Below are 55,309 nucleotides of genomic sequence, written 5' to 3' on the forward strand. Positions count from 1 at the left end.
GCCGCCGATGCCAGCGCCGCAGCCCAGATGAGAGTGGACGGCAAGCCCTGCGACACCACCACCGCGATGGCATAGGCAAACAGCAGGAACAGGGACATGCCGCCGACCTTGCGGGGCATGAAGAAGCTCTGCTCGATGGCGGGCTCGTCGATCCCGGTGTTCAGTGCGCCGGGAAGCAGTTCCTGCGCACGTTCGATCCCCCGCCGTTCGGCGCGCGCTCGCTGTTCGCGCGGGCCCGCGTTCGCCTCGGCCTTGGCCCTGGCGAGAGACCGCAGCTCGCGCCCGCTCCCGATGGGGGGCGGTTCGGGCAACGCAAATTTCCGGATCGGTTCGCCAGACATTGTGGCTGCCATGCCTGAGGATCGCTGAGAAAAGCGTTAATTGCGGTGCTTAATTCTTTCAGGTTCGCTCCCCGATCGGCAGGCTGGCAGCGCGCGGCGGGCTTGCAACTTGGCGGCAGGCGCTGCATTCTGGCCAGCACCAGCCACGTTAACCGATTGCCGTTCAAGGCAACCAGCAAGATGGCCGCGCAAAGGGGATTCCATGGCACGCAGCGAAGTGAAGCTTGAAAACGAAGCCGCCCAGTCGACCAACGCATTGGGCCCGCTGATCGGGGTGGCGCGCGAGGACTTCGTCAGCGCGGTCGCCCTGCTGCTGCGCGAGACCGCGTCAGACCCGTCGCGCTTTATCCGCCACTCCACCGCGATGGCGCAGGACATGGTCAAGATCATGACCGGCAAGAGCGAACTCGCCCCCGATCCCAAGGACAAGCGGTTCATGGATCCGGCGTGGCAATACAACCCCTTCTTCCGCGCCGGGGCGCAATATTACCTCGCCGTGCAGAAGGGCATGAAAAACTGGCTGGAGGAGCTTGAGCTTGACGAGCTGGAGCGCAACCGCGCGAATTTCATCGCGAATATCATTCTCGATGGGCTCGCCCCCACTAACTCGCTGGTCGGCAACCCGACCGCGCAGAAGCAGATCATCAATTCGGGCGGCCTCAGCCTCATCAAGGGTCTCCAGAACGCCTATAACGACCTCGTCCACAACAAGGGCATGGTCAGCCAGGTCGACAAGCGGCCCTTCAAGCTGGGCGAGAATATCGCGACCTCGAAGGGCGCGGTGGTCTACCGCGACGAGATCATGGAGCTGTTGCAATATGCGCCCACCACCGACGAGGTCTACGAGATCCCGCAGCTGACCATCCCGCCGCAGATCAACAAGATGTACATCAACGATCTGTCGCCGGACAAATCGGTGATCAAGTGGCAGGTCGACAACGGGGTGCAGACCTTTGTCATCTCTTGGCGCAATCCTTCGAAGGATCAGGGCCACTGGGGCATGGCCGATTACATTGCCGCCTGCGAAAAGGCGCTGGAGGTGGTCTCCTCGATCACGGGATCGAAAAAGGTTAACGTTTCGGCCGGGTGTTCGGGCGGGCAGACCGCGTCGGTGCTGGCATCGAAACTGGCGGCGACGAACAACCCGATCCTCGGCACGCTGACGCTGATGGTCTGCGTGCTCCACCCCAAGCCGACTGATATCGAAGCCGGATCGCTGGTGAGCGAGAACGGGATGCAGCTCGCCCGCCAGCGCGCGATGAAGCAGGGCGTGATCAAGGCCGACGATCTGGCCCGCGGCTTTGCCTGGCTGCGGCCGAATGACCTGATCTGGAACTACGTCATCAACAACTACCTGCTCGGGCAGGACCCGCCGGCCTTCGACGTGCTGTTCTGGAACGCCGACGCGACCAACCTGTCCTCCAGCCTGATGGGCGACTTCCTGACGCTGTTCGAAACCCTCGCCTTCACCAAGAAGGGCGAGGTCGAAATGGCCGGGCACAAGGTCGATCTCAGCAAGGTGACCGCCGATCTCTTCATCCTCGGCGGGGTGACCGATCACATCACCCCATGGAAGGCGACCTATCGTTCGACCCAGCTGTTCGGATCGAAGGACGTGACTTACGTCCTCTCGCAGAGCGGCCACATGCAGGCGATCCTCAACCCGCCGGGCAACCCCAAGGCCAAGTATTTCGTGCAGGCCAAGCCCGGCAAGCTCCCCGCCACCGCCGACGAGTGGTTGCAGGGAACCGAAGAGGTCAAGGGCAGCTGGTGGCCGCTGTGGATGGAGTGGGTGCAGAAGCGCTCGGGCAAGAAGAAGCCCGCCCCCGCGACGCTGGGCAACGAGACCTATGCGGCCGGCGATGCTGCACCGGGACTCTACGTCGTCGAAGAAGTCTGATACAGCACACCTCGCGCCAAGGGCGTTCCGGCAGCGGAACGAAGGCGCAAAGTTTGTGGGCGCGCGCGCTAAGGGATCGGCGTGCGCGCCCAACCCGCCCTCCTTGCGGGGGCGAAGAAAGGACGTGAATAGGTGACCAATCCCATGGACGACGCGGTCGTCTCGATGGAGCAAGTGGGCGGCCGGACGCTACGGACTGCTGCCTGGCGGCTCGATATGCCTTCCGACCATCTGCCGGTTCTTTTCTTCAACGGCATCGGCGCCAATATCGAGGCTGTGGCCCCGCTGGCGGCAGCCATGCCCGAACGCGGCTTTATCATGTTCGACATGCCGGGAACGGGCGAATCACCCGATCCGCTGATCCCCTACAACCCCTTCACCATGAGCTGGACCGCCGCACAGCTGCTCGACCGTTTCGGGCTCGATGAGGTCGACGTGATGGGCGTGTCGTGGGGCGGCGCGATGGCGCAGCACTTCGCGCTCCAGCATCCGGGCCGCACCCGGCGGCTGACGCTGATCGCGACCACACCTGGAATGCTGATGGTGCCGGGCAACCCCGCCGCCTTCACCAAGATGGCCAACCCGCGCCGCTATATCGACCCCGAATTCATGAACGAACACTTCGCCACCCTATACGGCGGGGTCGACAAGGATGGGGCCGCGCACCAGAAGGATAGCCATATCGGACGGCTGAAGCCCCCCTCTCCGCGCGGCTACATGTATCAGCTGATGTGCATGCTGGGCTGGACGAGCCTGCCCGCCCTGCCCTTCATGACCAAGGAAACCCTGATCATGATGGGCGAGGACGATCAGATCGTGCCCGTCATCAACGGCAAGATCCTGAAGGCGATGATCCCCAATTCGCGGCTTCAGACTTTCGCGGGCGGGGGGCACCTGTTCCTGCTGACCCATGCTGACGAAAGCGTGGCCGCGATCCGCGGCTTCCTCAACGCGCCCGATACGGAAAAGGAAGCGCGGCGGATGGCGAGCGCGGCGGCCTAACTCAGGCCGCGCTCAGGGCGCGGGCGGCGCGATCAGGCCAAGCGCCTGCATCAGCACCGCCTGCCCCAGCATCACCGCCAGCCAGTGCAGCGCCGCCGAGGCCGTCTGGCGCGCGGGCAAGCCATAGGCCATGAAGGTCACCCACAGAACCGGCACGACGAAGCCGATCCAGATCACCACCGCACTGCCCGCCGCCATCACCCACGGGCTCGCCTGCGCCGGGGCGAGAATCAGCGCTCCGGCAAGGATCGCGGCCAGCCAGAACTCGGCCAGCGCCGCTCCAGCCAGCACCGCCCAGCCCGGCCGGTGAATGCCCGAACCGCGCAGCCAGACCATGCCGATGGCAAGCCCCAGCAAAGTCGCCGCCGCGATCGGCACGATGTTGATGACAATGTAGATCATGCGCGCTCCCTCAGTGTGGCAACGCGCAGGCCGGCTCGAAGTGCCGAAGGATGCCGCACAGGCCCCTTGCGAGGCCCGTGCCGCCCTCAGCGCGGGAGTTCGGAGACCCCCATCAGCGCTTCGTCCACCGCGCGCGCGGCCTGCCGGCCTTCGCGGATCGCCCAGACCACCAGGCTCTGCCCGCGCCGCATGTCGCCGCAGGCGAAGACGTTTGGCTCGCTGGTGGCATAGCGTTCGGTATCCGCCGCGACATTGCCGCGCGGGTCCAGCGTCACGCCCGCCTGTTCGAGCAGCCCGGCCTTTCTCGGCCCGACAAAGCCCATTGCCAGCAGAATCAGATCGGCGGGGATGGTAAACTCGCTGCCCGCGATTTCCTGCATCTGGCGGTCGACCCACTCGACGCGCACGCATTCGAGCCCGGTGACCTTCTCGCCATCGCCGATCACCCGCTTGGCCAGCACCGCCCAGTCGCGCTCGACGCCTTCCTGGTGGCTTGACGAAGTGCGCAGCTTCATCGGCCAGTCGGGCCAGGTCAGCGCCTTGTCTTCCTTTTCGGGCGGCTTGGGCATGATTTCGAGCTGGGTAACGCTTTTCGCGCCCTGCCGGTTCGAGGTGCCGACACAGTCGCTGCCCGTGTCCCCGCCGCCGAGCACCACCACATGCTTGCCGGTCGCGGTGAGGCTGCCGCGCGGGGCGGCGCGCAGTTCGTCGTCACCCGCGACACGCTTGTTCTGCTGGGTCAGGAACTCCATCGCGAGCCGCACGCCAGGCATCTCCGCGCCCGGGATCGACAGCTGGCGCGCGTCTTCCGCGCCGCCCGCCAGAACCACCGCGTCGAAGTTTTCCTGCAAGGACTTGAAGGAGATATCGACGCCCACCTCCTTCGAGGTTTTGAAGGTTACGCCTTCCGCTTCCATCTGTTGCGCGCGGCGGTTGATGAGGTGCTTTTCCATCTTGAAGTCGGGGATGCCGTAACGCAGCAACCCGCCGACGCGGTCGCTCTTCTCGAACACCGTCACCGAATGCCCCGCGCGCGCCAGCTGCTGCGCGCAGGCCATGCCCGCCGGGCCTGAGCCGACCACTGCAACCGACTTGCCGGTCTTCTTCGCGGGCACCTGCGGATGGATCCAGCCTTCCTTCCACCCGCGATCGACGATGGCGCATTCGATCGACTTGATCGTCACCGGCTGGTCGATGATGTTGAGGGTGCACGCCGCCTCGCAGGGCGCGGGGCAGATACGGCCGGTGAATTCGGGGAAGTTGTTGGTGCTGTGAAGCATCGCCAGCGCGCGCTTCCAGTCCGCTTCGTACACGAGATGGTTCCAGTCCGGGATCAGGTTGTTCACCGGACAGCCGTTGTGGCAGTAGGGAATCCCGCAATTCATGCAGCGCGAAGCCTGTCCGGCCAGCGTCGCATCATCCGGCTGGATGATGAATTCGCGGTAATTCTTCAGCCGCTCCTTGGGATCGAGATAATCCCGCTCGCGGCGGTCCAGCTCGAGAAATCCGGTTTCCTTGCCCACGAGGTCAAATCTCCGATTTGGCCGAAGCCCCCGCGCATGCGGGGGTCCAGCTGACTTTGTTGTTGCACGCTGCCGGGCCGGCAGCAGGATCCCCGCATTCGCGGGGATGACGAAATTGGCAAATCATTCCGCCGCGACGCTTTCGGCCTCGTGGCGTTCCGCTTCGAGCTTCTTCAAGGCCGCCGCATAGTCGCGCGGCATTACCTTGACGAAGCGCCCAAGCGCCGCGTCCCAGTCTGCCAGCAGCTCACCCGCCAGTTTGCTGCCGGTGTGAAGCTGATGGCGCTCGACCAGGATGCGCAGCCGCTCGGCATCGTGGCGCAGCATGTCACCCATGCCGAAGTCGTTGACGCTGCGCGGGCGCTGGGCCGGACGACCTGTACCCTCATCCGCGTCCGGCGTGGCCGAAATCGGCAGCAGATCGACCTGCGCGTGGTTGACGAGGACTGTGAATTGCCCTTCGGCATCATAGACATAGGCGACCCCGCCGCTCATGCCTGCTGCGAAGTTGCGCCCGGTCTTGCCGAGCACCACCACCACGCCGCCGGTCATGTATTCGCAGCCGTGATCCCCGGTGCCTTCGACCACCGCGATCGCGCCGGAATTGCGGACCGCGAAACGCTCGCCCGCCACGCCGTTGAAATAGGCCTCACCCGCAATCGCGCCATACATCACCGTGTTGCCGACGATGATGTTGTCCTGCGCCGCGCGCGGGGCTTCGGCAGGCTGACGCACGATGATGCGACCGCCCGAAAGGCCCTTGCCGACATAGTCGTTGGCATCGCCGACCAGATCAAGCGTCACCCCGTGGGCGAGCCACGCGCCAAAGCTCTGCCCGGCCACACCCGTCAGGTTGATGCGGATCGTATCGGTTGGCAGGCCTTCGTGCCCATGGGCCTTGGCGATCTCGCCCGAGAGCATCGCGCCGACCGTGCGATTGACGTTGCGCACCTCGTATTCGAGCTGCACCGGCTGCGTCGTGTCGATGGCGGTGCGGCAATCGGCGATCAGCCGGTTGTCGAGCGCGCCTTCGAGCCCGTGATCCTGCACCCCGCGCTGGCGCAGCGAGGCGCCTTCCTTGATCGGCACCTGATGGAGGATGCGGCCAAGATCGATCCCGCGCGCCTTCCAGTGGCGTTCCATCCGGCGCGTGTCGAGCCGGTCGACCCTGCCGACCATCTCGGCAACCGTGCGGAAGCCCAGCTCGGCCATGATCTGGCGCAGTTCCTCGGCGACGAAGAACATGTAGTTGACCACGTGCTCGGGCTGGCCGGTGAAGCGCGCGCGCAGCACCGGGTCCTGCGTGGCGACGCCGACAGGGCAGGTGTTGAGGTGGCACTTGCGCATCATGATGCACCCGGCCGCGATCAGCGGGGCGGTGGCAAAGCCGAACTCGTCCGCGCCGAGCAGCGCTCCGATGGCAACGTCTCGGCCCGTCCGCAGCCCGCCGTCGACCTGCACCGCGATGCGTTCGCGCAGATCGTTGAGCAGCAGCGTCTGCTGGGTTTCGGCCAGACCGATCTCCCACGGGCTGCCCGCGTGCGTCAGCGAGGTCAGCGGCGAAGCGCCCGTCCCGCCGTCATAGCCCGCGATGGTCACATGGTCCGCGCGCGCTTTCGAGACGCCCGCTGCGACCGTGCCGACGCCCACTTCGGACACAAGCTTGACCGAAATCCGCGCGACCGGATTCACGTTCTTGAGATCGTGGATCAACTGCGCGAGGTCTTCGATCGAATAGATGTCGTGATGCGGTGGGGGCGAAATCAGGCCCACGCCGGGCGTCGAGTGACGCACCGCGCCGATGCGCTTGTCGACCTTGTGGCCGGGCAGCTGCCCGCCCTCGCCCGGCTTTGCGCCCTGCGCCATCTTGATCTGGATGTCGTCCGAATTGACGAGATATTCGGTCGTCACCCCGAACCGCCCGGAGGCGACCTGCTTGATCCGGCTGCGCATCGAATCGCCATTGGCGAGCGGCTTGAAACGGAACGGCTCCTCCCCGCCCTCGCCCGTGTTCGAGCGCCCGCCGATGCGGTTCATCGCGATCGCCATGGTCGAGTGCGCTTCGTGGCTGATCGAGCCGAGGCTCATCGCGCCGGTCGAGAAACGCTTCACGATTTCGGCAGCGGGCTCGACTTCCTCGAGCGGGATCGGCGTGTCGGCCTTCTTGAATTCAAGCAATCCCCGGATCGTCAGCAACCGTTCCGACTGCTCGTTGATCGACTTGGCGAATTCCTCGTAATTCTTCGGGTCGTTCCCGCGCACCGCGTGCTGCAATTGCGCGACGTTTTGCGGCGTCCAGGCGTGCTCCTCACCGCGCAGGCGGTATTGGTAGATCCCGCCGACATCGAGCATCCCGTCATAGAGCGGGTTGTCGCCATAGGCCTGCCCGTGGCGGCGCAAAGCCTCCTCGGCGACTTCCGCGAGGCCGATGCCTTCGATGGTGGTGGCGGTGCCGGTGAAATACTTCTCGACGAAGGCGGAGGACAGCCCGACCGCGTCGAAGATCTGCGCGCCGCAATAGGACTGGTAAGTCGAAATGCCCATTTTGGACATGACCTTGCGGATGCCCTTGCCGATCGCCTTGATAAAGTTCTGCTGCACCTTGGTGGCGGGCAGATCGGGGTGACGCTTGGCGCGCAGGGCCTCCAGCGTCTCCAAAGCGAGATAGGGGTTGATCGCCTCCGCGCCGTAGCCCGCCAGCACGCAGAAGTGGTGCACTTCGCGCGCTTCGCCGGTTTCGACCACGAGCCCGGTCTGCATCCTGAGGCCCTGCCGCACCAGGTGATGATGCACCGCCGCAGTCGCGAGCAACGCGGGCATCGGCACGCGCGCGTCGTTGTGCCCACGGTCGCTGAGGACAAGGATGTTGTGATCCTGCAGCACTGCCTCGGTCGCGGCCCAGCACATTTCTTTCAGGGCCATTTCAAGGCCTTCAACGCCAGTGCTCGCATCCCATGTCATGTCGATGGTGGCGCAGCGGAAAGCGCCGTCGAGCGCTTCTTGGACCGAACGGATCTTGGCGAGATCCTCGTTCGTCAGGATCGGCTGATCGACTTCGAGCCGCTTGTGCGTCCCCGCATCGCGGCCCAGCAGGTTGGGGCGCGGGCCGATCATGCTGGTGAGGCTCATCACAAGTTCCTCGCGGATCGGATCGATCGGCGGGTTGGTGACCTGCGCGAAGTTCTGCTTGAAGTAATCGTAAAGCAGCCGCGCGCGGTTGCTCAGCACCGCGATCGGCGTGTCGGTGCCCATCGACCCGATCGGATCGTCGCCGTCCACCGCCATCGGCTCGAGGAAGCGGCCGATATCCTCCTGCGTGTAGCCGAAGGCCTGCTGGCGCTGGAGCAGCGTTCCCTCTTCCGCCGGAATCGCCGCCAATTCGGGCACGATATCGGTGATGTCTTCGAGCTTGTACTGCGCCTGATGCAGCCACTCGGCATAGGGCTCGGCATTGGCGAGATCGGCCTTGAGCTCGTCATCCTCGATGATGCGCCCCTGTTCGAGGTCGATCAGCAGCATCTTGCCGGGCTGGAGCCGCCACTTGCGCACGATGTCTTCCTCGCGGAAGGGCAACACGCCGCTTTCCGAAGCGAGGCAGACGATATCGTCCTTGGTGACGCAGAAGCGCGCAGGGCGCAGCCCGTTGCGGTCGAGCGTCGCGCCAATCTGGCGGCCATCGGTGAAGCACACCGAGGCCGGGCCGTCCCAAGGCTCCATAAGCGCGGCGTGATATTCGTAGAAGGCGCGCCGTTCGGGGCTCATCAGCGCATTGCCGGCCCAGGCTTCGGGGATCAGCATCATCATGGCGTGGGCGAGCGAGTATCCGCCCGCGATCAGCAGTTCCAATGCGTTATCGAGGCAGGCCGTGTCCGATTGCCCGTGCGGGATGATCGGCCACATCTTGTCGAGATCGGGGCCGAGCAGCTCGCTTTCCATCGTGCGGCGGCGCGCGTTCATCCAGTTGACGTTGCCGCGCACGGTGTTGATCTCGCCATTGTGGGCGATGAAACGGAACGGGTGCGCGAGCCGCCAGCTGGGGAAGGTGTTGGTCGAGAAGCGCTGGTGGACGAGGCCCAATGCCGACACGCAATCGGGATCGCGCAGGTCGTCGTAGAAGCTGCCCACCTGCGTCGCCAGCAGCAGCCCCTTGTAGACGATGGTGCGGGTCGAGAAGCTGGGCAGATAGGTCTCGGTCACGCCGGGAAGCCCGTGCTTTTCAGCAAGGCTCGCGAGCGGGTTCTGCACCTGCTTGCGGATCGTTAAAAGCTTGCGCTCGAAGGCGTCCTGCGAGGCGCAATTGGCCCCGCGCGCGATCACCGCCATCTCGATCACCGGCATCGAGGCGATTACTGCTGCACCGAGGCCCTCCATCGTGGTCGGCACGGCCCGCCACCCGATGAAGCGCTGGCCTTCCTTGGCGGTGAAGGCCTCCATGCGACTCTTCACGAAGTCGCGCGCCGCCGCGTCCTGCGGCAGGAAGCACATGGCAATGCCGTACTCGCCCGGCTGCGGGAGATCATGGCCTTCGGCCACGGCCCAGCGGCGGATCAGCGGATCGGGAATCTGGATCAGAATCCCCGCGCCGTCGCCCAGCAGCGGGTCCGCACCCACCGCGCCGCGATGGTCGAGCTTTTCGAGAATCTCCAGCGCCTGCGCAATGATCGCGTGGCTTTTCTCTCCCTTGATATGCGCAACCATGCCGACGCCACAGGCGTCATGTTCGTTGGCGGGGTCATACAGACCCTGGGAGGAGGGATATCCCATGGCAAAAGTCCGATCTGTCAGATGCCGACAGGCGCGAACCCGTAGTCGCATGATCGCTCATGCGCAGGAACACGCCTCTTGGCAGGTCACGCGGAGCGGCTGTGCCATGTGAAGGTCAGCGCCGGCCCCGTTTTCGGGCCCCTCATGCCGGCAGGAAGCGGATTTGGCAAGGGTCTCGCGCGAAGTAATATTTCTCGCAGACCTATTCAAACTATTCTTAGATTGCGCGCGATGCACCCTCTGGCGGGATCGGTTGCAGCTTTTGCGTGTCCCGCGCGGATCAGGCTGCCCCGCGCCGGGGCTGAAGCTGGGCGAGCGCGGCGTGGAGCGGATCGCCCTCACCCTCATGTGCCGTAGCGTCGCGCACCGGCCCGCTGATCGCGGCGAGCGCCTTCAAGGCCTCGGCCAGCGCAGCCTCGCGTGCGGCCAGATCGGCGGCCGACAGCGAACGGGCGGGCGGCGTGGTGCGGTGCTCGTGCAGCGCCCCGGCGAAGCGCTCGACCATCTGTGGCAGGCTCAGCTCGCTGGCCGGGACCGAACGCAGGCGGGAGAGCGCGGCGGTGCCGGGATCGGGCGGCGAGGCGACCGCGCGCAGCGCAGCGACTTGCGGCACAGGGCGCGGCGCGGGCGCGGCAGGCTCGGCCACGGACGGTTGCGGCTCGGGCTGGGAGACGGCGACCGGCGCTTCCGGTGCCTGCACCTGTTCCTCGACCCACACCGCGTTGCGGCCCGGCAATTCGGCAAATTCGGACAAATCGAGTTCGCGCAACACAGCGGCGGCGAGCGATTGCGGCGCGGGTTCTTCGACATCCGCATCGCGCCACGCGGGCGTGGCAAAGGGCATGGTCTCGATCGGCTCGTCGAGGCTGCGGCTGCCGAGATCGCGCACCGGATCGATCGGCCGCATCTCGCGCGCGGCGCGGCGGACGATCGAAGGCTCCCCCGCGCGGCGCCGGGCGGCAGCGCCCAGGCCTGCGGCGATCATGAACAGCGCGCCGCCGATCAGCAAACCGACAAAACCGGCCAGCACCGGCTGCACCGGAAGACCCAGATTGCCGATCATCAGCCTGCGCGTCGCCGCCTCCACCATGGATGCAGGCAGCACGACCACTACCAGCACGCCCAGCGCCAGGCCCCACAGGCCCAGCAGCGGCGCAAAGGCCCGGTTAGCGACCAGCGCGCTCTTGTTGCCCTTGCGCGACTTGCGCGACGTGCGCTGCTGCGATCGACCCTGCTGCTGACGCGGTTTCATGCGTTTCTCATCCTGCCGTCGCGGCCCTGCGCCCCGCAGCGCCGCTCTCTCCCCCGGCTAGCAAGAGATGGTAAACAGAGAGATAACCGCGCGCATTCATCGCCCAGTCGTGACGGGTGCGAACATGGGTCTGCGCCCGGTCTTTCATCGCCTCCCACCCCGCGCGCGCATCCAGCAGACCGGCGAGCGCGGCGGCGCAGGCGGCGGGATCATCGGGGGCGAAGAGAGTGCCTGTCACGCAGTCCTCGATCAGTTCGCGGTGTCCGCCGACGCCGGAGGCCGCCACCAGCTTGCGCTGGGCCATGGCTTCCAATGGCTTCAATGGCGTGACCAGATCGGTGAGGCGCTGGCTCTTGCGCGGATAGGCCAGCACATCGACCAGCGAATAATAGCGTTCGACTTCGGTGTGCGGCACCCGCCCGGTGAAGATCACGGCCTCGGGCTCGGGCAGCGCGGCGGCCGCGGCGCGCCAGGCCTCCGCCATCGGCCCGGCCCCCACCAGCAGCAGCCGGGCCTCGGGATGAGACTGGCGCAGGATCGGCATCGCCGCGATCAAATCGTCGACGCCCTCATAGGCATAGAAGCTGCCGATATAGCCGATCACCGGATCGCCCTGGGCAATGCCAAGCTGCGCTGCCAGGCCCTCGTCGCGCGCCACCGGCTCGCCGAACAGATCGAGATCGACCCCGTTGCGCATGACATGGATGCGGGTCTCGGGAATGCCGCGCTGTGCAAGATCCTGTTTCAGCCCGTCACAGATGGTGAACAAGGCGTCGGCTGATCGCGCCACCCGCGTTTCCAGTGCGCGGGTCAGACGGTATTTCAGGTTGCCCTCGGTTCCGGTCAGATTGCCGACCGCCGCATCTTCCCAGAAGGCGCGGATTTCATAGACGAAGGGAACGCCGAGCGCCCGCGCGGCGCGCTGCGCGGCGGCTCCGCACAAGGCGGGTGAATGGGCATGAATGATGTCGGGCCGCCATTCCTCGGCCAGAGCGAGGATCGTCGCGGTCAGCGCTTCGACCTCGTCCATCTCGCGAAAGCCGGGCAGGCCTGCGGGGGTGCCGGGCGTGCGGTGAAAGGTCAGCCCATCGGCCTCCTCGCACACCGGCCCGCCGGGCGCCTCGTGATTGTGTCGCTGGCCGGTGATCCCGCGCACTTCCAGCCCGTGCCCCTCCTGCGCCTTGAGGATCGCGCGGGTGCGGAAGGTGTAGCCCGAATGGAGCGGCAGCGAATGGTCGAGAACGTGCAGGACGCGGGTCATGACGCGTCTACTATCGCAGGCGTGCTTAACGCGCCGTCAACTGCATCGGCGTAAGGCTCGCGCATGAATACGGCCCGGAGCCCCTTGCGATGATCGATCATGTCGCCCTGGCGATCGGCCATGCCCTGCTGGCGGTGGCGATGCTGCGCCTGGTGCTGCGCGCCGGGCTGGACGATGATCCACTGATCGGCGAAATCGAATCCGAGGCCGCCGACCGCCGCAAGCGCACCAGCAGCGCCGGACGCAGCGCCGCGCGCCGCGCACAGGGTGCGGGCGATCAGGAAGGCGAGCAGCGTCCCGATGCTTGATCTCGTCTTCCTCGCCTTCATCGGATATGTGTTGGTGCTGGGCCTCAAGCGCCCGTTCCTGTGGGTGCTGCTCTATGTCTATATCGACATTCTTGCCCCGCAGCGGATCGGCTACACCATCATCACCACCCTGCCGCTGTCGCTGATCGCCTTTGCGGCGGCCTTTGGAGGCTGGCTGGCGCTCGACCGTAAGACCGGGGCGCGCTTCACGCTCAGACAGGGCCTGATGCTGGCGCTGCTGATCTATTGCTGGTGGAGCACCGGCCATGCCGATTTCCCCGAAGACGCGCTGACCAAATGGGACTGGGTGTGGAAGGCGCTGCTGTTCGCGATCTTCCTCCCCCTCACCCTCACCACCCGTGCGCGGATCGAGGGGCTAGCGCTGGTGCTGCTGCTTTCGGTCGCGACCATCGTGATCGGCACGGGGATGAAGACCGTGCTGGGCGGTGGAGGCTACCAGAACCTCAAGTTCTTCGTGAACGACAATAGCGGGATCTATGAAAGCTCCACCCTTGCCACGGTGGCGATCGGGCTGGTGCCGTTGCTGTGGTGGTTCGTGAAGCATGGCACGATCTACCGCCCGCACTGGATGGTGACGGGCTTTGCGGTGGCGCTGACCTTCGCCTGCTTCCTCGTCCCCATCGGCACCGAAGCGCGCACCGGCCTGCTGTGCATCGCGGCCTTGGGCGTGCTGATGCTGCGCTACACCCAGCGGCGGATCCTGTTCATCGCGGGCGCGGGCGTGCTCGGGCTTGTCGCCCTGCCCTTCCTGCCGCAGTCGTATTACGACCGGATGGCGACCATCGCTCAGCCCGACGGCGACGAAAGCGCCTCCACCCGTGTGGCGGTGTGGGAATGGACGCTCGATTACGTCGCCGAAAAGCCCATGGGCGGCGGGTTCGATGCCTATCGCGGCAATCGCTTCGAATATTCCATGCCGGTGCGCACCGTGGACGGCAACACCACCAGCATCGAATACAAGGAAGTGGTCGATCAGGGCCGCGCCTATCACTCCTCGATCTTCGAGATGCTGGGCGAACAGGGCTGGCCGGGTTTGATGATGTGGCTGGCGCTGCATCTGCTCGGCCTGTGGCAGATGGAGCGACTCCAGCGGCGCTGGCGAAGGGCGGAAGAGGAGGCCGAGCGCTGGATCGCGCCGCTCGCCGCCGCGCTACAAATGGGCGCGGTGATCTATCTGGTCGGGGCGACGTTCCAGGGGATCGCCTATCAGCCGGTGATGCTGATGCTGGTGGGCCTGCAGATCGGGCTTCACACCTATTGCCGCCGGATCGATTCGGCGCGCGCGGCGCTGGCCCGCTCCGCCCCGCGCCGTTCGCCCTCCCCCACGCCGCTCCCCGGTGCCGTAGCGGCACATTAGAGAGCGTTGCGCTCCCCCCTGTGTTGCGCCATGAAGCCCCCGCAAACGCAGCGCGGCGGGCACGCGATCCCGTCGGCGAACGGCAAGGAGGAAGCCTCATGAATCCGCAGGAATTGGCCGCCAAGGTCGGCGAAGTGATCGGCACCAGCGAATGGGCCGAAATGAGCCAGGAACGCATCAACCAGTTCGCCGAGGCGACGGGTGACCACCAGTTCATCCACGTCAACGAAGAGATGGCCAAGATGACCCCCTTCGGCGGGACGATTGCCCACGGCTTCCTGACGCTGTCGATGATCCCCTATCTGGGTGCCCAAGGCGGCGCGCCGCGCATCGACGGGGTGAAGATGGGCGTCAACTACGGCGGCAACAAGACCCGCTTCATCGCCCCCGTGCGCGCCGGCAAGCGCATCCGCGGCCACTGGAAGCTCACCGAGATGATCGAGAAGCGCCCCGGCCAGTGGCAGCAGACCTGCGAGATCACCATCGAGATCGAAGGCGAGGAAAAGCCCGCGCTGATCTGCGAGTGGATCACGCAATACTTCGTGTGAGGTTCACTTCACTCTAGATCGTCATCCCGGCGCAGGCCGGGACCCAGAGCGACAAAGCTCCGCCCTGACCGTCTCTGGGTCCCGGCCTTCGCCGGGATGACGGCAGAGAGCAAAACACAAAGGATACTTTCATCATGGCACGTGACGCCGTAATCGTTTCCACCGCCCGCACCCCCATCGGCCGCGCCTATAAGGGCGCCTTCAACGCCACCCCCGGCGCCACCCTCGGCGCGCTGAGCCTTGCCCCCGCGATCGAACGCGCCGGTATCGAAGCCGGCACGATCGACGATGTGGTGTGGGGCGCCGTCCTCACTCAGGGCACGCAGGCCGGCAATATCGCCCGCCAGGTCGCGCTGCGCGCCGGTTGCCCGGTGACCGTCAGCGGCCAGACCATCGACCGCCAGTGCTCCTCGGGCCTGATGGCGATTTCGACCGCAGCCAAGCAGATCATCGTCGACAACATGGACATCGTCGTCGGCGGTGGTCAGGATTCGATCTCGATGGTGCAGACCCCCGAGATGCGCGTCTCGCCCGACCGTTCGCTGATCGCGATGCACAAGGACGTGTACATGCCGATGCTCGGCACCGCCGAGACGGTCGCCAAGCGCTATAACATCAGCCGCGAAGCGCAGGACGAATATGCCTACCAGTCGCAGATGCGCACTGCTGCCGCGCAGCAGGCCGGCAAGTTCGATGACGAGATCGTCGAAGTCACCACTACCATGAACGTGGTCGACAAGGAGACCAAGGAAGTCTCGCAGCGCGAAATCACGCTGTCGAAGGACGAAGGCAACCGCCCCGAAACCACGCTCGAAGGTCTCCAGAGCCTCAACCCCGTGATGGGCCCGGGCATGAACATCACTGCGGGCAATGCCTCGCAGCTGTCGGACGGTTCCTCGGCCAGCGTGCTGATGGAAGCCAAGCTTGCCGAACAGAAGGGCCTCCAGCCCCTCGGCCGCTATGTCGGCATGGCGGTCGCAGGCACCGAGCCTGACGAAATGGGCATTGGGCCTGTGTTTGCGATCCCCAAGCTGCTGAAGCAGACCGGTCTCAAGATGGACGACATCGGCCTTTGGGAGCTGAACGAAGCCTTCGCGGTGCAGGTGCTCTATTGCCGCGATCAGCTCGGCATCCCCAACGATATCCTCAACGTCAATGGCGGCTCGATCTCGATCGGCCACCCCTACGGCATGACCGGCGCCCGCTGCACCGGCCACGCGCTGATCGAAGGCAAGCGCCGCGGCGCCAAGTACGTCGTCGTCACCATGTGCGTTGGTGGCGGAATGGGGGCGGCTGGTCTCTTCGAAGTCTTCTAAAACGGAACATTCTTTCCGCGTCGGGGCTTGTTTCTCCTGTTCACAAATACAGGAGACGAACATGGCTACCGACGCGGAAATCCGCAGCAAGTTCTGGAAATCGCTCAAGAGCGACATGACGATGTTCCTCGGCATGGCCGGGGGCGAGGATGGCCACGCCCGTCCGATGACCGCCCAGCTTGAGGACGATCTTTACGAAGACGGTGAGTACAAGGGCCCGGTGTGGTTCTTCACCTCGACCGACAACGGGCTTTACCAGCTGGTGCAGCAGGCCGAACTGGCGGGGAAGACCCCGCGCGCGATGGCGCATTTTGCCTCCAAGGGTCACGACATCTGGGCGAGCGTCCACGGCAACCTTTCGACCACCCGCGACCGCGCGACCATCGACCGGCTCTGGAACCGCTTCGTCGCGGCCTGGTATGACGGCAAGGACGACCCCAAGATCGCGCTGATCCGCCTTGACCCGCAGAATGCCGAAGTCTGGATCGACGCATCCTCGGTGGTCGCGGGCATCAAGATGCTGCTCGGGATCGATCCCAAGGAAGATTACAAGGACAAGGTTGCCCAAGTGCAGCTTTGATCCTGACGGCATGACGTCATGACGGCGGCGCGGGAGGCGACTCCCGCGCCGCTTTGCATTGTGTTCCCGAAGGGCAGCAGCCTTGCCCGCCAGCGCGTAACGGCGTGAGGGGTTTCGTAATCCCCCTGTGCGAAACTCCGGTGCCGTGACCAAGGACAACACCTCCACACCTGCCGTGCCCCCGCGTTTCTTCGCGCAATTGCTGCTGCCCTTTGCCATTCCCGCCCTTCTGACCCTCGCGCTCGTCCTTACCGTCGGCGAGGGCTCGCCGCGCAATACCGCCCCCGGCTCCGGGCTCAAGGCGGCAGGGTTCGGCGCGGCGATGCTGACATGCCTTGCGGTCTGGCTGCTCGCCACGGGAGGGATCGCCGACCCGCGCGCGCGCAAACTGGCGGCGATCATGTGCGGTATGGTCGGCCTGATGGGCTGGCCCGTCTGGAGCATGGGCGTGCTGCCCAGCGTGAACGGGATGCGCCTCGGTCCGGCAGAGACGATCCGCATGACGCTCGAGCGAACGGAATTCACCGTCGCGCAGCGCAGCAGCACCCGCAATCACTGGGCGTGGCTCCGCCCCGATACGCCGGATTCCCGCGCAGCGGCAGGACGCTACTTCATTCCCGAGGCAACCTATCGGCAGTGGAATGGCGAGCAGCCCCGCAGCGTTACCGTGACGACAGCTCCGGGCCTTCTCGGTGCGCAGGTGGTAACGGGGTATGGACTGCCCGCGGATCAGACGCGCTAGCGTCTGCCTCTCACCCCACAACGACCCCGCGCCAGAAAGCGATGCGGTCCTTGATCTCGGACGCAGCGCTTTTCGGATCGGAGTAATACCAAGCGGCGTCGGTATTGGTTTTGCCGTCCACCGTGATGCTGTGATAATGCGCGGTGCCCTTCCACGGGCACACCGTGGTGGTGGCGCTGTCACTCAGCACCGCCGGATCGACCGCCTCGCGCGGGAAGTAGTGGTTGCCTTCGACCACCACGGTCGCGTCGCTCTCGGCGATAACGGCGCCGTTCCATGTTGCCTTGACCATGCTTCCTGCTCCTCCAGCGATGCGCACACCAGTCGCGCAATTGTTAGCGAGCCGCCGCCGCCCTTGCCCGCCAACCCACTTTGCGACATTCTCACCCTCATAAGGGAGAGAGAATATGGCGCAATACGACCTCATCATCCGGGGCGGCACGATCGTCGACGGCACCGGGGCCGCCGCCTACACCGGCGATGTCGCGGTGAAGGACGGCGTGATTGTCGCCGTCGGCCGGATCGCGGGCAGCGCCGCCGAGGAGATCGACGCGCGTGGCAAGACCGTCACCCCTGGCTTCGTCGACATCCACACCCATTATGACGGGCAGGCGACCTGGGATCAGGAAATGGCGCCCTCGAGCTGGCACGGGGTGACGACCGTGGTGATGGGCAATTGCGGCGTCGGCTTCGCGCCCGCCAAGCCCGACCGTCACGAGTGGCTCATCAGTCTGATGGAGGGGGTCGAGGACATTCCCGGCACCGCTCTGGCCGAAGGGATCACGTGGGACTGGGAGACCTTCCCCGAATATCTCGACGCGCTCGAAAAGCTGCCCCGCACGGTCGATATCGGCACCCATGTCCCCCACGGCGCGGTTCGCGCCTACGTGCTGGGGGACCGCGAGCAGCCGGGCGCGGTGCCCACGCCCGAGGACATCGCCGCCATGGCGCAGATCGTCGAGGAAGGGGTGCGTGCGGGCGCACTGGGCTTCTCGACCTCGCGCACGGTGCTGCACAAGTCGGTCGATGGCGAACTCGTCCCCGGCACCACCGCCACGCCCGAGGAACTGATCGCGATCGGTCACGCGATGGGCCGGGCGACCGCGGCGGGCGGCCATGCGGTGTTCGAGATGGCGAGCGATCTCAAGCGCGAATGGAATGAATTCGGCTGGATGGGGCAACTTTCGCGCGAGGCGAAGATCCCCGTCACCTTCGCCGCGCTGCAATCCATCGCCAAGGAACTCTCGCTCGACGAACAGATCGCCCAGATGCGCGCCGAGAACGACAATGGTGCGAACATCGTCGCCCAGATTGCACTTCGAGGCAATGGCATTGTCATGGCATGGCAGGGTACCGTCCACCCCTTCCGCTTCCGCCCAAGCTGGATGGCGATCGCCGATCTGCCGTGGGAGGAGCAGCGGGCGAAACTGCTCGATCCGACGTTCAAGGCGCAAATGCTCGCCGAACCCAATGATTACACCGACGCGCCCAAGGATATCGGCGGGGTGGTGATGGCGATCAGCATGGGCTGGACGCTGCAATTCGAAATGGACCCCGATTTCGACTACGAACCCGGCCCCGAAGCGAGCATCAACGCCCGCGCAGCTGCGGCCGGGATGGCCCCGCAGGAATATGCCTATGACCTGCTGTGCCGCGATGAGGGGCGCGGGTTCATCTACCTGCCGATCCTCAACTACGCCGACGGCAATCTGGATTTCCTGCATCCGCTCCAGCACGCTGACGACACGGTGAATTCGCTCAGCGATGGCGGCGCGCATTGCGGGACGATCTGCGATGCGGCCTCGCCCACCTTCATGCTGGAGCACTGGGTCAAGTCGCGCCGGCGCGGGGCGCGGATCAGCCTCGAACAGGCGATCAAGCGCCAGTGCCGCGACACGGCGGTGCTTTACGGGCTTGCGGATCGCGGAGTGATCGCGCCGGGATACCTCGCCGATCTGAACGTGATCGACATGGACGCGCTCCAGCTCGGCAAGCCGTGGCTCGCCTTCGACCTTCCGGCGGGCGGCAAGCGGCTGCTTCAAAAGGCGACCGGCTATGTCGCGACGATCAAGAGCGGCGTGGTCACCTTCCGCGACGGGCATTGGACAGGCGAAACCCCCGGCGGCCTCATCCGCGGCCCGCAGCGGGTGGAGCTTGCCGAAGCGGCGGAGTAATCCGCCGCCGTCACATCAGGGTTCGATCACGATCCCCTTGGCCGGGTCGACCGCCCCACCGATCATGGTGAGGAAGGTCGTGCGCGCACCTTCAAGACCCTTGATCCGCACGATCTCGACCGTGCCCTCGACCGCACCCAGAAAGGCGTGCCAGGTTGCAGCGACCATCTTGCCGCCCTCGATCGGCCCATGCTCCTTGAAGAAGCTGACGAAGTGGTGCGGCGCAAAGAACAGCTCAGGCTTGGGCCCCGCAAGACCGCCGGTTTGCCCGAACCCTGCGCCGCGCTCTTCGATATGGGTCGCGCCGACGAGGCATGAATATTTGAGCGCATCGTCATAGTGGCCGTGGATCGCAGCCAGCAGCGCCGGGTTGCCTGCGAAGTCGACCGACACCGTATCGACCACCGGCAGGCCGCCAAGATCGTCATAAGCGACAACCTGGTCGTACAGCCCGGTGCTCTCGACAAAGGCGACATTGCCCGGCGAGGTCAGCCCGATCCGCTTGATCTGCGGCGAGTTCTGCCGCGCCACGCTGGCCAGACCCATCGCCGTCTTGGACGAGGCGCTGGTGAGCACCACCTGCCCCGCCCCAAACCAGTTTTCCGAGCGCATGAAATAGTCGATCATGAAGCCGGTCTTGAACAGCGGCCCGTAGATCATCCGCTCCGCCTCGCGCGCGGGGTCATGTTCGGGGTCTGCGGCGAGCCGGGTGTAGGCATTATAGACCGGGCTCATCGGCTGGCGATAATCGGTCATGTCGGAAAAGCCGCCCGAATGAATCTTGCCGGGGATCACGTCCAGATGCGTGGCCATCGGGAGATACCCATAGACCCGCTCGCCCACTTCGATGTCGGGACAGCGACTTTCGATCACCCGCGCATGGCCCCACATCGGGACGATGCCGAGGCCATCAGGGGCAGGGAAGAAGTCCCAATATTTGAAACCATCGCCCACCACCGCATAGGTGACATTGTTGGCGGTAACCGAGAAACTCTCGACCGCCAAGCGCACCGCGCCATCGGTGAGGGATCCCATTGGCACCTCGGCCAGCACGGCATCGGTGAGCGCGTCCTTGCGAACGTGAACCTGAGCGGCGTTCATCGGCATTCCCCTCCTTGTCGGGCGGGGATCACACCCGCATCGGCATCAGCACATACAACGCACGGGCGGACTCGTTTTCGCGGATCAGCGTCGGCGCGCCGGCGTCGGCGAGGTGGAGTTCCACCATGTCGCTGTCGATCTGGCCGAGGATGTCCTTCAGGTAGTTGGCGTTGAAGCCGATCTCCAGCCCTTCCGAGCGGTATTCCGCCGCCAGTTCTTCCGCCGCGGTGCCGTTGTCGGGCGAAGTGACCGACAGCGTCACGCGGTCCTGATCCAGCCCGATCTTGACCGCGCGGGTCTTTTCAGTGGCGATGGTGGCCACGCGGTCGACGCCCGAGAAGAACAGCTTGGGATCGACCTTCAGCAGCTTGTCGTTGGCAGTCGGGATCACGCGGCTGTAATCGGGGAAGGTGCCGTCGATCAGCTTGGAGGTCAGCACCACCCCGCCTTCACCGCCCAGCGTGAAGCGGATCTTGCTGGCCGACAGGTCGATCAGCACATTGCTGTCGAGCGCTTCGTCGAGCAGCTTGCGCAGCTCGCCCACGGCTTTGCGCGGCACAATCACATCGGGCATTCCGGCGGCGCCTTCGGGGCGCGGCAGGGTGAAGCGCGCGAGGCGGTGGCCGTCGGTGGCGGCGGCCTTCAGCAGCGGCTCGTCCTCGTCGGTGACGTGGAGGAAGATGCCGTTGAGATAGTAGCGCGTTTCCTCGGTCGAGATCGCGAAACGGGTGCGGTCGATCAGCTCGGCGAGCATCCGCGCCGGGATTTCGAAGCTGGTCGGCAGATCGCCTTCAACAATCACCGGAAAATCGTCGCGCGGCAGGGTCGGCAGCTTGAAGTTCGACCGGCCGGCCTTGACCTCCAACCGGTTGTCGCTGGTGGTGAGGCTGACCTGGCTACCCTCGGGCAGCTTCCTCGCAATATCGAACAGCAAGTGCGCCGAAACGGTGATCGCACCGGGCTGATCGACCGAGGAGGCGCTCATGGTTTCAACCACTTGCAGATCGAGGTCGGTCGCCATCACCCGCACGCCGCCGCCGAGGTCGGCATCGATCAGAACGTTGGAAAGGATCGGGATGGTGTTGCGGCGCTCCACCACCGATTGCACGTGGGAAAGGCACCGCAGCAGCGTCGCGCGTTCGATCGTGGCCTTCATCGCTTGTCCCTATCGGTCCTGTGTATGGCAAAGGGGCGAAGGAATCGCCCTCAAGCGCCGGAAAGTCATGCAAACCTTAGCGTGGGTGGCGCGTCGGGCAAGTTGGCGGCTTTGCGAGGGGCGACGCGGCTGGGGATAAGGGGGCGCAAGAGGCCCTCGCCCTACCCCAGCATCGCCATCCCGCCGTTCACGTGGAGCGTTTCGCCCGTTACGTATGCGGCCTCGCGGCTGGCGAGGAAGGCGACGGCAGCGCCGATCTCGCTCCCCTCTCCCATGCGGCCCATCGGGATACGCCCGTTGATCGCGGCCTGCTGCTTCTCGTCGAGTGCGGCGGTCATCGCGGTGCGGATGAAGCCGGGGGCGACGCAATTGGCGGTGATCCCGCGGCTGGCGACTTCCTGCGCGAAGGCCTTGGTCATGCCGGTGAGGCCCGCCTTGGCGGCGCAGTAGTTCATCTGGCCCGGATTGCCGGTCGCGCCGACGACGCTGGTGATGTTGATGATCCGCCCGAAGCGCGCCTTCATCATTGGGCGCGCCGCGGCACGCATCAGGCGGAAGCTGGCTTCGAGGTTGATGCGGATCACCTGATCCCATTCCTCGTCCTTCATCCGCATGCCCAGGTTGTCGCGGGTGATGCCGGCGTTGTTCACGAGGATGTCGATCGTCCCCAGCGTGTCGAGCGTCGCCGGGATCAGCTCTTCGACCTGGGTTGGATTGCCCAGATCGCAGGTGATCTCGACATGACCATCGTGGTCGTGGTGCGGATAGGCTTCGTTGAGCTCGTCGCGGAAGGCGCGCAGCTTGGCCGCGCTCGATCCCGAAAGCGCGAGCCGAGCGCCCTGGCTGGCCAGCGCATGCGCGATGCTCGACCCGATCCCGCCGCTGGCGCCTGTCACCAGCGCATTCATGCCCTTCAGGGAAAACATTCCGCCCCGCTCCTATTGTGCCGTAAAGGTGCGCATGCTGGTGCGCTGCATCGCCTTGGTTGCGAGAAAGGCCCCGACATATTCGGCCTTCGTCACATCCAGCCCCAGCCCAGTTTCGACCATGAAGGCGCCGAACACCACCGCATTATCATTGCTGACCGTGGCATCGCCGCCCGTCATTCCGATCATGACCTGCTCCTCGATGGCGGTCCACAGCTTGGTGCGATCCCCCTTGGCGAGCGCGGCCTCGACCTTAGCGATTTCCGCCGGCGTGAGCGGTCCATGACGGCGCATCCCGATTTCCATCAAGCGGCCCAGTTCGAACAGGATCGCAGGCTGGAGATCGGCCTGCTCCCATTGCAGCTGGTCGCCGCACTGCATCGCGGTGCTGCCAACCAGCGCGCCGAGCTGGTTCAGCGCCGGATTGTCGCCGCCGCTCAGGAGATCGATCTGCGGCAGCAGGCCATCGATCTGCGCGCGCTGTTCGGGGGTGTAGGCCTGTTCGGCGCAGGCCAGTTCCTTGACATCGCCCGCGTGCCCGGGCGCAGCGATTATCAATGCCGCGCCCGCCAGCACAAACAATCCGCGCATCACAGCATCTCCTTCGCAAAGGCCTCGAGATCCTGCATGGTCACGAGGCTGGTCACCTGCGCGTCCTTGTCGGTCCGACCGACCATCGGCCCGACCACCTTGCCGCCCAGTTCGACGAAGCTTTCCACCCCATCGGCGCGCATGGCAAGCACAGTTTCCCGCCAGCGAACCCGGCCAGTGACCTGTTCGACCAGCAGCTTGCGGCTTTCCTCGGGGTCAGTGACGGGCGCAGCGGTGACGTTGGCGTAGAGCGGTACCGCCAGCGCGCCGGGCGGGGTTGCGGCAAGGGCATGGGCCATGCGTTCTGCCGCCGGGGCCATCAGCGAGGAATGAAACGGGGCCGAGACATTAAGGATCATGCCGCGCTTGATCCCGAATTCCTTCACCAGCCCGACCGCCCGCTCGATTGCCCCCGTGTGGCCCGAGATCACCACCTGCGACGGGTCGTTGTCGTTGGCGACTTCGCAAACTTGACCTTGCGCGGCAGCCTCGGCCAGCGCCTTCGCCTGCTCGACATTGGCGCCCAGCAGCACCGCCATCGTGCCCTCGCCAAGCGGCACGGCGGCCTGCATCGCCCATCCGCGCAGCTTCAGGAGGCGCGCGGCGTCGGTCAGCTTGAACGCCCCGATCGCGGCGAGCGCGGTGTATTCGCCGAGCGAGTGGCCCGCGACGCAGTTCGCCTGTTCGAGCAGCTTCACGCCGAAATCGCGCTCGAGCACGCGCAGGGTGGCGATGGCATTGGCCATGATCGCGGGCTGGGCGTTTTCGGTCAGCGTGAGGCGGTCTTCAGGCCCCTCGCGCATCATCGCCGAAAGGTTCTGCCGCAGCGCATCGTCGACCTCGCCGAACACGTCGCGTGCCGCTTCGCTCGCCGCGGCAAGCTCCGCGCCCATGCCGACCTTCTGGCTCCCCTGCCCCGGAAAAATGAACGCGCGCATATCAGACCCCATCCGTTATGATTTGGGGCGCGCCGTTACGTCCGCACGGGCGGGCTGGCAAGGCCGAAGGGTACAACCCTGTTGGCAGAATAGTGCCCGATCAGCGCCCGGCCGAGGTAGGGCACGCCCATACGCGCGCACCAGAATTGCGCGATTTCTTCCTCGGTCTGACCGAATTCGACGTAGTTTTCCGGCACATCGGTGATCGCGCCCAGCCTGAGACCGGCCAGCCGCGGCAGCGTTCCGGCCAGGTGGAAGAACAGGCGGTCGACCGAATACATGTGCTCAGCCACTTCCTCGACCATCAGCACGTGGCCGGTAAGGTCGGGCATCATCTGCGTGCCGGTCAGCATCGCCAGCGTGATGAGGTTGAAGGCCGCCGCCGGGGTCGTGCCGTCGAGGCTGGGTTCGACCCCGCTGGTGTCGCCCTCGAGCCAGCGCAGCACCCGCCGGATCGCCTCGCGCCCGCCTTCGGACCGGGAACTCACCGGCATGTGGCCGTGGACGCACTGGCCGATGCGCGCCTTGTAGAGCGCGGCAAGCAAGTAGCCCGCGTCCGAAAAGCCGACATAGGTCTTGGCCCGCGCCGCCTCGTTCATCCGCACCACCGCCGCCTCGGCAATGCGGTTCGAGCCGTAGCCGCCCTTGGCGAACCACACGACATCGAAGGCCGGATCATTGGCGCAGTCGAGCAACGCGGTCAGGCGGGTGAGATCGTCCCCGGCGAAGTGGCCGTGCTGCGCGAAGCACTGTTCGTGGAAGGTAACGCGCACCTGCGGGAATTCGGCGGCGACCAATTGTTCGAGCGCCGCCTGCTGTTCGCGGGTGATGGGCGTGGCGGGTGCGCAGATGGCGATATTCGTCATGTGCCCCAGACTATGGCGCTTGTCAGGGGGCGCGCAAGCCAATAACCCAATGCGATATGGATAACGGGATCATCGCCGGGTCGCTCGCAGGGCGGCCGCTGTTCTTCTGCGGCATCGGCGGGTCCGGAATGCTGCCGCTGGCGCAGATCGCGCATGGGCTTGGCCACCCTGTTGCAGGGTCGGATCGCAGCCGCGATCAGGGCCGCACGCCCGAAAAATTCGTCTGGATGGAAAGCGCGGGCTTCACCCTGTTTCCGCAGGACGGCAGCGGCGTGTCCTCACCAGAGCAAGTGCTGATCGCCTCTGCCGCAATCGAGGACAGCGTGCCTGAAGTGGTCCGCGCGCGCGAACTTGGCTGCCCGCGCCTCAGCCGCGCCGAGCTGCTATCGCACCTGTTCAACGCCGCCGATTTCTCGGTCGCGGTCGGCGGCACCTCTGGCAAGTCCACCGTCACCGGGATGATCGCCTGGATCCTGACCGAAATGGGCCATGACCCGACGGTCATGAACGGCGCGGTGATGAAAAACTTCATCTCGCCCGCAAGCCCCTTCGCCTCGGCCCGGATCGGATCGCGCGACCTGTTCGTCAGCGAGGTGGACGAGAGCGACGGCTCGATCGCGCTCTACCGCCCGACCATCGGCGTGCTGCTCAATGTCAGCCTCGATCACAAGACCATCGAGGAATTGCGCGTGCTGTTCGGCAATTTCGTCGGCAAGGCCGGGACAGCGGTGATCAATCTCGATAGCGCGGAGGCTGGTTATCTCGTCCCCCGCGCGCAGAAAAAGGTGACCTTCGGGGTCAGAATACGCTCCGCCGATATCACGGTAGATCCGGATTCGATCGACCAGAGCGAGCTCGGCCTGCGCGCGGCGGTGATCGACAACCGCAAGCGCGAGGTGTTTCCGCTGATCCTGCCGATGCCGGGCCTGCACAACCTCTCCAACGCCCTGGCGGCCATCGCGGCGGCGAGCGCGGCGGGGATCGCGGTGGGCCATGCCACCTATGCCTTGCGCAGTTTTCAGGGGCTGGCACGGCGCTTCGAGGTGATCGGCACGACCCCGTCCGGCACCACGGTAATCGACGATTTCGGCCACAACCCGGAAAAATGCGCCGCCACCCTGCGCACGCTCAAGGCGACCCCCGGCCGGGTGGTCGCCTTCTTCCAGCCTCACGGCTACGGCCCCTTGCGCCAGATGGGTGAGGAACTCGCCGCGACTTTCGTGCGTGAGCTTGGGCCGGACGATGTGACGCTGATGTGCGACCCGGTCTATTTCGGCGGCACGGTGGATCGCTCTGTCGGCAGCGAGCGGATCGTGGCGCTGATCAAGGACGCTGGCGGTTCGGCCGAGCATATCCCTGCCCGCGAGGACTGCGGCGACCGGATCGCGGCCCTCGCCCGCCCCGGCGACCGGATCGTGGTGATGGGCGCGCGCGACGACACGCTGACGGAGTTTGCGCGATCGCTTCTCCCCCGCCTCCCCTGAGCCTCTACGCCCGCGCGCGCCGCCATGCCTGGTACATGGCGGGAACGCTCGTGTTCTCGCTGCTGCTGATCGCGACGACCGACCAGCTGTTTGGCCATTCGACGCTCGCCTTCGCCGCGGCCATCGTGCTGCTGTTTGTCGTCAACCGCCCGATCCTCGGCTTCAACTGCCCGAGGTGCGGCAAGAACGCGTTCTTTCGCGGCCGGTTCGCGGTGGTCTGGCCCAACCGCATCTGCACCCGGTGTGGGCTCGATCTCGACGAGGCCCCGCCTTCGCAAAATCGCTGATGGCTGCGCGGACGGGGCAAGTGTAGCCAGTCGTCCATGCACCCCCGAGATTTCAGCCTCGACACCCTGCTCACGAACTGCGCGCAACGTCATGCGCAACGGCTGGCGACAGTCGACGGCACGCAGCGGCTCACCTGGGCCGAGCTCGATGCCCGCGTAACGAATCTCGCATGCTGGATGCTGTCGCGCGGGATCGCGCCGGGGGATCGCATCGCTCTGCTGCTGACCGACGGCGCGCCGTTCCTCACGACCCTGCTCGCTTGCGGCCGGATCGGGGCGATTGCGGTGCTGCTCAACTGGCGGTTGGCCCCGGCAGAACTCGCGTGGATCTGCGGCGATGCCGAGCCTGCCATAACCTTCGTGAACCCGCGCTTCGCCGCCCTGCTGGCCGGAGCCGAAGCGGGCGAGGTGCACGAGGTCGACGAGGCCCACGCGGCCGACGGAGTGTTCGAAACCCTTGTCGCCGGTTCCCACGGGTCGGTCCGCCACCCCGAAGACCTCGCGCTCACCCCCGAACGCCCGTTCTACATGATGTACACCAGCGGCACGACGGGCAAGCCCAAGGGCTGCCTGCAGGCGGGCAGCGCGGTGGCGGCGAGCGCGCTCGGCTTCGCGCAGCATCGCGGATTTCGGCACGACGAGGTGCTGCTGTCGGTCAATCCGCTGTTCCATGTCGTCGGCATGCAGCAGGTCGCCGCGATGCTCGCCTGTGGGGGCACAAGCGTGTTTGCGGGCCGCGACGATGATAGCGCGGCGATCCTCGACCTGCTCCACCGCGAAGGCTGCACCACTACCAGCGCCTTTCCGACGATCTGCTTTCCGTGGGCCACGATGGAGCCGGTGCGCGGTGGGCGGATGCCGCTCACCAACTACACTGGCGGGGCGGGTATGGGCCGCCCGCAGATGTATGAGTTCATCGAGAAGGAGTGGGACGCGCGCGTCGTCGGCGGCTATGGCCAGACCGAGATTTGCGGCTTCGCGACCTTCATCGACTACCCGGACATGCTCGAAGCCTCCCGCTCGATCGGCTGGACTCTGCCCCATGTGCAGATGACCGTGCTCGACCCTGACGGCCATCGCCTGCCCCACGGCGAGGAAGGCGAGCTGGCCTTGCGCGGGCCTTCGGTCATGCTCGGCTATTGGCGCAACCCCGAGGCGAGCGAGGCTGCGCTCGGCCACGGCTGGCTGAGGACGGGCGATCTCGGCACGATGGACGATCGCGGGCGCGGCTATCTGCTGGGCCGCGCCAAGGAGCTGATCAAGACCGGCGGCGAAAACGTCTATCCGGCCGAGGTCGACGCAGTCTTCGCCGCCATGCCCGAAGTCGCCGACGCGGGCTGCTGCGGCGTGCCCGACCGCAAGTGGGGCGAGGCGGTCAAGGCCTTCGTGGTGCTGAAACCCGGCCAAACGCTAACCCGCGCGGAAATCACGCAACGCTTCAAGGGCCAGATCGCAGGGTACAAGCGCCCGCGCTATATCGAATTCGTCGATCAGTTGCCGCGCGATCCGATCGGCAAGCTGCTGCGCCGCGAGCTCTCGGCCCGGCCCGTTACGCCCGATCAGGCAGCGGGTTAGCCGTTCATCGCGGGCTGGCCACGCCCTGACGGACGCCCATCACCCGCTGCGCCAAAGCCTTGCAATCCTGTCGGGGATTTGCAATTTCCCTGTCATGCAGATTGGTCCTCACGCCGGGGGCGCGGCAAGGGAAACTGATCTATCATGGCAGGTTACGAGCTCACCGGGGAACGCCGCCTGACGCGCATCAAACGCAAGGTGCAGCAGTTTTTCGGACCCTGGGGCGTGTTTTTCCAAGGCTTTCTTGAGCATCCGGTGATGGTCGGCTCGATCATCCCCTCGTCGCGCTTCACCATCCGCAAGATGCTCGCGCCGGTCGACTGGAGCCGCTGCAAGCTTTTCGTCGAATACGGGCCGGGCGTGGGCACCTTCTGCCGCCCGGTGCTCGACCGCCTGCCGCGCGACGGGATGCTGATCGTGATCGACACCAACCCGCTGTTCATCGACTATCTGAAGCGCACCATCGGAGACAGCCGCTTCATCGCGGTGCACGGATCGGCCGAGGATGTGGAGGAGATCATCCGCGCGCACGGCCACGAACAGGCGGATTACGTGCTCTCGGGCCTGCCTTTTTCGACCCTGCCTGACGGTGTCGGCCCGCGCATCGCGGCGGCGACGGCGCGGGCGGTGCGTCCCGGCGGGGCCTTCCTGACCTACCAGTTCAGCAAGTCGGCGCGGAACCTCACCGCGCAGCATTTCGACCGGGTCGATGACGGGTTCGAACTGCTCAACATCCTCCCCTGCCGCCTAGCCTGGGGCTGGAAGGCCGAGGGGCAGAAAACGGAAGCCGCCTAAGCCTCAAGCACGCGCCGCCCGGCTTCCTCGCGCTCCACGGCGCGGGCGTAGGCAGGCCGCGCAGTCAGGCGCTCGCGGTAGGCCTTGAGGTTGTCCGGCACACCCTCGTCCAGCCCGACGCTTTGGGCCAGAATCAGCGCATAGCCGATGCAGATGTCGGCCACGGTGAAGCGGTCGGCGCAGAGGTAATCGCGGGTCTCGAGCCGCTGCTCGACCTTGACCAACCGCTTGTGGAACCACTTGGCATAGGCCTCACCCGCGGCTTGCAGGCCCTTGTCCTTCTCGAACAGGCAGAAGCGCATATAGACCGTCTGCGGGAAAGTGATCGTCGCATCGGCATGGTAGGTGTAGTCGAGGTATTCGCCATAGTCCCGCTCCCCTGGCGCGATGGCGAGATCGGTGAAGCCGCCGCGCGTGGCGAGGTAATGCGCGATCGCGCAGCTCTCGGTCAGCTTCGTCTCACCATCGACCAGCATCGGCACTGTGCCGAGCGGGTTGATCGTCGTGTAGTCGGGCGCAAGATAGCGCGGCGGAAACGGCAGGATTCTGAGGTCGATATCGACCCCCGCCTCTTCCGCCGCCCAGGTCGCACGCAGGCCGCGGGAACGGGCGCAGGTGTAGAGGATCGGCTTTGTCATGCGCGCAGGCTTAATGCCCCTCGCCCGCGCCCACACCCAGCACTTTGTGCAGGACGAAAGCGATGATGGAGCCGAGGATCAGGCCGACCACGGCCGAAAGCGCGGCATAGGTCACCCAGCCCGCAACTCCACCCAACATACCGGCAGCGCTGGCCACAGCACCCTCTGCCCCGTGAACGACGCCGTAGATGGCGTGGAATCCGATCTCATCGGTTCCATGGAGAATGATCCCGCCACCGACCCACAGCATCGCCACGGTTCCAATCAGAGAGAGAGCCACGAGGAGCTTGGGCACGAAACGCAGCAGAAAGTGACCAAAGGCCTGCTTAGCCGAGTTGGACTGCTTTGTAAGATAGAGTCCGATGTCGTCGAGCTTCACGATCAGCCCAACTGCGCCATAAACCACCACAGTAACCACTACCGCGACCAGCGCCAGCGCCAGCCCGCGCTCCCACCACACATCCAGTTCGAGCGCGGCAAGGGTGATCGCCATGATCTCGGCTGAGAGGATCAGGTCGGTGCGGATTGCGCCACCAACTCGCTTGTTTTCGAAAGCAACGGGGTCTTTGATGTCGTCCTCAAGCGTTTCGCCGTGCTTAGCGCCGCCCAATTTCTCCATCACCTTTTCCGCGCCCTCGTAACACAAGAAGGCTCCGCCCAGCATAAGAATGTAGATAATCGCACCGGGCAGAAATTCTGACAGCAAAATAGCACCGGGCAGCAAGAAGACGAGTTTGTTGCGCAAACTGCCCTTGGTGATCTTCCAAATGATCGGCAATTCGCGCGCGGGAGAGAGCCCGGTGACGTAGCTCGGGGTGACCGCCGCATCGTCGATCACAACGCCCGCGGTTTTGCTCCCCGCCCGCCCTGCGGCAGCCGCGACATCGTCGATCGAGGCGGACGCCGCCTTGGCGATCACCGAGATGTCATCGAGCAGTGCAACCAGTCCTGACGGCATATGTCTTCCCCTTGGCGCGAATCATGTGCGCCAAAGCAGCGCCTGCCCGTCCGGTTCCATGCCGACAAGACTTGCAATTCATCGCCAAAGCTGTAAGGGGCCGCGCTTCGCATGGGAACCGCCCGGCGATTGATCGAAGAAAGCCGGAGGGGCCCCGCGTAAGGCACGCGGATCAGCCAGCGATCGGCATGGAGTGAAAGGACGCAAGATGGCGCTCTACGAGCACGTCTTTCTTGCGCGTCAGGATCTGAGCCAGGCTCAGGTTGACGCGCTGGCGGCGCAAGCCACCGAAATCATCGAAGCCAACAACGGCAAGGTCACCAAGACCGAAACCTGGGGCTTGAAGTCGCTCGCCTACAAGATCGAGCGTAACCGCAAGGCGCATTTCGTGCTGCTCAACATCGACGCCCCCGGCTCGGTCGTTGCCGAGCTCGAGCGCCAGACCCGCATCAACGAAGACGTCATCCGCTACATGACCATCCGCGTGGAAGAGCACGAGGAAGGCCCCAGCGTGATGATGCGCAAGAACGAACGCGAGCGGAAGCGCCGCGAAACCCGTGAGGAGCGCGACTGATGGCACGCCCGTTTTTCCGCCGCCGCAAGTCCTGCCCGTTCGCGGCCAAGGATGCCCCCAAGATCGATTACAAAGACGTGCGCCTACTGCAGGGCTTCATGTCCGAGCGTGGCAAGATCGTGCCGTCGCGCATCACCGCCGTTTCGGCGAAGAAGCAGCGTGAACTGGCCCAGGCGATCAAGCGCGCGCGCCAGATCGGCCTGCTGCCCTTCATCGTGAAGTAAGAGGAGAAGGACACATGGATATCATTCTCCTTGAGCGCATCGAAAAGCTCGGCTCGATCGGTGACGTCGTCACCGTGAAGGACGGCTATGCGCGCAACTTTCTGCTGCCGCAGAAGAAGGCCCTTCGCGCCAACGAAGCCAACAAGAAGGTCTTCGAAGCCAACCGCGAACGCCTCGAGAAGGAAAACGCCGACCGCCGCACCGATGCTGAAAAGCAGGGTGAAAAGGTGGCGGGCGCCGAAGTGGTGCTGATCCGCGCCGCCTCGAACGCCGGTCAGCTCTATGGTTCGGTCAGCGTCCGCGACATCGTTGCTGGCCTCGCCGATCAGGGCCACGATGTGGACAAGCGCATGGTCATCCTCGGCGCGCCGATCAAGGCGATCGGGATGCACGATGTCACCATCGCGCTGCACCCTGAAGTGCGCGTGACGGTGAAGGCCAATGTCGCCCGTTCGGACGACGAAGCCAAGCTGCAGAGCGAAGGCGTCGACGTGCTGGCCGCAATGTTCGAAGACGAACAGCGCGCCATCGAGGAACAGGCCGACGCGACCCGCATCGACACCAACCTCGAGCCCGGCGAAATTCCGGCCGAGCTGATGGAAGACGGCGACGACGCCTGATCCTTCCGCCTCACAGCCAGAAAACACAGCAGGGCGCGAAGATCACCTCGATCTTCGCGCCCTTCTTGTAAACAGCCTGTGCCCTGCGCAAAGGTGCTGCCATACAACGATAACAACAAAGGAGCAGAGCAACTGCCATGATCGACATTCCCGCCATTCTCAGCGCGCTTCAGCACCACTATGACGACGCGGTGCGCGCCTTGCGCGACGACGTGATCGCCTTCGGGCGTGACGGCACCGTGCCGCCGCAGCGCAAGCGCGAGGATGGCAGCTATGCCTATCCGCAGATCACTCTGCGCTATGCCGGGATCGGCGCGCCGCGCGATCGCAGCCGTGCCTTCGGGCGGCTCGAGATGCCGGGCACCTACACCACCACCATCACCCGCCCCGATCTTTTCGCGCATTACCTGACCGAGCAGCTGACCCTGATCGGCAGTGCCTATGAGGTCGAGATCACGGTCGAGCGCTCGCGGCAGGAAATCCCCTTCCCCTATGTGCTCGATGGCGAGGCGGGGGCGGCAATGGTCGGCATTTCGCCGCAGGATATCGCCGCGCACTTCCCCTCTACCGATCTTGCGCTAATCGGGGACGAGCTGGCCGACGGGATCGAATTTGCCGAAGATCAGGACATGCCGCTGTCGTTGTTCGATGGCCTTCGCACCGATTACTCGCTCGCTCGGCTCAAGCACTACACCGGCAGCGAAGTGAGCGATTTTCAGGACTTCATCCTGTTTACGAACTATCACCGCTATGTCGATGAATTCGTGAACTGGGGTGCCGCGCAAATCGGGCAGGATGGCTATGTCGCCCTGACCGGTGCGGCGGGGCTCGATATTCGCGAGCCGACCGCCCACGCGCAGGATCAGCTCAACGACACCGCATGGCGCCGCCACCAGATGCCCGCCTATCACCTCATCCGCGAGGACGGGCGCGGGATCACCCTCGTCAATATCGGCGTCGGCCCTTCCAACGCCAAGACCATCTGCGACCACCTCGCGGTGCTGCGCCCCCACGCTTGGCTGATGATCGGCCACTGCGGCGGCCTGCGCTCGACCCAGAAGATCGGCGATTTCGTGCTCGCCCACGCTTACCTGCGCGACGATCACGTGCTTGATCCGGTGCTGCCTCCCGAAGTGCCGATCCCGCCGATTGCCGAAGTCCAGCAGGCGATGGCCACCGCGGCCGAGGAGGTTGCGGGCGTGCAGGGCGCGAACCTCAAGCAGCGGATGCGCACCGGCACCGTCGTCACCACCGACGATCGCAACTGGGAGCTGCGCTATTCCTCCTCGGCGAAGCGCTTTTCGCAAAGCCGCGCGATCGCGATCGATATGGAGAGCGCCACCATCGCCACGCAGGGCTACCGCTTCCGGGTGCCCTACGGCACGCTGCTGTGCGTCTCGGACAAGCCGCTCCACGGTGAGATCAAGCTGCCCGGACAGGCCAACAAGTTCTACGAGGAAGCCATCGCCGCCCACCTCCAGATGGGCATCGTCGCCTGCGCCATGCTGCGCGACGAGGGCGACCGGTTGCACTCGCGCAAGCTGCGCGCGTTCAATGAACCGCCCTTCCGGTAGGGCGCGTCAGGCGACGGCGGTCGCTTCCAGCTCGACCATGATCGCCGGATCGTAAAGCCGGGCCACGCCGAGCAAGGTGCAGGCGATCTGCGCTCCGGCCGCGATATGCAGTGCGGTGGTCTGCTCGGCCGTCGCCATGAAAGTGTCGACATCGGTGGTGTAGATATTCATCCGCACAAGATTGGCCGGGGTCATGCCGGCGGACTCCAGCGCGGCGACAAGGCAGTCCCATGCCGCCTTGTATTGCGCCACGAGGTCGCCCGGATGGAGCGCCGCCCCGTCGGCATCCGACGCGGTCTGCCCGGAAAAATAGACCGTGCGGGCGGCTCCGCTGACTTCGACGGCATGGTTGAGCCCGAAGTGCTGGAGCCACGGTGTCGGATTGTGGGTCTTGATCTGCATTGGCTTGTCCCCCCTCTGGTAGAGACGCAAGCCTAGCCTATCCCTGCCCCTTTGTCTTGGTCGCCCCGCCCTTCGCGTTGGCGGCGATGAAGTCGATGATTTGCCCGGCAATATCCTTCCCGGTAGCGCTCTCGATACCTTCCAGACCCGGCGAGGAATTGACCTCCATGATGACAGGGCCGTGATTGCTCCGCAGCATGTCCACCCCGCACACGTTAAGCCCCATGCGCTTGGCCGCGCGCACCGCGGTCGAGCGTTCCTCGGGGGTGATCTTGATCACCTGTGCGCTGCCACCGCGGTGCAGGTTGGAGCGGAATTCGTCGGGCGCGCCGGTGCGCTGCATCGCGGCGACCACCTTGCCGCCCACCACCAGCGCGCGGATATCGGTGCCGCCGGCTTCCTTGATGAACTCCTGCACCAGAATGTTGACGTTGGCCCCGCGGAAGGCCTCGATCACTGACTTGGCGCTGCTCATCGTCTCGGCCAGCACCACGCCGATGCCCTGCGTGCCCTCGATCAGCTTGATCACCACCGGCGGGCCCTTGACCGCTTTAATGATCTCCTCGGCAGCCTTGGGGTCGTTGGCATAGGCGGTCAGCGGCAGGCCGAGGCCGTGCTTGGCGAGGATCTGCAAGCTGCGCAGCTTGTCGCGGCTGCGGCCGATCGCGACGCTTTCGTTCAGCGACCAGATCCCGCGCATCTCGAATTGCCTGAGGATCGCGAGACCGTAGTTGGTGATCGAGGCCCCGATGCGCGGGATCACCGCATCATAGGCCGCTACGGCTGCGCCATTGTAGAACACCTGCGGCCGGTGGCTGGCGATATGCACCGTGCAGCGCAGCGTGTTGAGAATGTCGAGCGTATGGCCGCGCGCCTCGGCAGCCTCTTTCAGGCGCTGGTGCGAGTAGAGATTGGCGTTGCGCGCCAGCATCGCGATTTTCATGGAATACCTTTCAAGTCCGGCATTTTACCGGCGGCCCGGCCCCTTATCCGCATTCGCTGGCGATTGCAGCCACGAATGACCGCTATCCACCACCATCCGCCGCCGGAGCGCGGTGCGCCCGATCAGCATCGGAAACTGCATCTGGGACCGGTCCGCAAGGCTGATCTCCGCACGGAAGGTGAGATTACCGACGGTCAGCGGCGTCTTTATGACAAAGCGGGTCTGCTGCTCGCCGTTCGACGACGTGATGCCGCGCACATCGACATGCACCGCCTCGCAATGATGGCGCTCCCCGCCCCAGTCGACCGCGAAGCGCACGAAGCGCTCGCCATCGCGCCGGAAATCGTCAAGCACGTGGGCGTGGAGCGAGGATGTGCGCGCGCCGGTGTCGATCTTTGCGGGGATGCCCGCAAGGCCCAGCTCGGGCAGGCTGACGAGCTCGCGCCAGCCGACGGTGAGCGGAGGTCGCGCCACCTTCACGGCAGGATCGCCATCCCGTCCCCGCCCTCGCCGACCTTGAGGCGGCGCAGCACCGTGCCGCTGGCGTAGTCGACCTCGGCCACGGTGTCGCTGGCGGTCTCGGCAACGTAGATGCGGCTCCCGTCCTTCGACCACAGAATGGTGACTTGCTGGCGCGCCTCAGCCTCGGCCGGGGAGGAGACGGCGATGGTGCGGATCACGCGGGCTGCAGCCGTGTCGATGACGCTGAGGCTGCCGTCCGCCAGATCGGAAGTCACCGCGACATCGCCCTGCGGACGCACAGCGATGCGCAAGGGGAAGCGCCCGGTTTCCACCGTATCGCGCACTTCCATCGTCTGCGGGTCGAGCGCAAAGGCCTGATTGGAGCCGCGCGCCGAGACCCATAGTGTCTTGCCGTCAGGGGAAAGGGCAATGCCCTCGGGCTCCTCGCCGACCGTGACGGACACAGGCGGGCCTGTCTCACCCCCCAAAGCGATACGCGTCACGGTGCGCGAGCCAAGGTCGGTCGTCCAGACCACCGCCCCATCAGGCGAAACGGCCAGCATGTGGCTTCCCTGCTTGCCGGTGCGGTAGACAAGGCCGACGTGTTCGGGCGAGTCCTTAGGACTCATCAGAACATGCACCGCCTGTTGCCCTTCGGCAGTCACATACAGGCTGCCATCCGTGTGCCAGACTATGCCGTGAGGGCGGGCATTCTCGCCAAGGTCATGGCTGGCGACCTTCACCAGATCGCCGGTGCGGAACACGTCGACCGTTTGCCCGCCATAGCAGGCGAGCGCAACGTGCTCGCCATCGGGCGAGGTTGCCAGCTCGTGCGGGTTGGTGCAGCTCGGCAGGCGCAGCACCTCCTCGCCGGTGGCCAGATCGACTTTCGAGAGCGTGTTCCCGCGCTTGGCGGCGACGAACAGGGTGGGCGGCATGGTCGCCGCCGTGCCTACCGTTTCCGGTACGATTGCAGGCGTGCAGGCGGCGAGCGCCATCAGCGCCCCCGCCCCCATGATGATACCCGCCCCCGCTCGCATCACCAACCCGCCTTCTCGCCCTTGTTCTGCTTGTCGAGCCACGCCTTGAGCGGCGCGAAATACTCGGCCATCGCCTTGCCCGACATCTGCCGCTCGCCGGTGAAGGCTTCGAGCGCATCGGGCCAGGGCTTGGAGGCTCCCATCTCCAGCATCGCGTTCAGCTTCGTGCCGACGTCCTTGTTGCCGTAGAACGAGCAGCGGTGCAGCGGCCCTTCCCATCCGGCGGTGTCGCAGGCGGCCTTGTAGAACTGGAACTGCAACAGGCGCGCAAGGAAGTAGCGGGTGTAGCTGACATTGCCGGGGATGTGATACTTCGCGCCCGCGTCAAAGCCATCCGCCGGACGCTCCACCGGCGGCACCACGCCCTGATAATCGCGGCGCAGCTCATTCCAGCCCGTGTTCATCGCGGCTTCGGGGATCGAGCCGTCATACAGCCCCCAGCGATAGCGATCGAGCAGCAGGCCGAAGGGCAGGAAGGCAACCTTGTCCATCGCCTGACGCAACAGGAGGCCGATATCCTTGTCGGCGCTCGGCACGTCCTTGGGGTCGAGCATGTCGATCTGCACCAGATATTCCGGCGTGATCGACAGCGCGATCATGTCGCCGATCGCTTCGTGGAAACCGTCATTCGCGCCCGTGAGGTAGAGATAATCCTGCTTGTTGTAGGCGCGCTGGTAGTAGTTGTGGCCCAGCTCATGGTGGATCACGATGAAGTCGTCGCCGTTCTGCTTGATGCACATCTTGATGCGCAGATCGTCGACATTGTCGATGTTCCAGGCCGAGGCATGGCACACCACCTCGCGATCGGCAGGCTTCACAAACTGGCTGCGCTCCCAGAAGGTTTCGGGCAGCGGCGCGAAACCGAGCGAGGAGAAGAACTGCTCGCCGACCTTGGTCATGCCCACGGCATCGAGCTTCTTCTCGGCGATCAGCGCGGTGAGGTCGTAACCGATATCGCCCGCGCCCTCGGGGGCGACCAGCGGATAGATATTGCCCCACTCCTGCGCCCACATGTTGCCGAGCAGATCGGCGCGGATCGGGCCGGTGCGCGGCTGGACGGCATCGCCGTATTTCTCGTTGAGCTTGCGGCGCACATAGGTGTGGAGCGCGATGTAGAGCGGCTTCACTTCCTGCCACATCCGCTCGGTTTCGGCAGCGAACTGCTCGGGCGGCATGTCATAGCCCGAACGCCACATCGCGCCATAATCGGCAAAGCCCAGCTCCTTGGCACCCTCGTTGGCGAGCGCGGTCATGCGGGCGTAGTCTTCGCGCATGGGTGCGCCGACATTGTCGTGCCAGCTGGCCCACATTTCCTTGAGCTCTTCGGGCGTGCGTTCGAGATTGCCCATTTCGGCCTCGATATCGCTGCCGTTGATCGGTTCACCATTGAGCGTCCCCTTGCCCCGCCCGTAGGCCGAGCCAAGGCGCGTGGCGATTTCGTTCAGCTCCTCGGCCGCGCCATCACGGCTCGGGGCAGGGAGCAGCACCGAATTGCGCAGCATGTCGAGCTTGCGGCGGGTTTCAGCATCGAGCCCCGCAACCTGCGCATAGCGCGCAGCCTCAGCGGCATAGCCGACCTGCTTGACCGTCAGCTCGGCGCCGTATTGCGCGGCCATCGTGTCGGTGTCGTGGTTGATATAGGTCGCGTTGATCCACGAGATATGGGAATTTTCGACCGAGAAGTCGGCCAGATCGGCCTCGACCTTGGCGAGCCAGGCGCGCGCGTCCTCGGGCGTAAGAGCGGTTTCGGCAGCAGGCGCGGCCTCGGCGGTGTGCGCGGCAAGCGGGGTGGCAGCAACAATCGCGAGCGCGACGACGGCGCCCTTCAGCAGGGGGGCGGAGAATTTCATGCGTCAGTTTTCCCGTCAGTCGTGTGACAATGGCGGGGGTTTGAACCGGCGCGGCGCGGGAATCAACCCGCCTGCGTCAGGCTGAAAGGAAGGCGGCGATGGCCTCGCCCAGCTCGGGCTGGGTGACGCTGTTCATGTGGGTGCCGGGCACCTCGATATAGCGCGCATCGGGGAGCAGCGCGGCAAGCTCGCTGGCCGAGCCGTTGTCGTCATCCGCATCGCCGCAGATCGCCGCGACAGGCATGGTGACATTGGCGAGCAGCGCTAGGTCGAAATCGTCCATCGCATCGAGCAGCAGCCGCGCCGCGATCCGGTCGATGCCCTGCGACTTGAGGAATGTGCGCGCAGTGAAGGCCGGATCGCCGGGGCGGATGGTGTCGAATTCGTCGATCACCCGCTTGAAGAAATCCGCGCGCCGCTCCCACCCGGCCAGCCCCGCCACACCCATGCCGCACAGCGCCAGACGACGCGGTTCGAGAATGCCGTGGGCGACCGCATGGGTCGCGGTGCGTGCGCCGAGCGAGAAGCCGACGAGGTCGAAGCCCCCCGGCTCCAACGCCAAATGCTCGGCCAGCGCGGCAACATCGCGCACCAGCACGCCCGGCGGATAGGCGCTCGGCCCGCGCGGGGCCTCGCTCTCACCATGGACGCGGAAATCGAGCATGATCGCCCGAAAGCCCGCCGCCGCCAGCCGCGCGCCGTGGCCCCACTTGATCCAGTTCATGTGCGCGGAGGAGAACAGCCCGTGGAGCAGGATCACCGGACGCCCCTCGCCCTCGATGTGATAGGCGAGCCGGGTGCCGTCGAAGCTGGCGAAGTCTTCACGCATCACGCCGCACCAATCCCTTTTGCTCCATCCGCCACTGCGCCATCGCGATGCGATCCTGCCCGAAGAACGGCTCGCCACCGAACACAAGGGTCGGCACGCCCCAGTGACCCGCCGCTTCGAGCGCGGCCTGATTGGCGGCGATTTCGGCATCGAGCGCCTCCGCCTCGGCGGTCGCTTCGGCATCGAGTTCGGCAAGATCAAGCCCGGCGCGCGCTGCCGCTCTGGCGAGGTGCTCGCCTTCGTGCCAGCCTTCAGCTCCGCCCCAGATCAGCTGTGCGGCCTCATGCGCGAAAGCGAGGCCCTTGCCGCGCCTTGCCGCCGCCTGCCCCAGCCGGGTGATGCGGTAGATATGGGGCTGCTCTGCCGCGATGGTCCGTGTCATCAGATCCTGCACGATCGGATCGGGCCGCGGCGCACCGAAGGCAATGCCCTCAAACTGCGCCACCCGCAGCACATCGCGCAAGGTGTAGCCGAGCCAGTTGGGGTGATTGCGTTCGAAGAAATCGGGCTGCCGGATCGCCAGCGGGTAGACCGGGCGCAGGGTGATCGCGAGATCATAGGCCTCGGCCATGGCCCGGTAACGCCCCACCGCAAGATAGGAATAGGGCGAACGAAAGCTGAAAAACAGATCGGCCTGGAGCGTCATGCAATGTGCCTCAACGGAAGAAGCACTGCGTACCGGCATAAAACATCTCGACCTTGTCGCCGGTCACGAAACCGCCGATCGCTTTGCCCAGAGCGAATTCCTCGCCCAGCGTGCTGCCTTCGACCTTGGCGAAGCCGGGCGCCGCTTCAAGCGTCGCACGGGGCGATCCCAACTGGACATCGCCCGGAAGCCGGATGGTTCCGCGTGCCGCGGAATCGCCGTCCTGCGGCGTGTGCCAGTTCCAGCCGACCAGCCGTCCCTGCTGGAAATGCGCGGTCAATCCGCCGCCGAAATCAGTGAAGGTCATAGGCCCCGCCCCGCATTCGGGGTTCTGCCCACTGCGCAGCACTGGCCCGAGCGCGGCGGCGAGCGCCGCTTCAACCTCCTGCTGCCCGGCGGCGAAGTAGAACGCCTCGGCCCCGGCGGTCAGGCCCTCGGCGCGCAATTCGACCATGTCGGCGGCGACCGGCGCCTGCGCGCCCTCGCCCTGCTGGCGTTCGGCCGGGCTCGGCACGTCACCGCTGTCGCAGCCCGCCAGCGCGAGCGCGCCGGCCAGCATCACGAGTGGCATTCGCATCGTCATCGCTCCGTCCCTTGCCACCACGCCGCGCCGCGCACCCACGGCAGCGCCAGCACCGCGCCGAGCCCCGCTAGCGCCATATCCTTCTGCGCGTCAAACATGTCGCCCTGTTCGCCGTTATAGGCCCCGGCAGCCTCGGGGGCGAGCGCGAGGGTCAGGCTCCATTCGAAGATCTCGTAGACGCCGCCCACCGCCAGCACGGCGGTGACCGCGAAGAACAGCGCCATCCGCGCCGTAAGCCCCCAATATCGCACCCCCGCCTCGACCAGCGGCGCCGTCGCCAGCACACCGAAGGCGAAGTGGACCAGCCGGTCGAAATGGTTGCGTTCCGCGGTCAACGCGGGAAGCCACTCGCCATAGGGTACGAAGCTGTAGGACCAGCGCGCCGCGAAGAGGTGCAGCATCACGAAAGCGGTCATGCACGCGGCCGAGGCGTTGCTCACCGGCGTGCGGCGCAGCGCGCGCCACGCGAATGGCAGGCCGATTGCCACCGGCCCGACCTGCAGCCATGTATTGCTAGGATAGAGCGCGCCCCAAGCACTCAGCGGAATGCCGAGGGCCACCACCGCCAGCATCCCGGTCTGTGCCCGTGGCAAAGACGGCATGGTAACGGGGTCAGCCCTTCTTGAGATGCCGCCGCCCGAGCAGTTCGGCGATCTGCACCGCGTTGAGCGCGGCACCTTTCCGCAGGTTGTCCGAGACGCACCACAGGGTGATCCCGTGCTCCACCGTTGGATCGTCGCGCACCCGGCTGACGAAGGTCGCGGCATCGCCGACGCATTCGATCGGGGTGACGTATCCGCCATCCTCGCGCTTGTCGATCAGCATCACGCCGGGGGCTTCGCGCAGGATGTCCATCGCGGCCTCGGCGCTGAGCTCGTTCTCGAACTCGATATTCACCGCTTCCGAGTGGCCGACGAACACCGGCACGCGCACGCAGGTCGCGGTCAGCTTGATCTTGGGGTCGAGGATCTTCTTGGTCTCGACCACCATCTTCCACTCTTCCTTGGTCGAACCATCGTCGAGGAAGGTATCGATGTGGGGGATGACGTTGAAGGCGATCTGCTTGGTGAACTTTGCGGGCTCCACCGGATCGCCGACGAAGATCGCGCGGCTCTGGGTGAACAGCTCGTCCATCCCCGCCTTGCCCGCGCCCGAGACCGACTGGTAGGTCGAGACGACCACGCGCTTGATCGTCGCGGCATCGTGCAGCGGCTTCAGCGCCACCACCAGCTGTGCGGTCGAGCAGTTGGGATTGGCGATGATGTTGCGCTTGGTATAGCCGTCGATCGCATCGGGGTTCACTTCCGGCACGATCAGCGGAACATCGGGGTCCATACGATAGAGCGACGAGTTGTCGATGACGATACAACCAGCCGCCGCCGCCTTGGGGGCATATTCCTTGGCCGGGCCCGAGCCTGCCGCGAACAGCGCGATGTCCCATCCGGCGAAGTCGAAATGCTCGATATTCTTGCACTTGAGCATCTTGCCGGTGTCGCCGAATTCGACTTCCGTGCCGACCGACCGCGACGAGGCGACCGCGGCGACCTCGTCGCACGGAAACTCGCGCTCGGCCAAAACCTGCATCATCTCGCGCCCGACATTGCCGGTCGCGCCGACCACTGCCACCCGGTAACCCATGTGAACTCCTGCAATCCTCCGAGCCAGCCGTCACCCTGAACTTGTTTCAGGGTCCATCCGGCCGCTCACGCCGCCGCTCTATGGTGCGAGATGGATGCTGAAACAAGTTCAGCATGACGAATAGCTATGTCGAGAGAAGAAAATTACTTCGGAGGCGTTACTTCGTGCCGCTGGAGAAAGCGGAAGATCGAGTTCCACACATGCGGACCGATGTTCGGGCCGGAGACGCGGTGGGTGTAGCCGGGGTAGAGCATCATCTCGAAGGGCGTGTTGCTTTCCTGAAGCACGCTGATGAGTTCCGAGGAGTTTTCGAACACCACATTGTCGTCCGCCATGCCGTGGATCAGCAGCAGGGGATCGGCGATCTTGGTGGCTTCGGGGATCGCGCTGGCTTTCTCGTAAGCCTCGGGCACCTCGCGCGGATCGCCCATGTAGCGCTCGGTATAGTGCGTGTCGTAGAGCTCCCAGCGGGTCACCGGCGCGCCGGAAATGCCCGCCGCATAAAGGCCAGGGTCGGCCTCGAGCTGCTTCAGCGTCATGTAGCCGCCATAGGACCAGCCATAGATCGCGACCTTGTCGGGATCGACGAAATCGAGGCTCTTCAGCCATTCCGCCCCCGCCTTCTGGTCGCGCACCTCGGCCCCGCCCATCGCGCGGTAAAGCGGCTGTTCGAAGTCCACGCCCCGGTTGGCCGAACCGCGATTGTCGAGCACGAAATAGACATAGCCCTTGTCGACGATCGACTGCGCGAGCGCCCCACCCCAGCCCTTGGTCACCATCTGCGGCCCCGGCCCGCCGTAATGGCTGAAGAACACCGGGTAGCGCTTGCCCGGCTCCATCTTGGGCTTGAGCATCATCCAGTGCAGCGGCGTGCCGTCCTCGCCGGCAATGGTGCCGTATTCGGGGGTCACATGGCTCGCGAGGAAGGGCGCATAGGGGTGATCGCCCTCGACCCGGTTCTCCTCGATCCACGCCACCCGCGCGCCATCGGGCGTGGCGAGATAGGACTGCGGCGGCTGGGCCGGATTGGAACGGCTGACATAGAGCAGCCTCCCCGCGCCATCCATGCTCGCAGAATTGGTGAAGTCGGGATCGGTGAGCAATTCCGGCTCCCCCGTCCCGTCCAGCCGGGCGCGGTAGATCTGCTGGGTCAGCACATCCTTGGTCGCCTGATAGGTGAAGGTGCCCGCCGTCTCGTCCACGCCGACAAGGCTGGTCGTGGGCGAGGCGCCAGAGGTAAGCTGCTGCCACTGGCCGTTCGCATAGCGGTAGAAATGGCCGTAGCCGTCCCGCTCGGACCACCACAGCAGCGATCCATCGCCGAGAAGGCGGTAATTGTCCGAGAGGTTCACCCAGTAATCGGGCCGCGCGGCGTCTTCGGTGAACCAGATCTGCGAGGCACCCGTCGCCGGATCGACCTTGAGCATGTCGATCTTTGTCTGCGCGCGGTCCTGCCGCTGGACATAGATCGCGCTGCCATCCGGCGCCCAATCGACCCGCGCGACATAGATATCGAGGTCGACGCCGAGATCGACCTTCACGCTCCCCGTCCCGTCGGGGTTTATCACGAACAGTTCGACCACGGCATTGTCGGTGCCCGCCGCCGGATAGCGCTGATCGAACACCTTGGTGCCCGTGGCGCCGATCGCCGCGCGGGTGACGATGCCGACCGCGGCTTCATCGGTGCGCTGGACGACGATGCGGCTGTCGTCCGGGCTCCACCAATAGCCCTGCAACCGCGCCATTTCCTCCTGCGCGACGAATTCCGCCTCGCCCCAGCGGATCGTCTCGGCCTCGTCTGCTGGCGTGATCGGGGTGGCCTCTCCGCCGACCGGGCCGACCCACAACCGCCGGTCGCGCACGAAGCTGACGAAGGCACCCTTGTTCGAGAGCTTGGGGTTGAGTTCGGTGCCCTCGGTATCGGTCAGCTGCGTCACCGTGCCGTCCAGCTTGGCGAGGAACAGGTCGCCATCCAGAGGCACCAGCACGCCGCTGCCATCACTCGCCCACTGGTAGGAGATGATGCCCTTCAGACTTCCGACGCGCGCGCGTTCGCGCTGCATCTTCTCGTCCTCGGACAGTTCGCGGCCCGATCCCAGCGCCTCGGAATCGACCAGCATCCGCCATTCGCGGGTGTCGATGTCATAGCCCCACAGGTCGTAGCGGTCGCGATCATCGGCGCGGTTGCGCAGCAGGGTGAGATAGCGCCCGTCCGGCGAGAGCTTCACCTGGCGCGGCGCGGGGCCATCGAGACCGGGGGAGGCAAAGACGCGTTCAAAGGTAAGCGGGGGAGCAGCTTCAGCCATCGTGGCGGTCTCCGCCAGCACGGGCGTTGTCAGACAGGTGGAGAGGGAAAGGGCAACCGCAGCAAGAACCGAACGCATTCAAAGCTCACCTCGTCATGGCAGACCGCACAGGTTGCGGTGCGCTCCGTTCCTCGCAACCGCGCGGCGCAAAGGCAAGAGGCACGAACGAAAAGGGCGGCCCCGCAGAGCCGCCCTTCGCAAATTCACAAGCTTGAAAAAGCCTTACGCCTTGGGGGCGTTCATCTTGCGCTCGACGATACGCGCGCTCTTGCCGGTGCGGCCGCGCAGGTAATAGAGCTTGGCGCGACGCACCACGCCGCGGCGAACCACGGTGATGCTCTCGACGATCGGCGAGTAGAGCGGGAAGACGCGCTCGACGCCTTCGCCGAAGCTCATCTTGCGCACGGTGAAGTTCGAACCCATGCCGCGGTTCGAACGGGCGATCACGACGCCTTCATAGTTCTGAATACGCTCGCGGTTGCCTTCCTTCACCTTCACGCCGACGCGGACGGTGTCGCCAGCGCGGAATTCGGGGATGTCCTTGCCGGACTTGGCGATTTCTTCGGCTTCAATCTGCTGGATCAGGTTCACTGGTCCGGTTCCTTAGTTTTGCGCCGCGCGCCAGAGGCAGGCTGGACCCGAGCGCCCTCATAGCGCTCCCACAAGTCCGGCCTGCGTAACCGTGTGTCGTTCTCGCTTTGCAGCTTTCGCCACGCCGCGATCTTCGCATGATCCCCCGATCGCAGCACTTCGGGGATCGTGCGCCCTTCCCATTCCTGAGGTCGGGTGTAGTGCGGGTATTCGAGAAGGCCGTTTTCATACGACTCCTCGGTCCCGCTCAAGGCCGCGCCCATTACGCCGGGAAGCAGCCGAATGCAAGCGTCAAGGATGGTGAGCGCCGCCATCTCGCCGCCGGAGAGCACGATGTCGGCGAGGGAGACCTGCTCGATCTCCGGCCGGGCCTCGAACAGGCGCTCGTCGAAGCCTTCGAACCGCCCACACAGGATGATGACGCCGGGGCCTTGGGCGAGTTCGCGGATGCGCGCTTGCGTGATGGGTTTCCCGCGCGGTGTCATGGCGAGGATGGGGCGTTTTCCTCCCCTCCCCTCGGGGAGGGGATCGAGGGGTGGGGGCTCGGCGTTGGCGGAGGCAGAGCGTCCCTCGACCGCCGAACCCCCATCCCCAACCCCTTCCCCCTGGGGAAGGCGCTTTTGAACGCTATCCAGAGCCCTCCCCAGCACATCGCACTTCAGCACCATCCCCGCCCCGCCGCCAGCAGGGGTATCATCAACGGTCCGGTGCTTGTCCTCGGCAAAGTCGCGGATCTGCACCGTATCGCAGGCCCACTTGCCTTCGGCCATCGCGCGGCCTGCGAGCGACACGCCGAGCGGCCCGGGGAACATTTCGGGGTAGAGCGTGAGAATAGTGGCGGCGAAGGTCATGTCAGCTCCGCGGGTCCTGTTGCGTTTCGCTTCTCGCCCTTGCGATGCTCTTGCGAGCGACAACGAATGCAAGAGGCCAGCCGACAAGCGTCACGATAGCGGCGCATACCATTAAGGCGTCAATCGCCCCGCTGTTGCGATTGTCATCCATAACCGCGACGAGAAGTATCAGCAGCGGTGTCAGCACCACAGGCAGAGTCCCAATTGCTGCTAACAAACTGACGCCGAGCTTTGGGAGAAAGACCTCTACATCGGGCGCCGTCCGGCGAGAAAGCCACAGCCCTGCCAAGCTCACTGCAACCCCGAGGATCAGTCCGCCAGTTACGGGCTCGTCCATGAAACCCCATCCTTCGCCCGCATATCGACCGTCAGCTCGAACACATCAGGCCGCGCGTAGTGTCCGTCCGTATCAAGATTCGCCAATCCTGCCGAGACTTCGCCAAGGTCGAGCTCCACCAGCAAAGTCTCCTCCCCCTCGCCCGCCTGCGCGAGCACGCGGGTATCGGGGGCAGCGATCAGGGAGCCGCCGCGGTTGAGCACTTGCGCGGGGATCGCCTCCAGCAACTCGCGCGCCGCCTCGTCACCACCAACCCGCTCCAGCCCGTCGAGCAAATCGTCCTTCATCTGCACCAGCCCCGCCGCCAGCACGAAGCACCGCCCCTCCATCGCATAGTGCCTTGATGCGATCTGGTGGCTCTCGCGCACCGTCGGCCAGGCGGCGATATGCACGTCCTCGCCGAGATTATGCATCGCCGCGCGAGCGAGCGGCATCCAGTGCTCCCAGCAGATCAGCGTGCCGAGGCGGCCCCACTCCGCCTGATGCACGCCCAGCGTCGAGCCATCCCCGCGCGCCCAGATCAGGCGCTCACCGTGGGTCGGCACCAACTTGCGGTGGTCCATCACCGGCAGGCCCGGACGGAAGGTCAGCTGATTGTTCACAAGGCTGCGCCGAACCCGCTCATGCGCGCCGATGCTGATGATCGCCCCGCTCGCATCGGCCAGTTCCTGCAACGGCAGCAGCCGCGCGTCATTGGCGACCACGGCTTGTTCAAGCATGATCGCATGGAGCGCGCGCGTGCCGGGATGGTCCCACAGCGCCGCGCCGGGCGCCTCGTCGAGCCACAGCGGATAGCCGCCCAGAAAGGTCTCGCCAAAGGCCACGACCTTCGCGCCAGCCTCAACGGCATCCCGCGCGAGGCGCAGGGCCTTGTCGATCCCCGCAGAAAAATCGAGCGGGATCGGAGCGGCCTGAACGACAGCGACGGCCAAAGAACCTGGAAGCGTGGTCATGCCCGCCGCTTACGCGCGCAAATCAGCCTCCGCAACCGCCGCAGCCGCCGCCGCAGCCCGAGCCGCCGTCGCTGCCACCGTCGCCCCCGCTGTCGCCGCTCTGCTGGCGCAGCGCATGGACCGGCTCCCAAGGCGTGCCGACCAGCACCCCGGTGCCGAACAGCGCCACCGCCATCGCCGCCTCGTCCGGGCGCGGGGCCTGGTTGAGACGGCCGTTGCGGTGCCGCAGTTCCTGCACCGCCGCCACGCCTGCCGCGGTGCGCGGGTCGCAAGTAGCATAGCGCATCACCGCCAGCACCACGGTCAGCACCAGCAGCGCGACCAGAAAGCCGGTCGGCTCACCCAGCGCGCCGCCCGCTCGCTGGCGGTAGAGGCCGAGCAGGAACAGGATAACAAACGGCAGAATTGCGATCAGCCGCAGCCGGGTGTGCTCCTCGGGCCGCAGCAGCAGGCCCGCCCGGCACAGCCGCGCTGCCACACGCTCGGCATGGACTGCCACCGTCCGGCGCGCATCGGCGAGCGTCACCGGCGCATCGGTCGCCAGCAGCGCCCGTGCGGCTGGCGTCACCGGATGATCGCGCGCCGCAATCCGGAGCTTGCCCTTTTCCGCCTCGACCAGCGCGCCGCGCACATAGAGATCCGCCAGCAGCGAATCGGCCAAGCGCCGCCGCCCGCCAGCCAGCACTGCCACGCTTTCGAGATCATGGGCCTCGCCGCACCGCCCCGCTTCGCGCAGGATGGCGGGCAGCCGCCATGCCAGCGCGCTCGCCAGAGCGAGCATGACGCTGTAAAACAGCAGAAAGTCGCTGCCCGTCCAGGACGAGAACAGCTGCATCACATCATCCTTCCCGCGAGCCATCCTGCCACGAAGACAGCGAGACCCAGCGCCAGCGCGACCCGGCGTGGAAGCATGATACCATCGAAAAAGTTAACGCGAACTCCCCGTGGGTCGATGGCAAAACGCCTATGCGCGTCAGGCCAGATATCGGCCGGAGGCAGCGCGCCGAAGGCAGCTTCGTAAGCTGCGAGCGTATCGGCATATTGTCGGTAATATCGCTCACGCTCGACCGGGCCGCCGGCTGTGGGGCCATGGTGCAGATCGGCGCGCAGGACCTCGGGGCAGAAGCTTTGCCAGTAATCGCGGCTATAGGTGAGGTGGAGATGCCAGGCCTGATCGACCGCATCGGACGGCGTGACCGGGTGCCCGGCGGTGACGGCGAGATAGCAGAAGCGCTTGTATTCGCCGATCACCCGTTCGGCGTGGGCTTCGTCCCAGCGGTTCTCGCGGGCGAGCCGGGCGGCGAAGGTCAGCGATGCGTCAGGAGGGCCGATGTGGTGGTCGGCGATACGTTGCCACAGCGCGGTATCCTCGGCGCGCATGTCGCACCCCGCCTATTCGAACACGCTGGTATCGAGCACGGCCGAGCGATCGAGCCGCCGCTGCGCAAGCCAGGCGACCGGCAGGGCAACCAGCACGAGCGCCAGGACCATCACCAGCAACGCACCCAGCAGGGTGCTGCTGGCGGGTATTCTGCGCATCCCGGTGTCGGCCAGCAACACTGGAACGATCGTCACCAGTGCACCGCCAAAAGCGCAGCCTGCGACCCGGACGAAGCGCTCGGCAGAGGGCCAGAACCACGAGGCCAGCAGCACTGCGCCAAGCGTCGCAAAGGCGCAGCTCAGGCAATAGGTCAGCATGAGAAACAGAAATGCGAGCATCGCCGCCTAGTCTTCGGCGAAAGCAGCCGCGATCACAAGCCGGTGTTGATCCCATTCCGGCACGGCTGTGGGGACCATCGGGACCATGAAGGTCTTGGGCCCCTTTTCAGGTGCCGGGTCGCGGGCAATTTCGATGATGTCGGTCGCACCGAAATTCTCGATCGCGGCGACCGTGCCGACAGGATCGCCCGCGTCGGTGATCACGGGAAGCCCGAGCAGATCGGCGTGGTAGAATTCACCCTCGGCCAGCGGCGGGAGCGCATCGCGCGGGACGCTGAGCGCGGTGCCGCGCAGCTTTTCGGCATCGGCGCGGCTGGTGCTTTCGGCGAAGCGGGCGATCCCGCCGCCCTTGCCGTCGTCGCGCACCTTGACCAGCGTGAGCGCGCCATCGTTGAAGCTCTTGTGTTTGGCGAGCGTCGCAACGCCTTCGCCAAACAGCTTCAGACGCACCTCGCCCGCCACCCCGTGCGCGCCGATGATGGCGGCGAGGGTGACGGGCGCGGGCATAGTAGCTTAGCCTTCGGCCTGTTCTTCGGCGGCGGCTTCTTCAGCAGGCGCTTCTTCAGCAGCAGGGGCCTCTTCAGCGGCAGCTTCTTCAGCAGCGGGCGCTTCTTCGGCGGGCGCTTCTTCGGCCGGGGCAGCGGCAGCGGCCTTGGCTTCTTCTTCAGCGGCGCGCTTGGCTTCTTCGGCTTCGGCGATCTTGGCGGCACGCTCTTCAGCACGCTCCTTGGCCTTTTCGCCCGGCTCGCCCTTCTTGGGGTTCACGCGGGCCGCACGCTCCTTGATGCCGGCGGCATCGAGGAAGCGGGCCACGCGGTCGGTCGGCTGCGCGCCGACGCCGAGCCAGTAGCGGGCGCGGTCTTCGATCAGCTTCACGCGCTCGGGCGAGTCCTTGGCGAGCAGCGGGTTGTAGGTCCCGATCTGCTCGAGATACTTGCCGTCGCGGGGCGAGCGGCTGTTGGCGACGACTATGCGGTAATAGGGACGCTTCTTGGCACCGCCGCGCGAGAGCCGGATGGAAATCGACATGATGTTACCTTTCGATTGAACTTGAACTGTTGAACTGAAACTTCTGACTTGAAACTATTTCTTGCGGGGCGGACCACCGAGACCGGGCAGACCTCCCATCCCGCCACCGCCGAGGCCGGGCAGGCCGCCGGGCGGAAGGCCGCCCATGCCGCCCATGCCGCCGCCCATCGGACCGCCGCCGCCACCGAACATCGCAGCGAGGCCCTTGAGCCCGCCCATCTTCTTGATCTGCTTCATCGCGCGCGACATTTCCTGGTGCATCTTGAGCACCTTGTTGACCGTCTGCACATCGGTGCCGCTGCCCGCCGCGACGCGCTTCTTGCGCTTGGCGTTCATCAGGTCGGGATTGGCGCGTTCCTTGGCGGTCATCGAGGAGATGATCGCTTCCATGTGAACCAGCACCTTGTCGTCCATGCCGCTCGATTGCATCGCGGCCTTGGCCTTCTTCATGCCCGGCATCATGCCCGCCAGCATCCCCAGCCCGCCCATGCCGCGCATCTGCTTGAGCTGCATGGCGAGATCGTCGAGGTCGAACCTGCCCTTCTCAAGGTTGCGCGCGAGCTTTTCAGCGTCCTCTTCCTTGATCGTCGCGGCGGCGCGCTCGACCAGGCTGACGACGTCGCCCATGCCGAGGATGCGGTCGGCGACCGAACCGGGGCGGAAAGGCTCGATCGCGTCGAGCTTTTCGCCGGTGCCCGCGAACTTGATCGGCTTGCCGGTGACCGCGCGCATCGAGAGCGCGGCACCGCCGCGGGCATCGCCGTCCATGCGGGTCAGCACCACGCCGGTCAGCGGCACTTCGCTGGTGAAGGACTGCGCGACGTTGACCGCGTCCTGACCTGTCAATGAATCGACAACCAGCAGCACTTCGTTGGGCGCCGAAACGCTGGCGACAGCCTTCATCTCGGCCATCAGCGCGTCGTCAACGTGGAGGCGGCCCGCGGTGTCGAGCAGCAGCACGTCGAAATTCTGAAGCCGCGCGGCTTCCATCGCGCGGCGGGCGATGTCGACCGGCTGCTGGCCTTGCACGATCGGCAGGGTCGCGACATCGACCTGCCCGCCGAGCACCGCCAGCTGCTCCTGCGCCGCCGGACGGTTGACGTCGAGCGAGGCCATCAGCGCCTTCTTGCCGTGGCGTTCGCGGATCAGCTTGGCGAGCTTGGCGGTGGTGGTCGTTTTACCCGAACCCTGCAGGCCGACCATCATGATCACGACCGGCGGCTTGGCATCGAGCTTGAGGCCTTCGACCTCCATCCCGCCCAGCGTTTCAACCAGTTCGTCATGGACGATCTTGATCACCATCTGGCCGGGGGTGACCGACTTCAGGACATCTTGGCCGACGGCCTTTTCGGTGACGGAATCGATGAAGCGGCGGGCGACGGGGAGCGCGACGTCGGCTTCGAGCAGCGCGATCCGCACTTCGCGCATGGCGTCGCGCACGTCCTGCTCGCGCAGCGCACCGCGGCCCTTGAGCTTGTCAAAGACCCCGCCAAGACGGTCGGACAGCGTGTCGAACATCGCCAACTTCTCCTGCCGGGAGCCTTGGCCGCCCGGAAAATGCGAAAAACGCCGGCGGACGAAACCTCGTCGGCCAGCGTTGCGAAGGGAGCTCCAGCAAGGAGCAAACTCTCCGACTTTGATCAGGATGACTGGTGGAGCCTAGCGGGATCGAACCGCTGACCTCAACACTGCCAGTGTTGCGCTCTCCCAGCTGAGCTAAGGCCCCGAGCCAGTCATCATGCCAGCAAGGCTAAGCGCCCTGCTTGCGGGAGGCGGCCATTAGTGGGGCCGACCTCCCTTGGCAAGCTTAAATTGATCGAACCGGACCAAATATCCTGACTTCGGACCGTCAGGGCTGATCCGGCCGGAACGCGGCCGCGAGCGCACGCGCGCGAGCCGCAGGTGCTCCGGCGCACCGCGCCGGAAACGCACCGAGGGAAGCGAAGCTGTGTCGCCAAAGGCGGCACACCGGCCGCGGAGGCGGCCCCGCAATCAATCAGCTCTCGTCGTCGTCGTCGTCGCCCGAAGTGGCCACACCGAGATCGTCGTCACCGCCGAGATCGACGTCGTTGTCGGGCGAATCGCCGTCCTCGTCGATGTCCTCGATGTCTTCCAGATCGTCGATGTCGTCATCGCCGCTGAGATCGGCGTCAGCCTCGACGTCCTTCTTCTTTTCGACTTCCTCGAAGGGAATCGGCTGCTTGGACTTGAGCACCGGCTCGGGCGACCAGTTCTCGCCGCATTCGATGCAGGTCACCGGATCGTCCTTGCCGAGATCGTAAAATCGCTCCCCGCACTTGGGGCAGGTACGCTTGGTACCCCATTCAGGCTTCGCCATCGTCATTCCTCAAAACGGGCCGGCCCTGACAGGGCGGGCCCAACAGCTGCAAAATCGTGGGTGGATTGATCGGAAAAGTGGGCTCCGGCAAGCCCTTTATCAAGAGCCCGGCGGACAGACGCGGCGCGCCTTGCCAGAAGCGCGGGGCGCTGTCAAAGACCGCGGCCTTATGACCAGCCATCGCTTTAGCGCCGCCGGCCCGCTGACGGGCGCCATCCGTGTCCCCGGCGACAAGTCGATCAGCCATCGCTCGTTGATGTTTGCAGGGCTCGCCGTCGGGCGCAGCCGCATCACCGGGCTGCTGGAGGGCGAGGACGTGCTGGCGACCGCTGCGGCGATGCGGGCCTTCGGAGCGCAGATTGCGCGCGGGGATGACGGCGCATGGACGGTCGATGGCGTGGGTGTCGGCAGCCTCTTGGAGCCGAAGCAGGCGCTCGACATGGGCAATTCAGGCACGTCGACGCGGCTGCTGATGGGCCTTGTCGCGAGCCATGCGATCACCGCGACCTTCACGGGCGATGCGAGCCTCTCGGGCCGCCCGATGAAGCGCGTGATTGATCCGCTTTCGCTGATGGGCGCAAGTTTCGAGGCGAGCGCGGGCGGCACCCTCCCCCTGATGCTGCGCGGCGCGAACCCTGCCGTGCCGATCACCTACCGGCTCCCGGTGGCGAGTGCGCAGGTCAAAAGCGCGGTGCTGCTCGCCGGCCTCAACACCCCCGGCATCACCCGCGTGATCGAGCCCGTCCACACCCGCGACCATACCGAGCGGATGCTGACCGGCTTCGGCGCGAAGCTCGAAGTGGGTGAGGAGAAGGGCGAGGCCGTTATCAGCATCCACGGCGAGGCCGATCTGAAGCCGATGGACGTGGTGGTGCCGGGCGATCCCTCCTCCGCCGCTTTCTTCATGGTCGCAGCCACGCTGGTGCCGGGGAGCGATCTCACGATCCTGAACGTCGGCCTCAACCCGACCCGCGCGGGCCTGCTCCACGTGCTGCGGCAGATGGGCGCGGACATTGAGGAGGTGCACGCGCGCGAAGTGGGCGGCGAGCCGGTCGCAGACCTGCGGGTGCGCCATGCGCAGCTTTCGGGCATCGATGTCGATCCGGCCATCGCGCCTGCGATGATCGACGAGTTTCCGGTGCTGTTCGTTGCCGCCGCGCTTGCGCAGGGCACGACCCGCACGACCGGCCTTGAGGAACTGCGCGTCAAGGAAAGCGACCGCCTCGCCGCGATGGCCGCCGCGCTTACCGCCGCGGGCGCGCGGGTGGAGGAGCACGAGGACGGCCTCACCATCCACGGCACCGACGGCGAACCGCTCCGCGGCACAGCGAACGGGCAGGTCAAATCGTTACTCGATCACCGCATTGCCATGAGCATGGCGGTGGCAGGCCTCGTCAGCGAGGGCGGCGTGGACGTCGACGACATCAGCCCGATCAATACTAGCTTCCCCACTTTCATGGGTCTGCTGGCCGAGGCGACGGCGTGACAAAAGGCCTCGTCTCAACCATCATCATCTTCACAGGTGGTTTTCTTGGTTGGGCCATCTACCGCCATTTCTCTGGTGGGGCGCCGATCACTTTGGCGGAGATCATCCTTATCTGCGTCGCAGCGCCCTTGGCTGGAGCTGTGCGCTGGCTCACTCACGACAAGTTACGTGATTGGCTGCTGCGCAAGGCATCTCGCGAGAAGCATGATCGGGAGCAGCCATGAATACCCCGCTCGACTGGCCCAGCATCATCGGACTTGCCGGCACCGCCTGCATCATCGGTGCCTATGCCTATCTGACGCTGGCAAAGGCGACTAACCCCTTCCTGCTGCACGGCACCAACCTGCTCGGCGCGGCGCTGCTGACGGTCAGCCTCGTCTACCACACCAACTGGGCGAGCCTCGTGCTCGAATTCTTCTGGGCCGCGATCGCGATCTACGGGTTGGCGAAGGCGTGGCGCAATCGGGCGGGCGAGGATAGGAGCGGGGGATGAGCCGCACCTTGCAGCACCTCGGGCGAACACCGCTGACGCGCCGGATCGTGGCGGCGGCGATCCTGCTCGGCGCGGCGGCAGGGGTGACATGGCTGCGCGCCGAGAGCGATCAGGTGTGGATTGAGCTGGGGCTCAACCTGTTTGCCGCATGGGCCGCCTTCGGCTTTCTCCACTTCCGCTGGCGCAAGCGCGAGCAGACCGAACTGACCCCGGCCAAGGCAGAGGACATCTTCTCATGAGAACGCTTTTCGCGGCGCTGGCCGCTTTCGCATTGCCCGCTGCGGCGTGGGCGCAGACCACCGTCCTCCCCACCGATCCCGCCGCCGACTGGTCGGTCGCCACCTCCGAACACCGCATCGCGGTCGAGGGCGGCAAGGTCTGGGCGCGGGTCAACGGCACCATCGGCGAGGGCGCGACGCCCGTCATCATTATCCACGGCGGCCCCGGGGGCACGCATGTGAACTTCGGCGGCCTGCTCAGCCTCGCCGACCAGCGCCCGGTGATCCTTTACGACCAGCTCGACAGCGGAATGTCCGACCGGCCCGAAAACCCCGCCAACTGGCGCCCCGAACGCTTCGTGGCCGAACTCGAGGCTATCCGCCGCGAACTGGGCGTCGAGCGCTGGCATGTGATCGGCCATTCCTGGGGCTCGGCCCTCGCGCTCGAATATGCCGCCGCTTATCCGCAGCACACCGCATCGGCGGTGCTGAGCGGCACCTTCCTGTCGACGTCGCACTGGATCACCGGCACCAACCTCTTGATCCGCGACCTGCCCGATGACGTGGCGGCCACGATCCGCGCCTGCGAGGGGCCCACCCCGCCCGCCGCCGAAGTGTGCGAGCCCGCAACTGCCGCCTTCTACGCCGCCTACAACGGCCGCGCCGACCGCCCTGCCCCCTCCCCTGAGGCGCTCGCCTATCGCAAGCGCTATGGCGGCAAGGGCTTCAACGCCACGGTCTACAACGCGATGTGGGGGCCGACCGAATTCCGCGCCTCGGGCTCGTTGGCGAGCTAC

At 65.6% G+C, this 55,309-nt stretch carries 59 protein-coding genes and 1 tRNA gene (2 of these 60 cut by a window edge); 22 read left to right on the forward strand and 38 right to left on the reverse strand.

The features are described from left to right. Window positions 1–311, reverse strand: the start of a protein-coding gene (locus BZF59_RS08140; RefSeq protein ID WP_245806073.1) for an EAL domain-containing protein. 2,392 nt of this gene lie to the left of the window's left edge; only the first 311 of its 2,703 coding nucleotides appear in the window; it begins with the start codon at window positions 309–311; its stop codon lies off the left edge, out of view. A gap of 232 nt (window positions 312–543) precedes the next feature. On the opposite strand from BZF59_RS08140, the gene BZF59_RS08145 reads away from it, so the two are divergent. Both BZF59_RS08145 and BZF59_RS08150 read left to right on the forward strand, forming a co-directional pair. After that, on the forward strand, window positions 544–2,241 hold the full coding sequence (locus tag BZF59_RS08145) for a PHA/PHB synthase family protein (protein ID WP_086607747.1): 1,698 nt from the start codon (window positions 544–546) through the stop codon (window positions 2,239–2,241). A gap of 132 nt (window positions 2,242–2,373) precedes the next feature. Further along, window positions 2,374–3,243 (forward strand): alpha/beta fold hydrolase, encoded by an 870-nt coding sequence (locus BZF59_RS08150; protein ID WP_245806074.1) that lies wholly within the window; start codon window positions 2,374–2,376, stop codon window positions 3,241–3,243. Between the two features lie 12 nt (window positions 3,244–3,255). Here BZF59_RS08150 and BZF59_RS08155 read toward each other — a convergent pair whose 3' ends face one another. The 5 genes from BZF59_RS08155 to BZF59_RS08175 all read right to left on the reverse strand — a co-directional run bounded on the left by BZF59_RS08155 (window position 3,256) and on the right by BZF59_RS08175 (window position 12,445). Next, window positions 3,256–3,645: a hypothetical protein gene (locus BZF59_RS08155; RefSeq protein WP_086607748.1), complete on the reverse strand. Its 390-nt coding sequence runs from the start codon at window positions 3,643–3,645 to the stop codon at window positions 3,256–3,258. An 86-nt stretch (window positions 3,646–3,731) separates the two neighbouring features. After that, a complete protein-coding gene (locus tag BZF59_RS08160; protein ID WP_086607749.1) occupies window positions 3,732–5,168 on the reverse strand; it encodes a glutamate synthase subunit beta in 1,437 nt (478 codons plus the stop codon). Between the two features lie 123 nt (window positions 5,169–5,291). Beyond that, a complete protein-coding gene (gltB, locus tag BZF59_RS08165; RefSeq protein WP_086607750.1) occupies window positions 5,292–9,932 on the reverse strand; it encodes a glutamate synthase large subunit in 4,641 nt (1,546 codons plus the stop codon). Between the two features lie 280 nt (window positions 9,933–10,212). After that, entirely contained in the window at window positions 10,213–11,184 is a 972-nt protein-coding gene (locus tag BZF59_RS08170) for a hypothetical protein (RefSeq protein ID WP_086607751.1), read from the reverse strand. 7 nt (window positions 11,185–11,191) lie between these two features. Continuing rightward, entirely contained in the window at window positions 11,192–12,445 is a 1,254-nt protein-coding gene (locus BZF59_RS08175; RefSeq protein WP_086607752.1) for a TIGR04063 family PEP-CTERM/XrtA system glycosyltransferase, read from the reverse strand. Between the two features lie 89 nt (window positions 12,446–12,534). Between BZF59_RS08175 and BZF59_RS08180 the strand changes: the two genes are divergently transcribed. The 6 genes from BZF59_RS08180 (at window position 12,535) to BZF59_RS08205 (ending at window position 17,317) form a co-directional block, all read left to right on the forward strand. Further along, entirely contained in the window at window positions 12,535–12,753 is a 219-nt protein-coding gene (locus tag BZF59_RS08180) for a hypothetical protein (RefSeq protein ID WP_086607753.1), read from the forward strand. After that, window positions 12,746–14,131, forward strand: coding sequence for a DUF5935 domain-containing protein (locus BZF59_RS08185; protein WP_086607754.1), 1,386 nt, complete (start codon window positions 12,746–12,748; stop codon window positions 14,129–14,131). Before BZF59_RS08180 ends, BZF59_RS08185 begins: the two co-directional genes overlap by 8 nt. A 98-nt stretch (window positions 14,132–14,229) precedes the next feature. After that, window positions 14,230–14,679: a MaoC family dehydratase gene (locus tag BZF59_RS08190; protein WP_086607755.1), complete on the forward strand. Its 450-nt coding sequence runs from the start codon at window positions 14,230–14,232 to the stop codon at window positions 14,677–14,679. A gap of 134 nt (window positions 14,680–14,813) precedes the next feature. Beyond that, window positions 14,814–15,995 (forward strand): acetyl-CoA C-acyltransferase, encoded by a 1,182-nt coding sequence (locus BZF59_RS08195; RefSeq protein WP_086607756.1) that lies wholly within the window; start codon window positions 14,814–14,816, stop codon window positions 15,993–15,995. Between the two features lie 61 nt (window positions 15,996–16,056). Next, a complete protein-coding gene (locus BZF59_RS08200) occupies window positions 16,057–16,575 on the forward strand; it encodes a pyridoxamine 5'-phosphate oxidase family protein (protein WP_086607757.1) in 519 nt (172 codons plus the stop codon). Between the two features lie 145 nt (window positions 16,576–16,720). After that, window positions 16,721–17,317 carry a hypothetical protein gene (locus BZF59_RS08205; protein ID WP_086607758.1) on the forward strand — a complete coding sequence of 199 codons (597 nt, stop codon included), beginning with the start codon at window positions 16,721–16,723 and terminating at the stop codon, window positions 17,315–17,317. 10 nt (window positions 17,318–17,327) lie between these two features. Here BZF59_RS08205 and BZF59_RS08210 read toward each other — a convergent pair whose 3' ends face one another. Further along, the gene (locus tag BZF59_RS08210) at window positions 17,328–17,609 is read right to left on the reverse strand and encodes a DUF427 domain-containing protein (RefSeq protein ID WP_086607759.1); all 282 of its coding nucleotides are present in this window, start codon (window positions 17,607–17,609) and stop codon (window positions 17,328–17,330) included. A gap of 115 nt (window positions 17,610–17,724) precedes the next feature. On the opposite strand from BZF59_RS08210, the gene BZF59_RS08215 reads away from it, so the two are divergent. Next, window positions 17,725–19,491, forward strand: a complete 1,767-nt coding sequence (locus BZF59_RS08215) for an N-acyl-D-amino-acid deacylase family protein (RefSeq protein ID WP_086607760.1) — start codon at window positions 17,725–17,727, stop codon at window positions 19,489–19,491. A 15-nt stretch (window positions 19,492–19,506) separates the two neighbouring features. Here the strand turns inward: BZF59_RS08215 and BZF59_RS08220 are convergent, their stop codons facing one another. The 6 genes from BZF59_RS08220 to BZF59_RS08245 all read right to left on the reverse strand — a co-directional run bounded on the left by BZF59_RS08220 (window position 19,507) and on the right by BZF59_RS08245 (window position 25,069). Then, window positions 19,507–20,592 carry a DUF2855 family protein gene (locus tag BZF59_RS08220; protein ID WP_086607761.1) on the reverse strand — a complete coding sequence of 362 codons (1,086 nt, stop codon included), beginning with the start codon at window positions 20,590–20,592 and terminating at the stop codon, window positions 19,507–19,509. Window positions 20,593–20,620: 28 nt separating this feature from the next. Next, window positions 20,621–21,748 (reverse strand): DNA polymerase III subunit beta, encoded by a 1,128-nt coding sequence (gene dnaN, locus BZF59_RS08225; RefSeq protein ID WP_086607762.1) that lies wholly within the window; start codon window positions 21,746–21,748, stop codon window positions 20,621–20,623. Window positions 21,749–21,909: 161 nt separating this feature from the next. Next, window positions 21,910–22,674 (reverse strand): 3-oxoacyl-[acyl-carrier-protein] reductase, encoded by a 765-nt coding sequence (gene fabG / locus BZF59_RS08230; protein WP_086607763.1) that lies wholly within the window; start codon window positions 22,672–22,674, stop codon window positions 21,910–21,912. 12 nt (window positions 22,675–22,686) lie between these two features. Next, on the reverse strand, window positions 22,687–23,265 hold the full coding sequence (locus BZF59_RS08235; RefSeq protein WP_086607764.1) for a hypothetical protein: 579 nt from the start codon (window positions 23,263–23,265) through the stop codon (window positions 22,687–22,689). Next, a complete protein-coding gene (gene fabD / locus BZF59_RS08240) occupies window positions 23,265–24,203 on the reverse strand; it encodes an ACP S-malonyltransferase (protein ID WP_086607765.1) in 939 nt (312 codons plus the stop codon). Before fabD ends, BZF59_RS08235 begins: the two co-directional genes overlap by 1 nt. 35 nt (window positions 24,204–24,238) lie before the next feature. Beyond that, window positions 24,239–25,069: an LD-carboxypeptidase gene (locus BZF59_RS08245; protein WP_086607766.1), complete on the reverse strand. Its 831-nt coding sequence runs from the start codon at window positions 25,067–25,069 to the stop codon at window positions 24,239–24,241. Between the two features lie 56 nt (window positions 25,070–25,125). On the opposite strand from BZF59_RS08245, the gene BZF59_RS08250 reads away from it, so the two are divergent. The 4 genes from BZF59_RS08250 to BZF59_RS08265 all read left to right on the forward strand — a co-directional run bounded on the left by BZF59_RS08250 (window position 25,126) and on the right by BZF59_RS08265 (window position 29,210). Beyond that, window positions 25,126–26,553 carry a glutamate ligase domain-containing protein gene (locus BZF59_RS08250; RefSeq protein ID WP_086607767.1) on the forward strand — a complete coding sequence of 476 codons (1,428 nt, stop codon included), beginning with the start codon at window positions 25,126–25,128 and terminating at the stop codon, window positions 26,551–26,553. Window positions 26,554–26,588: 35 nt separating this feature from the next. Beyond that, window positions 26,589–26,840 (forward strand): hypothetical protein, encoded by a 252-nt coding sequence (locus tag BZF59_RS08255; RefSeq protein WP_086607768.1) that lies wholly within the window; start codon window positions 26,589–26,591, stop codon window positions 26,838–26,840. A 36-nt stretch (window positions 26,841–26,876) separates the two neighbouring features. After that, a complete protein-coding gene (locus tag BZF59_RS08260; RefSeq protein ID WP_086607769.1) occupies window positions 26,877–28,415 on the forward strand; it encodes a class I adenylate-forming enzyme family protein in 1,539 nt (512 codons plus the stop codon). 144 nt (window positions 28,416–28,559) lie between these two features. Beyond that, a complete protein-coding gene (locus BZF59_RS08265; protein ID WP_086607770.1) occupies window positions 28,560–29,210 on the forward strand; it encodes a class I SAM-dependent methyltransferase in 651 nt (216 codons plus the stop codon). Here the strand turns inward: BZF59_RS08265 and BZF59_RS08270 are convergent. Continuing rightward, complete coding sequence (locus BZF59_RS08270) at window positions 29,207–29,848, reverse strand: glutathione S-transferase family protein (protein ID WP_086607771.1); 642 nt, start codon at window positions 29,846–29,848, stop codon at window positions 29,207–29,209. The two genes, BZF59_RS08265 and BZF59_RS08270, sit on opposite strands and share 4 nt — an antisense overlap. Before the next feature lie 10 nt (window positions 29,849–29,858). Further along, window positions 29,859–30,806, reverse strand: coding sequence for a DUF808 domain-containing protein (locus BZF59_RS08275; RefSeq protein WP_086607772.1), 948 nt, complete (start codon window positions 30,804–30,806; stop codon window positions 29,859–29,861). Between the two features lie 208 nt (window positions 30,807–31,014). Between BZF59_RS08275 and rpsF the strand changes: the two genes are divergently transcribed. The 4 genes from rpsF (at window position 31,015) to BZF59_RS08295 (ending at window position 33,798) form a co-directional block, all read left to right on the forward strand. After that, a complete protein-coding gene (rpsF, locus tag BZF59_RS08280; protein ID WP_086607773.1) occupies window positions 31,015–31,380 on the forward strand; it encodes a 30S ribosomal protein S6 in 366 nt (121 codons plus the stop codon). After that, the gene (gene rpsR / locus BZF59_RS08285; RefSeq protein ID WP_017665523.1) at window positions 31,380–31,604 is read left to right on the forward strand and encodes a 30S ribosomal protein S18; all 225 of its coding nucleotides are present in this window, start codon (window positions 31,380–31,382) and stop codon (window positions 31,602–31,604) included. Before rpsF ends, rpsR begins: the two co-directional genes overlap by 1 nt. Before the next feature lie 14 nt (window positions 31,605–31,618). Beyond that, window positions 31,619–32,224, forward strand: a complete 606-nt coding sequence (rplI, locus tag BZF59_RS08290; RefSeq protein ID WP_086607774.1) for a 50S ribosomal protein L9 — start codon at window positions 31,619–31,621, stop codon at window positions 32,222–32,224. Window positions 32,225–32,361: 137 nt separating this feature from the next. Next, the gene (locus tag BZF59_RS08295; protein ID WP_086607775.1) at window positions 32,362–33,798 is read left to right on the forward strand and encodes an AMP nucleosidase; all 1,437 of its coding nucleotides are present in this window, start codon (window positions 32,362–32,364) and stop codon (window positions 33,796–33,798) included. 6 nt (window positions 33,799–33,804) lie between these two features. On the opposite strand, the gene BZF59_RS08300 is transcribed toward BZF59_RS08295, so the two are convergent. From BZF59_RS08300 to BZF59_RS08410, 23 genes are all read right to left on the reverse strand, one after another. Then, window positions 33,805–34,200, reverse strand: a complete 396-nt coding sequence (locus BZF59_RS08300; protein WP_086607776.1) for a RidA family protein — start codon at window positions 34,198–34,200, stop codon at window positions 33,805–33,807. 37 nt (window positions 34,201–34,237) lie between these two features. Continuing rightward, window positions 34,238–35,143: a 30S ribosomal protein S6--L-glutamate ligase gene (gene rimK / locus BZF59_RS08305; RefSeq protein ID WP_086607777.1), complete on the reverse strand. Its 906-nt coding sequence runs from the start codon at window positions 35,141–35,143 to the stop codon at window positions 34,238–34,240. Window positions 35,144–35,167: 24 nt separating this feature from the next. Beyond that, window positions 35,168–35,617 (reverse strand): ATP-dependent zinc protease family protein, encoded by a 450-nt coding sequence (locus BZF59_RS08310; RefSeq protein ID WP_245806075.1) that lies wholly within the window; start codon window positions 35,615–35,617, stop codon window positions 35,168–35,170. 2 nt (window positions 35,618–35,619) lie between these two features. Then, entirely contained in the window at window positions 35,620–36,645 is a 1,026-nt protein-coding gene (locus BZF59_RS08315; protein WP_158094292.1) for a Vgb family protein, read from the reverse strand. Continuing rightward, window positions 36,645–38,495 carry a M2 family metallopeptidase gene (locus BZF59_RS08320; protein WP_086607779.1) on the reverse strand — a complete coding sequence of 617 codons (1,851 nt, stop codon included), beginning with the start codon at window positions 38,493–38,495 and terminating at the stop codon, window positions 36,645–36,647. The genes BZF59_RS08315 and BZF59_RS08320 overlap by 1 nt, the downstream gene beginning before the upstream one ends. A gap of 76 nt (window positions 38,496–38,571) precedes the next feature. Then, a complete protein-coding gene (locus BZF59_RS08325) occupies window positions 38,572–39,324 on the reverse strand; it encodes an alpha/beta fold hydrolase (RefSeq protein ID WP_086607780.1) in 753 nt (250 codons plus the stop codon). Continuing rightward, window positions 39,317–39,970 carry a DsbA family protein gene (locus BZF59_RS08330; protein WP_086607781.1) on the reverse strand — a complete coding sequence of 218 codons (654 nt, stop codon included), beginning with the start codon at window positions 39,968–39,970 and terminating at the stop codon, window positions 39,317–39,319. The genes BZF59_RS08325 and BZF59_RS08330 overlap by 8 nt, the downstream gene beginning before the upstream one ends. A 10-nt stretch (window positions 39,971–39,980) precedes the next feature. Continuing rightward, entirely contained in the window at window positions 39,981–40,547 is a 567-nt protein-coding gene (locus BZF59_RS08335; RefSeq protein ID WP_086607846.1) for a hypothetical protein, read from the reverse strand. A gap of 2 nt (window positions 40,548–40,549) precedes the next feature. Then, a complete protein-coding gene (locus BZF59_RS08340; RefSeq protein WP_086607782.1) occupies window positions 40,550–41,155 on the reverse strand; it encodes a DUF2238 domain-containing protein in 606 nt (201 codons plus the stop codon). Between the two features lie 10 nt (window positions 41,156–41,165). Continuing rightward, window positions 41,166–42,191 carry an aspartate-semialdehyde dehydrogenase gene (locus BZF59_RS08345; RefSeq protein WP_086607783.1) on the reverse strand — a complete coding sequence of 342 codons (1,026 nt, stop codon included), beginning with the start codon at window positions 42,189–42,191 and terminating at the stop codon, window positions 41,166–41,168. Between the two features lie 143 nt (window positions 42,192–42,334). Continuing rightward, a complete protein-coding gene (locus BZF59_RS08350) occupies window positions 42,335–44,575 on the reverse strand; it encodes a S9 family peptidase (RefSeq protein WP_086607784.1) in 2,241 nt (746 codons plus the stop codon). Between the two features lie 144 nt (window positions 44,576–44,719). Further along, window positions 44,720–45,088 carry a 50S ribosomal protein L19 gene (gene rplS, locus BZF59_RS08355; RefSeq protein WP_086607785.1) on the reverse strand — a complete coding sequence of 123 codons (369 nt, stop codon included), beginning with the start codon at window positions 45,086–45,088 and terminating at the stop codon, window positions 44,720–44,722. Then, on the reverse strand, window positions 45,085–45,939 hold the full coding sequence (gene trmD, locus BZF59_RS08360; RefSeq protein WP_086607786.1) for a tRNA (guanosine(37)-N1)-methyltransferase TrmD: 855 nt from the start codon (window positions 45,937–45,939) through the stop codon (window positions 45,085–45,087). The genes rplS and trmD overlap by 4 nt, the downstream gene beginning before the upstream one ends. A 1-nt stretch (window position 45,940) precedes the next feature. Next, a complete protein-coding gene (locus tag BZF59_RS08365) occupies window positions 45,941–46,276 on the reverse strand; it encodes a hypothetical protein (RefSeq protein WP_086607787.1) in 336 nt (111 codons plus the stop codon). Further along, a complete protein-coding gene (locus tag BZF59_RS08370; RefSeq protein ID WP_086607788.1) occupies window positions 46,261–47,229 on the reverse strand; it encodes a carbon-nitrogen hydrolase family protein in 969 nt (322 codons plus the stop codon). Before BZF59_RS08370 ends, BZF59_RS08365 begins: the two co-directional genes overlap by 16 nt. Window positions 47,230–47,251: 22 nt before the next feature. Beyond that, window positions 47,252–48,088 carry a TIGR04222 domain-containing membrane protein gene (locus BZF59_RS08375; RefSeq protein ID WP_086607789.1) on the reverse strand — a complete coding sequence of 279 codons (837 nt, stop codon included), beginning with the start codon at window positions 48,086–48,088 and terminating at the stop codon, window positions 47,252–47,254. Next, window positions 48,064–48,609 (reverse strand): glycine-rich domain-containing protein, encoded by a 546-nt coding sequence (locus BZF59_RS08380; protein ID WP_086607790.1) that lies wholly within the window; start codon window positions 48,607–48,609, stop codon window positions 48,064–48,066. Before BZF59_RS08380 ends, BZF59_RS08375 begins: the two co-directional genes overlap by 25 nt. 12 nt (window positions 48,610–48,621) lie before the next feature. Then, window positions 48,622–48,948, reverse strand: coding sequence for a hypothetical protein (locus BZF59_RS08385; RefSeq protein WP_086607791.1), 327 nt, complete (start codon window positions 48,946–48,948; stop codon window positions 48,622–48,624). Window positions 48,949–48,954: 6 nt separating this feature from the next. After that, a complete protein-coding gene (gene rimM / locus BZF59_RS08390; RefSeq protein ID WP_086607792.1) occupies window positions 48,955–49,455 on the reverse strand; it encodes a ribosome maturation factor RimM in 501 nt (166 codons plus the stop codon). A 6-nt stretch (window positions 49,456–49,461) separates the two neighbouring features. Beyond that, window positions 49,462–49,977 (reverse strand): 30S ribosomal protein S16, encoded by a 516-nt coding sequence (gene rpsP, locus BZF59_RS08395; RefSeq protein ID WP_086607793.1) that lies wholly within the window; start codon window positions 49,975–49,977, stop codon window positions 49,462–49,464. Between the two features lie 54 nt (window positions 49,978–50,031). Further along, window positions 50,032–51,495, reverse strand: coding sequence for a signal recognition particle protein (ffh, locus tag BZF59_RS08400; RefSeq protein WP_086607794.1), 1,464 nt, complete (start codon window positions 51,493–51,495; stop codon window positions 50,032–50,034). A 132-nt stretch (window positions 51,496–51,627) separates the two neighbouring features. Next, a tRNA-Ala gene (locus BZF59_RS08405) sits at window positions 51,628–51,703 on the reverse strand. Between the two features lie 270 nt (window positions 51,704–51,973). Further along, a complete protein-coding gene (locus tag BZF59_RS08410) occupies window positions 51,974–52,315 on the reverse strand; it encodes a TIGR02300 family protein (protein ID WP_086607847.1) in 342 nt (113 codons plus the stop codon). A gap of 169 nt (window positions 52,316–52,484) precedes the next feature. On the opposite strand from BZF59_RS08410, the gene aroA reads away from it, so the two are divergent. The 5 genes in view from aroA to BZF59_RS08430 are tightly spaced (each overlapping or abutting the next) and all read left to right on the forward strand, a layout consistent with a single transcriptional unit that may run on beyond the window. Further along, a complete protein-coding gene (gene aroA / locus BZF59_RS08415) occupies window positions 52,485–53,801 on the forward strand; it encodes a 3-phosphoshikimate 1-carboxyvinyltransferase (protein ID WP_086607795.1) in 1,317 nt (438 codons plus the stop codon). Next, window positions 53,798–54,025 carry a hypothetical protein gene (locus BZF59_RS08420; protein WP_086607796.1) on the forward strand — a complete coding sequence of 76 codons (228 nt, stop codon included), beginning with the start codon at window positions 53,798–53,800 and terminating at the stop codon, window positions 54,023–54,025. The genes aroA and BZF59_RS08420 overlap by 4 nt, the downstream gene beginning before the upstream one ends. Further along, window positions 54,022–54,294, forward strand: coding sequence for a CBU_0592 family membrane protein (locus tag BZF59_RS08425; protein WP_086607797.1), 273 nt, complete (start codon window positions 54,022–54,024; stop codon window positions 54,292–54,294). Before BZF59_RS08420 ends, BZF59_RS08425 begins: the two co-directional genes overlap by 4 nt. After that, window positions 54,291–54,533 (forward strand): hypothetical protein, encoded by a 243-nt coding sequence (locus BZF59_RS16045; RefSeq protein WP_143738126.1) that lies wholly within the window; start codon window positions 54,291–54,293, stop codon window positions 54,531–54,533. The genes BZF59_RS08425 and BZF59_RS16045 overlap by 4 nt, the downstream gene beginning before the upstream one ends. Next, window positions 54,530–55,309, forward strand: partial view of a proline iminopeptidase-family hydrolase gene (locus BZF59_RS08430; RefSeq protein WP_245806076.1) — the 5' portion only. It continues 234 nt past the right edge of the window; the window shows 780 of its 1,014 coding nt (coding positions 1–780); its start codon is at window positions 54,530–54,532; its stop codon lies beyond the right edge, outside the window. Before BZF59_RS16045 ends, BZF59_RS08430 begins: the two co-directional genes overlap by 4 nt.

It is taken from the genome of Erythrobacter donghaensis (assembly GCF_002155425.1).
Classification (GTDB): Bacteria; Pseudomonadota; Alphaproteobacteria; order Sphingomonadales; family Sphingomonadaceae; genus Erythrobacter; species Erythrobacter donghaensis.

Bases quoted from the DNA above. Each gene is read 5' to 3' on its own strand.
- BZF59_RS08375 (WP_086607789.1), bottom strand. From the start codon at position 48,088: ATGGCTCGCGGGAAGGATGATGTGATGCAGCTGTTCTCGTCCTGGACG.
- BZF59_RS08295 (WP_086607775.1), top strand. From the start codon at position 32,362: ATGATCGACATTCCCGCCATTCTCAGCGCGCTTCAGCACCACTATGAC.
- BZF59_RS08325 (WP_086607780.1), bottom strand. From the start codon at position 39,324: ATGCGTGAAGACTTCGCCAGCTTCGACGGCACCCGGCTCGCCTATCAC.
- BZF59_RS08170 (WP_086607751.1), bottom strand. From the start codon at position 11,184: ATGAAACCGCGTCAGCAGCAGGGTCGATCGCAGCAGCGCACGTCGCGC.
- BZF59_RS08270 (WP_086607771.1), bottom strand. From the start codon at position 29,848: ATGACAAAGCCGATCCTCTACACCTGCGCCCGTTCCCGCGGCCTGCGT.
- BZF59_RS08265 (WP_086607770.1), top strand. From the start codon at position 28,560: ATGGCAGGTTACGAGCTCACCGGGGAACGCCGCCTGACGCGCATCAAA.
- BZF59_RS08195 (WP_086607756.1), top strand. From the start codon at position 14,814: ATGGCACGTGACGCCGTAATCGTTTCCACCGCCCGCACCCCCATCGGC.
- BZF59_RS08330 (WP_086607781.1), bottom strand. From the start codon at position 39,970: ATGACGCTCCAGGCCGATCTGTTTTTCAGCTTTCGTTCGCCCTATTCC.
- BZF59_RS08190 (WP_086607755.1), top strand. From the start codon at position 14,230: ATGAATCCGCAGGAATTGGCCGCCAAGGTCGGCGAAGTGATCGGCACC.
- rimM (WP_086607792.1), bottom strand. From the start codon at position 49,455: ATGCCCGCGCCCGTCACCCTCGCCGCCATCATCGGCGCGCACGGGGTG.
- BZF59_RS08145 (WP_086607747.1), top strand. From the start codon at position 544: ATGGCACGCAGCGAAGTGAAGCTTGAAAACGAAGCCGCCCAGTCGACC.
- BZF59_RS08200 (WP_086607757.1), top strand. From the start codon at position 16,057: ATGGCTACCGACGCGGAAATCCGCAGCAAGTTCTGGAAATCGCTCAAG.
- rpsR (WP_017665523.1), top strand. From the start codon at position 31,380: ATGGCACGCCCGTTTTTCCGCCGCCGCAAGTCCTGCCCGTTCGCGGCC.
- BZF59_RS08365 (WP_086607787.1), bottom strand. From the start codon at position 46,276: ATGGACGAGCCCGTAACTGGCGGACTGATCCTCGGGGTTGCAGTGAGC.
- BZF59_RS08260 (WP_086607769.1), top strand. From the start codon at position 26,877: ATGCACCCCCGAGATTTCAGCCTCGACACCCTGCTCACGAACTGCGCG.
- BZF59_RS08345 (WP_086607783.1), bottom strand. From the start codon at position 42,191: ATGGGTTACCGGGTGGCAGTGGTCGGCGCGACCGGCAATGTCGGGCGC.
- BZF59_RS08410 (WP_086607847.1), bottom strand. From the start codon at position 52,315: ATGGCGAAGCCTGAATGGGGTACCAAGCGTACCTGCCCCAAGTGCGGG.
- BZF59_RS08380 (WP_086607790.1), bottom strand. From the start codon at position 48,609: ATGCGCGCCGAGGATACCGCGCTGTGGCAACGTATCGCCGACCACCAC.
- dnaN (WP_086607762.1), bottom strand. From the start codon at position 21,748: ATGAAGGCCACGATCGAACGCGCGACGCTGCTGCGGTGCCTTTCCCAC.
- BZF59_RS08350 (WP_086607784.1), bottom strand. From the start codon at position 44,575: ATGCGTTCGGTTCTTGCTGCGGTTGCCCTTTCCCTCTCCACCTGTCTG.
- rpsF (WP_086607773.1), top strand. From the start codon at position 31,015: ATGGCGCTCTACGAGCACGTCTTTCTTGCGCGTCAGGATCTGAGCCAG.
- BZF59_RS08215 (WP_086607760.1), top strand. From the start codon at position 17,725: ATGGCGCAATACGACCTCATCATCCGGGGCGGCACGATCGTCGACGGC.
- ffh (WP_086607794.1), bottom strand. From the start codon at position 51,495: ATGTTCGACACGCTGTCCGACCGTCTTGGCGGGGTCTTTGACAAGCTC.
- BZF59_RS08185 (WP_086607754.1), top strand. From the start codon at position 12,746: ATGCTTGATCTCGTCTTCCTCGCCTTCATCGGATATGTGTTGGTGCTG.
- fabD (WP_086607765.1), bottom strand. From the start codon at position 24,203: ATGCGCGCGTTCATTTTTCCGGGGCAGGGGAGCCAGAAGGTCGGCATG.
- BZF59_RS08320 (WP_086607779.1), bottom strand. From the start codon at position 38,495: ATGAAATTCTCCGCCCCCCTGCTGAAGGGCGCCGTCGTCGCGCTCGCG.
- BZF59_RS08175 (WP_086607752.1), bottom strand. From the start codon at position 12,445: ATGACCCGCGTCCTGCACGTTCTCGACCATTCGCTGCCGCTCCATTCG.
- BZF59_RS08255 (WP_086607768.1), top strand. From the start codon at position 26,589: ATGGCGGGAACGCTCGTGTTCTCGCTGCTGCTGATCGCGACGACCGAC.
- aroA (WP_086607795.1), top strand. From the start codon at position 52,485: ATGACCAGCCATCGCTTTAGCGCCGCCGGCCCGCTGACGGGCGCCATC.
- BZF59_RS08370 (WP_086607788.1), bottom strand. From the start codon at position 47,229: ATGACCACGCTTCCAGGTTCTTTGGCCGTCGCTGTCGTTCAGGCCGCT.
- BZF59_RS08335 (WP_086607846.1), bottom strand. From the start codon at position 40,547: ATGCGAATGCCACTCGTGATGCTGGCCGGCGCGCTCGCGCTGGCGGGC.
- BZF59_RS08425 (WP_086607797.1), top strand. From the start codon at position 54,022: ATGAATACCCCGCTCGACTGGCCCAGCATCATCGGACTTGCCGGCACC.
- rimK (WP_086607777.1), bottom strand. From the start codon at position 35,143: ATGAAAATCGCGATGCTGGCGCGCAACGCCAATCTCTACTCGCACCAG.
- BZF59_RS08235 (WP_086607764.1), bottom strand. From the start codon at position 23,265: ATGCGCGGATTGTTTGTGCTGGCGGGCGCGGCATTGATAATCGCTGCG.
- BZF59_RS08245 (WP_086607766.1), bottom strand. From the start codon at position 25,069: ATGACGAATATCGCCATCTGCGCACCCGCCACGCCCATCACCCGCGAA.
- fabG (WP_086607763.1), bottom strand. From the start codon at position 22,674: ATGTTTTCCCTGAAGGGCATGAATGCGCTGGTGACAGGCGCCAGCGGC.
- BZF59_RS08180 (WP_086607753.1), top strand. From the start codon at position 12,535: ATGATCGATCATGTCGCCCTGGCGATCGGCCATGCCCTGCTGGCGGTG.
- rpsP (WP_086607793.1), bottom strand. From the start codon at position 49,977: ATGTCGATTTCCATCCGGCTCTCGCGCGGCGGTGCCAAGAAGCGTCCC.
- BZF59_RS16045 (WP_143738126.1), top strand. From the start codon at position 54,291: ATGAGCCGCACCTTGCAGCACCTCGGGCGAACACCGCTGACGCGCCGG.
- BZF59_RS08220 (WP_086607761.1), bottom strand. From the start codon at position 20,592: ATGAACGCCGCTCAGGTTCACGTTCGCAAGGACGCGCTCACCGATGCC.
- BZF59_RS08210 (WP_086607759.1), bottom strand. From the start codon at position 17,609: ATGGTCAAGGCAACATGGAACGGCGCCGTTATCGCCGAGAGCGACGCG.
- BZF59_RS08275 (WP_086607772.1), bottom strand. From the start codon at position 30,806: ATGCCGTCAGGACTGGTTGCACTGCTCGATGACATCTCGGTGATCGCC.
- BZF59_RS08385 (WP_086607791.1), bottom strand. From the start codon at position 48,948: ATGCTCGCATTTCTGTTTCTCATGCTGACCTATTGCCTGAGCTGCGCC.
- gltB (WP_086607750.1), bottom strand. From the start codon at position 9,932: ATGGGATATCCCTCCTCCCAGGGTCTGTATGACCCCGCCAACGAACAT.
- BZF59_RS08315 (WP_158094292.1), bottom strand. From the start codon at position 36,645: ATGCGAGCGGGGGCGGGTATCATCATGGGGGCGGGGGCGCTGATGGCG.
- BZF59_RS08340 (WP_086607782.1), bottom strand. From the start codon at position 41,155: ATGCCGTCTTTGCCACGGGCACAGACCGGGATGCTGGCGGTGGTGGCC.
- BZF59_RS08155 (WP_086607748.1), bottom strand. From the start codon at position 3,645: ATGATCTACATTGTCATCAACATCGTGCCGATCGCGGCGGCGACTTTG.
- rplI (WP_086607774.1), top strand. From the start codon at position 31,619: ATGGATATCATTCTCCTTGAGCGCATCGAAAAGCTCGGCTCGATCGGT.
- BZF59_RS08250 (WP_086607767.1), top strand. From the start codon at position 25,126: ATGGATAACGGGATCATCGCCGGGTCGCTCGCAGGGCGGCCGCTGTTC.
- BZF59_RS08300 (WP_086607776.1), bottom strand. From the start codon at position 34,200: ATGCAGATCAAGACCCACAATCCGACACCGTGGCTCCAGCACTTCGGG.
- trmD (WP_086607786.1), bottom strand. From the start codon at position 45,939: ATGACCTTCGCCGCCACTATTCTCACGCTCTACCCCGAAATGTTCCCC.